The sequence below is a fragment of the Pseudomonas congelans genome (genome assembly GCF_900103225.1).
In the GTDB taxonomy this organism is placed as follows: domain Bacteria; phylum Pseudomonadota; class Gammaproteobacteria; order Pseudomonadales; family Pseudomonadaceae; genus Aquipseudomonas; species Aquipseudomonas congelans.
In genome coordinates this window covers 170,066-220,124 of sequence record NZ_FNJH01000002.1, presented here as the reverse complement: position 1 = coordinate 220,124, position 50,059 = coordinate 170,066, and the positions used below count along the sequence as shown (strand labels likewise).

The following is a 50,059-nucleotide window of genomic DNA, read 5'->3' as shown; positions in this document are numbered from 1 at the left end:
TCGGTGCTCAAAGTGATTCCAGTGGAATCACCCCGTTCGGTGCTGGAAGTGATTCCCGGGGAATCACCTCGGTCGATGCTTGAAGTGATGCCAGTGGAATCACAGTGCTTGCATTGATTGCAGCATTCAGCTGATCTGTTCAACCCTGTGATCTCGGTCGAATTATCCGCTTGATGTCCATCATTGAGCTGCGCCCGGCAGCCAGTGAAGACTCGTCACGATCTTGCGGCGAGACTTTTTTGACGGGAGGCGGGGGAGTTGGCTTTGGTTGATCAGGCGCGTTGCTGAGATGTTTCGGCTGGGGGGAGTGCGCCTGTGGATTTGGAGCTGACGCTCTAGGAGCCTGCCACTGGGCATTGAATTCCCCACTCAGGGCTTTCTGCATGCAGCTCAATAGATAACCGAATGGGTTCTTCACGGAACCGCTATTGCAACGATGGCGCCATTGATCAAGCAACGGTTCTCGCAGTGTCGGCTCGACGCTCTGCAATGCGGTCATCGCCCTGAAGCGTTGATCCTCAGTAAACCTTTCAAACCCTGGAGGTAGATCGACTGGAGCGCTCACAGCCTCGCGCGGTACAGAGCTTTTACATACAGATGTATTTGTATTCGTATACGTACTATATGAGTTCGGAATCCGAACTGTGCCGTATGACGCTGATTTTAGACTGAGTTCGGATTCCGAACTCGGTCTATCGAGATTCGCTTTCTCACTGATTTTACTGAGTTCGGAATCCGAACTCAGTGCTGAGGGCCGGCTTTCTTGCTGAGTTCGGATTCCGAACTCAGGCTGGTTTTCTTCGCGATCCACGGCATTCGGTGCATCATGCCAACCCTGACTACGCCATCTACCCTCAATGACATCAAGTCGCGTGGGCAGCACACCTGTCGATTGATTAGGGTCGGCTGCGAATTCTTTGAATGCCAAATCTGCCACGGTCCTGACAGCTTTATTTGCATGCTCGAGGGAATGGCCTACAAGCAACAGGTAGTCGCGATCAAGCTCCATAGCCTCAACACACCCGACCGGTTCGTCATGCAGGATGTAGACGTTTCCCTGCATTCGACCGCTCAGAGAGTCTCTTACTCGGCGTCCAAGACTAAGCCAGCGCGTCAAGCGAAGCACTGTCAGAGCCTTCGCTACAGTCTCTCTGGATGCGAATTTTCCTGGGACGGAGCCAAGGTAGGGACGAAGTTGTTCATAAGTCGGAAAGGCTGTGATGCCATCTGCGTTAATAAGCAATCTGAAGACTTGCCAAGCATTGCGCTCAAGCGGTGAAAGTCGATCATCAAGCAGGAGGCTTCGCGGCACCGTCTCATGTGGATTTCCACTGAAAACGATACCGTCGAGTGTCTCCTCAGCATCTGAGCCAGCAACCGACTTTCTATTATCTGAGCCAGAGCTCTGCTGTTGGGCCAGCTTTAATTGCTGGAGCAGCAGATGATTTTGTAGAGCCCCGGCAGCGGCATTAATGGCTCCCCCCAGAGAAGGGCGCCGGTTCATCCTTATCACATCCGGTCGCCTTCTACCTTGCCCACGGGCTTGTTCGCCTGGCTTTGACCCGGCCGGCTCCGATTAGCGTTTGCTTTCGACTGTTGCCGAGACTCCCCCAGCATTACGAGGCTTGCCGATTTACGCTTCTTGCCAGTCGGGTATAGGTCCTGAGCCAGCCATCCTTGAATCTTGTTCCAGACGAGGCCCAGGGTGATCTGATCCGGAGGCACGATGTGGGGCTCTTCAGGAGGGACGTTTACCTCCTCCGTCAGCATCATCGCGATATCAAGTAATGCGACACCATCCGTATGATCCACGTTGTACTCTTCCATCAACTGCACAAACCTATGCCACAGAGGTGCGTCATCGGGAATGTCTCTGAATCGCCCAGGGCGTCCAGGAACACCTACCAGTACCCGTTGCAAGGAAACTTCTTGGGGAGACATGCCGAAGAACTCCTGCAGCATTGGGGTCGTCGCCCCCAAACGAAGCGCGCGCTGCACGATTCGGTTTTCCTGATCAGTGCGCTCCTTGTTTGCCAGCAGACGCTTCACCATGTCCGGATCAACTGCCACCCGGCACCAGATAACTGCAGAGTTAAGCAACACACTTTGTGATGAGGGATGCTGGAGCAGTGCCAGAATTTCTGGGTCCAGTCCCATATCAAGGCAACGTCTCACTTCACCGTTGCGCAAGTGATGCAGAATTTGCGCGACCATGGCTTCGTTGAGGGGGTTATGTTTTTTCGACATGACCAAACTCCTGTCTCACAACGTCGGAAAAAAACCTCATGGGGTCTGAACCACGCTGACGCTTCCCATCTCCAGCTCCACCAGCCGTCGGCCGAGGCGAATGAGTCGGAAAAGCTTCACGATGCAGGTATCGTCCAAGCGTCCCTGGAGAATTGCTTCACGGTCTTCGTATCTCGGGCTACCTAACAGCAACTGGGCCAGCGCGGCGGTGAACTGAAACTCGGACACATCCAGTGGTTGCTCGGTGGACTCTTTGATCAAGGCAATTGCGTATACGCCACTAATCGACTGGAGAAGGGTCAGTACGTTATTGGCCAGATCGCTGAGGTCTACATCTTCAGGAGGGTCTTGGCAGAGGAAGCCCAAACCACCTGGTACATCAATCACGCTGTCTGGATTGATGCCTGACAGGTGGGCGATTTCCCGGGCGAGCTGAGCGATTACCTGCCGCAATTCATCCGGCTGATCGAGGATACGTTCGATGTACCAGACGTCAGAGATAGGATGTAACCCACCCGCTTGAACGGGTATCGAAATCAGCGCATTTGTCTTGAAGTCGGGCAGATTTTCCCCATCGAGGGCTGCCAACTGCCGCTTTACATCCTGCACACGTTCAGTGGTGGATATCGGGCTAACGATATGCCCGGCAAGCCTTGCTGCGCGCTCCTCCTCGGTGAGTTCAGGAGCCTGAGGCGGCGGCTTGTCAGCTTCGTTTTTTGAGGACTTCGGTGAGACGTCCTGTTTGCCCTTGGTTTTGTCAGCCTCAGGTGGGGGAGCCTGAATGCCTGGTTCCTGTTGCTGATCGATACCCGGATCGTCACCCTCAGGCGGAAGACCGTCAGGTCGAGGCTGTTGAGCTGGCGTCAAACTCACTGGCGTGTCGATCACAGATGAACGCCGTGCTTGGTTCTGATTTTCACTCAGTGTGAGCAGGAGCTGCTCGTAAGATAGCCCCGTTCCCGACTGCATGTGACTGATCAGCTCATCCTGAACCCGCTCGTATACAAACTCGCTTGCATCTCCATCGAACAGCGAAAGTACGTCCTGGAACAAACCTTCGAAGTCAGGGATGTGTTCTTTCCCCTCTGTATGCGTGAGCCAGGTCTGGCCAGCAGCCTTGCGTAGCGAAAGGAGACGCTCGATCTGAGGTTTTCCTAACCCTGAATAAAGCGCACTGGGTATTACTGGAAGAAGGCAGCGAACCGTATCCTGCATCTTGCTGATATGTGACTGGGAAACCGGATAGCCGTCGGCACTTAGCCTTCGAACCAGCTCCCTCTGAGATATGGACTCACCGGCTTCTTTCTCATAAATGGCACGAGCATTTTCTATGCCCACCGCCCTTTCGATGAACATCAGAGAACCGCGAAGATCGTTTTCCGAAAGGTGACCTGTGAGAGCGATAATCTCCCCACGTGCTGAGTCCCAGGGCCGAAACAGAACATTGTGCCGATAGAAACGGTCTTCGCCGGTTTCGCTGTACAGCTCACGAAGAATCTGCAGACGTGTATTGCCGCCGTTGTTGATGGTGAATTTAATTTCGCCAGGTCGACGCGTTACTGTAGGGCGGTGATCCAAGCCGCGCTGCCTGATGGAGTCTTTGATCTCCTTGTACTTCGCATTGGTTACGGTGCGAGGGTTTTGCTCGAAGGCTTTCATCTCGTCCAGGGTAAGAACCATGGGCGTATCTACAATCGGGTCCGGCAGTTGATCAACCGTCGGGCCAGAACGACTGAATGAGCCTTGTAACAACTTGCCCGAGATTTCATCTGCAGTCAGTTTGCCAGCCATGATTATTGGCCCGCCTCAGGAAGTTGGATGACGTTGCTGGTCGGTGTTCCGCCTTTGAGCAGCACATCGATCACAGCCGTAAGCCTCGCAATCTCCTGCTCGTGACGGAGCGTCGCTTCAATACGGCTTATGATTTCTGAGTTCATCGAGCGATGGTTTGCTTTCGCAGCCCCACGGACCCGGCCCCTCATTCCGGTAGGTAGGCGGATGACGAATTTCTCGTCTTTGTCGTCCTCACGAATATTCACAGCTTCGTTATTCAGCATGGCGATCTCCAATCTGGCGTTGGTTTTGTGCGCGGCGCAATTGAGCGCGAGCATTGAGGCCGGCCCTGTGGTCGCTGGGTGTGAAAGAAGTGAAGATGGGTGAACATCCACCTTTGGTGAACTTGATATGCCCACCATGAGTGCGATGCACTGCCCATCCCTGTGAGATGGCGAAGTCAGCCAAGTCCTGCAGGGACTTTTTCCTGCCTCGAAGAGACGTAGATGTATTGCTCATGACCGCGCCCTCGCTTTTGTAAAAGCAGCAGAGCGGAAGGGGATCTGATAGCGACGAGCTATGGCTTCACAACGCTTCCGCGTTTGATTGAGCGTCGCAGCGGCGGACGCCAGTGATGCCCCTGCTGTGCAGTGGGCTTTCAGCAGTCGCGCCAGCTCTGTGTCGGTCAGATCGTTTGTTTTTTTCCGCCCACGAGCGCTGGTATCCGCCTTCAACTGTGCGGTTTTTTCACAGTTGATAATGAATGAGCTGTCATTCGAGCGCTTGCTGGCTTCAACCTGATTGATAGCGCCCCCACGACTTAAGTAATCAGCCATCGCCTTCTCGATATCGCTCCGGAGGCGCTCTTTTTCCCGGTCCGACTGGACCGGCAAATCTTCTTCAGTGGTGTGATATAGCTGCATGTCACTGGCCTCCCGATCCGCCGAGCTTGTCACCCGACTGGATCTCTAGGATTTCAACCTCGTGGTCGACAAAGGTGTCAGTGAGTTTTTTCATGAAGGCTTTTCTGGAAGTACCTGGGCTCATGCGGAACACGACGGTGTACTCCTTGCTGTCTGGTGCCTTACTGGAGGCCACAACGCTCCACTGTGGGTGCACCAGCTCCAGTTCGACGACTTCACCGCTGTGGCACGAAGGGCACTCGGGCGCACGTTTTCCTGCTGGCATGACCGCAGTGAAAGGGTGGTGGTGGCCGCAAGAGCGACACTCATGAGTTATGCAAAGAGGTTTATTGCGCGCGCTCATGATCGAGCTCCTTGCCATGCGGCGGCCGAGAGGTTTTCGAAACGGGTGTGTTGGGGGATGAAGGCCGTTCGGACGGTGCCGAGCGCGCCGTTTCGATGCTTGCTGAGAATGAGTTCGGCGACCCCTTTTTGCTCGCTGTCGGGGTTGTAAACCTCGTCCCGATATACGAACAGAATCAGGTCAGCGTCTTGCTCAAGCGCGCCCGACTCACGGAGGTCTGCATTGATAGGTCGCTTGTTCGGACGCCGCTCAAGTTCTCTGTTGAGCTGAGAGAGCGCCACGACAGGACAGTCGAACTCTTTGGCCAAAGCCTTGAGTGACCGAGATATCTCACTGATTTCATTTGTCCGATTTTCTTTACCTGGACATTTCATCATTTGCAGATAATCGATCAATATCAGGACTGGCTTTCCGAAACGCCGTGCGCCTCTGCGAGCCCGCGCACGGATTGCCGAGGGAGTGAGGTCAGCTTGATCATCAATTACAAGGCGATCGCCATACGAGTTGATCTTTTGCACTGCCATCGCGAGCTTCGGCCAGTCCTCATCCTCCAACTGCCCGCGTATCAACTTCTCCAGGTTCAGGTGCCCCAGGATCGAGATGAGCCTGTAAATGATCGCCTCTGCCGGCATCTCGAGGCTGTAGACCTGAACAGTGGCCTGAGCATCTTTTTGAAGCGCAGCGTCTACCAAGTTGAGCGCCAGGCTGGTTTTGCCCATGGAGGGTCTGGCCGCAATGATGATCAGATCGGCTGGTTGTAGTCCGCCCGTCAATTCATCAAGATCGGAAAGCCCTGTGGGCAATCCAACGACCGACTCCCCAGCGTTGAAGCGAAGATCGATCTTGTCGACCACCTGCATAAGCATCTGGTTGACGTCCACGAAGTCGGAAGTCTGCCGTCCTTGCCCCAAAGCAAAAAGTTGCTGCTCGATGACGTCCTGAACCTCAGACGCATTCGCTTGAGGATCTGAAGCCTCCCGGGTACATGCATAGCCGTGTGAAATAATCCGGCGTAGATGAGCTCGGTTACTCACTGTTTCTGCATAAGCCTTGATGTTGGCCACAGAAGGGGTGTTTTTGGCGAGCTCACTGAGATAAGCCAAGCCCCCAGCAGCATCTATTGCTGCAATGGAGTCGGAAACCGTGACCACGTCAAATGGCCTGTTCGATTCAGCCAGCCCAGCAATGCTCTGGAATATCAGACGGTGCTCGGCCCGGTAGAAATCATCGGCTTTGATACGGTCTGCGATCAGGTCCCAAGACTCGTTATCAAGCATCAGTCCGCCAAGCACAGCTTGTTCGGCTTCCACGGAGTGGGGAGGTGCCATATGAGAAATGTCCATCAAGCCCTCCCGATTCTTGCCGGGGACGGAGAGTGCTGATCGACGCCTCTGTGCAATGCCGCTGTAGAACCTTGCATCCAGCCCTGATGTTGAGATCTCAGGTCGTGGCCCTTAACATAGGTGGGCTCAAGATCTTTTTCGACCAAGGTAGGGTGGTGCAGGCTGAGGTAAGCGCTTATCGCTTGTTGAGTTTCAGCGTTTTGTCGCCCAGCGAACTTGTAAACGTTGCTGGCCACTGCATTGATCCATGCTTCGGCAAAAATCCGTCCACGTCGTCTTTTGGTGGTTGGATTGCAGCGTTTGAGCTGCGATACGTGCTGACGACGCGCCGAAACAAGCTGCAGATGAAGCGCGGAATAGGCATAGCACGCCAGATCGGGCGACACACCCAACCCGACGAACTTGAAATGCCAGTCTCCAGGCCGTGAGGGGAAAGCAAAACAATCGCAGTCGAAAGCGCTCGCGCACGTGCCCGCCAGGCTGTGCAGCCAACTCGCTGGCGCTCGCTTTGTGCCGGCAGATACTGACGCCTCACGTGCGAGGTGGGCGTCCACCTCAAGCTCTTCTAGCTGGTACTGCTCCATAAGCTTGCGGCCTTGCCGCAGGGCTGTCTCCGCTTCATTAGGAGAGGCACCCGCAGAACGTGCCAGTGCGAAGCATTTGATGACTTTGTCGATTATCCGTCGGCGGTCAATGCTCATGGCCGTACCTCCGGTACTGCCTCAACTGCCAGAGCCTCTTTCCAGAGTCTGAGGGTTTCATGTTCTTCAGTTGTGAGCGCGGCTTTAGCATTCGCATCACGGACTTTTGACTGCAGAGCGGCTAGCCGATCCTCGACCTCAGATCCATCGTCGTAAGAGATGTCATTAGTCAGTGCCTCAACGAGCCGGATACGAAGCGAGTCTAGGCAACTGAGTCGGTAAGCGGTCAGGCTTCCCCAACCTATCAGTCTGCTGAACGGCGTCAGTAAGGTGCTTCGGATCTCGCTATTAAGCTCGACTGCGGAGTAGAAACTGTCATATGCGCCGATGCGGTTGAATAACAGCGCCGTTTTCAGGAGCTCAAGTTTCTGGTCCAGGCTCTCAGTGGGCAGGGGATATGTGGCCGCAATCAGTAGTTTCGCTCTTGCGTTCCGAGCCTCCTGCCGACGTTTAACCGCTTTCTCGTCGCGTACACGTTTTTCCTTGGCATGCTCGACATGAGAGTTCACTGATTCAAGGAACTGCGCGGCCTGTGAGAGCAGTTCACGCTGTTCCACGCTCAAGTAATCACCCAGTCGACTAATCAAGCCGCGGCCCATCTTATGGCCGGAGCTTAAATTGCGGAGCTCACGTGACGTGTTCGTAAGCTTGGTCTGAGCGGCGCGCAGTTGTGATGAGTCGTACTGCTCGTTGAGCTTCTGCATCAACTGAGGAGTAATGCCGGAAGCTTCCGTGAGATTTGTCTTTGCCATCTCATTGACCCCCTTTTACCAGGGCCTCTACGGCGGATTCAGTCATCGCCTCGAAACGGTCGGTCCACTGCGGAAAAAGCTCAACCACAAGCTCTCGAATGACCTGTAGCGCGCTAGGCGCGCGTCGATTGGAAGGTTTTTTGTATTCGAGCCGATGTGCCGACATGCCTGCTGTAGATCCCTCGCGGAAAATTACTGAAGCAGGAACTGTGCTGTTGAGGACATCGACTTCCATGTTGTCCGCGAAGGTCTTTCTGATGGCGTCATGAATCCCGCGAGCGTCAACGGTCTGGTCGAGGCAGTTGACTACAACCTTGATTGGAGGGACGTGCAGTCCAAGCCTCGAGTAAGGACGCAGTCCTTCAAGCATTTGCAACGTCCCACGGTTAAACTCGCGGGCGCTGAGCATGTTCGGTGGCAACGGGGATACAGCAAGATCTGACGCTAAAACCACCATCTCCAACATGACGCTTCGTGCGCCCTGGGTATCAATGAGAATCAGGTCGAACTGACCCTCGAAAGCTTTCAGCAGAGAAGCCAATCGCAGACGACCATCCGCAGCCTGAAGCAGGAGGCTAATCAACTGGTTGTTAGGGTCGTTCGACAAGATCAAGGACAGGTTCGGGATGCTTGTCCTCGATATGATTCGCTCTGGATCAGTCAGGTTATGTGCGATGAGGTCGAATATGCCGCCGCTGACTTCCTGTGCCATTGGGTAATAGGAGGACAGTGAAGGCTGTACAGGGTCCATGTCGATGAGGAGGACCCTCAAGCCGGCGTCGGCGCAGAAGCCGCCGATGTTGGCAGCCAAAGTGGTTTTACCGACACCACCTTTGGTGGACAAAAGCGAGGTTATGTACATGATTTAAAGCCTCTAATGGGGACATTAGAGACTGCGGTTTGGGATACTGAACGATCTCAAGCGGGGTCCTGCCTCAGCGTTACGACCAATTGGCTTTTAACCAATTGGTCGTAGGTTCGAATCCCACACGACCCACCATTTCGAAAATCTGGAAGGCCCATGAAAATGCGGATTTCCAGGTTTTTTTTTGCCTTGCGGATTGTCATGGTCGGATAGCGGCTTTGAGCTTTTTTCCTGATCCAGCGAGCTCCGCCTGTCTCAGGCATAGCAACATGGTGACCTGGAACCCCTTTCGGTAGAGCATTTCAAACACGCTGAGCCAGAATCAGGCCGAAGTGATTACTGTCCTTTTCGCAGTGGCAAATTCCTCTACTACCAACACTTCGATCCAGTTCATGGCGCGGACGCTAGCGCCGTTTTCAAACTCTATTGACCGTATCGGGCTTTAAATCATGAATGGCGCCTGCCGGTCGGCCTGCAATCGGTGAACGGTGGACCGCCATCCAGATGGATAGATGTTTATTTGCACCTCGGACTCGCTTTGGGTTTAGTATCCGGCCACCAAGACAGGACCGGCATGGGTCCGAGTCCGTGCTTGGCTCTTCTGGGCTGTGCACATGATCAAGCAGAACACCTTCAATAATGCCAGCGCTCCTGTAACCGTCCATGTCGTCGACGATGACTTAGACACCCGCGACCTGCTGTGCCAACTGCTGACGCCAGCAGGCTACCCGGTGCAGTCCCATAATAGCGGCACAGCTTTTTTACAGGCTTACGACGGCCTGGCCGGCTGCGTGATGCTCGATCTGGTAATGCCTGGAATGCGCGGCGAGGCGTTGCTGGATGAGATCGTGCGGCGCAAATTCAACGTGGTCGTCATTGTCATGACCGCTCACGCGACGATCGAGTCCGCCATTCATATAACCCGGGCAGGGGCGATTGGTTTTCTGCAGAAACCTTTCGACGGCGATCAGTTGCTGAAAACGCTGGAAAAGATTTCCCTCCAGGCGCAAACCGTTTTCGCCCGTCGCGCTCTGGTCGACGATTATCGGCTACGGCTGGAAAGCCTGACGTCACGAGAGCGCGAAGTAATGGATCTGATGCTGGCTGCTATGACCAGTCAGGAAATAGCCACTCAGTTGGGTAATAGCAAGAAAACCGTGGATATTCACCGAGCGCGGGTTATGCAGAAAATGGGGGCGAGTACTATTACCGAACTCATCATGGGCTGGACGCTATTATTTCATGGTCCCGTCATTTAAGTGTCATAACCGGTTTCCCGTTTCTTGATAGGTATTAGTACCTATAGTGGCTTTTTGATCCTTGCTAAAAGAAAGGGTAAGCATAAACTGTGGTGACCAAGGTGAATTTCTTGGGCGCCGTTTCTAACTCGCTATATCAAGCATGGAAATATCCGGATTGAGTCGACCCCGACGCCCATCGTCGTGGCTTGGCTTGAACCCTTGTTTCTGATCGCTGAGCGTGCGCATTTTGTAAAACTCTCAATTTACGGTCCGTTCTGTAGCCGGAGTTGTGTGTGGTGAACTCATCGCAGACAAACAGCATGGTTGTGGGTCAACGTCGGTGTGAGCGTTGCAGACCTACTGAAAGCTTCAATCCTTTAGATGCGCTTTTAGATGAGCTTAGAGGGCATCTGTCAATTTACGGTTGCGCATAAAAGTTGATGTAGAAAGCACCGAGCCTGTGACGCCACAGGACTCTTGTATCAATAGATAGACCCGTAGTTAAAAATACCGAGAGAATTATTGTGCAGAAGAAGTTTGTGGCGTGCGTGGTTTTGACCTTGAGCCAGGGCGTATATGCGGCATCGCTTGTGCCGAGTGCCGGGAGCCAGATCCAACAGATCCCCGTTGCTCCCACACTGGAAAAAGTGCCTCCGCACATGAGTGTCGAGCATTCCCAGGCACCTGCAGTTCCCGCTTCCGACAGCGCCCGGTTAAAAGTCAGTGCGTTGCATCTGACGGGTCATCGTCTTTATTCCGAAGCACAGTTACTGAGCCTGACCGGCTTCGTGCCGGGCCAGGAACTGAGCCTGGGCCAGTTGCAGACCATGGCTGCGAAGATTGCCGACTTTTATCACCAGAAGGGCTATTTCGTTGCCCAGGCGTACTTGCCGGCCCAGGAAATCAAGAACGGTGCCGTCACTATTGCGATCATCGAAGGCCAGTACGGGGCCATAACGGTACGCAACCAGAGCTCTCTTTCCGACCGGTTGGCCAATGGCGCGGTGGACGATCTGCACAGCGCCGACGCCATCCATTCCAGTGCCCTGGAACGTGATTTGCTGTTGCTCTCGGACACGCCCGGCGTCGAAGTACGCTCAACCCTGGTGCCCGGCGCATCGGTGGGCGCGGCTGACCTGATTGTCGATGTGACGCCTGGACAACAAGTAACCGGCAGCATCGATGCCGACAACGGCGGCAATCGCTACACAGGCCAGTACCGTCTGGGTGGGACCCTGAATATCAATAATCTGGCCGGGCAGGGCGACGTGGCCTCAATGCGCGCGCTTTCCAGTTTCGACGGTCTGGACTATGCCCGCGCCGCCTACCAGATGCAGTTTGGCCAGGCGACCGCAGGCGTTGCCTACAGCCGACTGGATTACAAGCTGGGTCGAGAGTTCAGCGAGCTGCACGGTAATGGCACGGCGGACATTGCCAGTGTCTACGGCAGCTACCCGCTGCTGCGTTCACGCCGCACCAACCTGTATGTGCAGATGGGCGTGGATTACAAGACGTTCGACGACCGCATCGACCTGGTGTCGTCGCATGTCGAGCGCAACGTCGCGGTACTGATGACTACCCTGCGTGGGGATCATCGCGATGACTTCGGCGGCGGCGGACTGACCGCCGGCTCCCTGACGTGGTCGACAGGCAACCTGGATATCGAAACCCGTGAAGCGCGCTCGGCAGACGGGCTCACCGCGCGCAGTAATGGGCACTACGACAAGCTGGGTTTCAGCGCCATGCGCTTGCAGCGCATCACCGATGCGTTCTCGCTGTATGGCGCCGTCAATGGCCAGGTGGCTTCCAAGAATCTGGATATCTCGGAAAAGATGTATCTGGGCGGCATCGACGGCGTGCGGGCCTACCCTCAGGGCGAAGCTTTCGGTGACGAAGGTTACCTGGCGACCGTGGAAGCCCGATACCTGCTGCCGCCTTTTTCGGGGATGGGGCAAGTGCAACTGGTCAGCTTCGTCGATACCGGTACGGTCACGCTCAATGAAAATCGCTGGGATAACTCGGACCGGACTCGAACCCTGAGCGGGGCGGGGGTAGGCATCAACTGGTTCGACTTCAATAACTATTCCGTGAAGACCTACTACGCGCAAAAGCTGGGTGGCGAAACGGCTACCTCGGCTCCGGATTCGAACGGCCGCTTCTGGGTCCAGGTGGTCAAGTATTTTTGATCACAGCCTCGGTAACCGCAGCGAACCCCACGTAAGCCATGCCTGAATCAAGTAGGTAAACCTCATGAATACCCATTCCCTCTCAAGCCGACATGCCAAGGCCGGCACCGTCGTCGCCTTTGGTCCTTTGCCTTTCACGCTGCAACTGCTGGCGGCTGCCATCCTGTTCGCGAGCTCAGGCGGCGCCTATGCGCTTCCCGTTGGCGGGGCTGTTTCGGCGGGCAGCGCCACCATCGGTTCGGGCGGCGGCACTACCACCATTACCCAGTCCAGCCAGAATGCCGCGATCAACTGGCAGAGTTTCAATATCGGAACCGGCGAGTCGGTCAATTTCGTGCAGCCCAATGGCAGCGCCACGGCCCTCAACCGGGTACTGGGCGCGGACCCTTCAAGCATTCTGGGTAGCCTGAATGCCAACGGCAAAGTATTTCTGGTCAACCCCAACGGTATCGTTTTCGGCCAGGGCGCGTCGGTCAATGTTGGCGGCCTGGTGGGCTCCACGCGCAACATCAGCGACAGCGATTTCATGGCTGGGCAATACAATTTCGAGGGCACCGGTGCCGGCAGTGTGGTCAATCACGGCACAATTAACGCCAAAGGTGGATCTGTGGCGCTGCTTGGTGCCAATGTCAGCAACCAAGGTGTGATTCAGGCGCAACTCGGCACGGTTGCCCTGGCGGCCGGCAACGCGTTCACCCTGGATGTGGCGGGTGACGGACTGCTCAATGTGGCGGTCAACAAGGGCGCGGTGGATGCTCTGGTGCAGAACGGCGGGCTGATCCAGGCCGACGGAGGCCGCGTGCTGATGACTGCTCAGTCGGCGAACAGCCTGTTACCGTCCAGCGTGAACAACACCGGCGTGGTTCGGGCCCAGACCCTGGAAAATCACAACGGCACCATCATGCTGATGGGTGACATGCAGAGCGGCACCGTGAATCTGGCCGGTACCCTCGATGCCAGCGCGCCCAATGGTGGCTCCGGAGGTTTTGTCGAAACTTCCGCGGCACACGTCAATGTCGCCAGCGGCACGAAAGTGACTACCTTGGCGCCCGCTGGCAAGACGGGCACCTGGTTGATCGACCCCCAGGACTATGTGATATCGAGCACGGGAAATATCTCCGGCACCACGCTCTCGAACAACCTGGTTACCAGTGACGTGCTCATTTCCAGTCCTGCAGGAGCGGGTAACGGCGATATTCTGGTCCAGGACCCTGTGACGTGGACAGCTACGACCACCCTGACCCTGAGTGCCGCTCGCGATATCCAGGTGAGTGCGCCCATCACCACGACTGGTGGCAACCTGAAGCTGCTCGCCGTACGTGATGTCAATCAGAATGCAGCCATCAACGCGACGCAAGCCGGTGGTAACGGTGGCAATGTCACGATGGTCGCGGGCAAGGATGTCAGGCTCAACCAAGTGCTTACCGTGACCAACGGCAACGTATTGCTGGTGGCCGCCAATGACGGCCTGGACCAGGGGACTGTCAGCTTCGCAGCCAAGGCCGTGGTGACCGGGACGCTGTCCACCGTCAATATTTACTACGCGCCGACCAGCTACACAGTGCCAACGGATTTCACCGGCAACTTCACCCTGACCGGTGGCGCGACGCTGAAGCCGTTCATGTGGACTTACCTGCAGGCTGACAACAAGGTTTATGACGGCAACAACGCGGCGATATTGTCGTTGCGCAGGAACCCGCCTGGCGTCGTGGCCCAGGGCGGAACGGCTACCTTCGATACGGCGAACGTGGGCACCGGTAAAACAGTGACGTACAACAGTTACTCCCTGGGCGGGGCCGACAGGGGGCTGTATGCCTTGTTTGCGCCGTTCAGCTATGTGACGGCTGCTGCCAGTACTCCAGGGTCCGGTACTACCCTGGCGAACATCACGCCCGCCCCATTGGCCATCAAGGCCAACGACGCCAGCAAGACCGAAGGCGATACGCTGGTGATCCCGAGTTCGGCGTTCACCTCCTCCGGACTGGTCAATGGCGAGACCGTTGGCAGCGCCACGCTGACAAGCCTCGGCACCGCGGCGAGCGCCAGCGCGACCGGCAGTCCTTACCTGATCAACGCCAGCAATGCCACCGGAGGAACGTTCAACCGGGCCAACTACACCATCACTTACGCCCCGGGTAACTTTTTGATCGCGGCACGGCCTGCCACCACACCACCTGCCACCACACCGCCCGTCACAACTGTGCCAGGGTCGACGTCGCCGGGTACAACGCCAGGCACGACAGTGCCAGGGTCGACGTCGCCGGGTACAACGCCAGGCACGACAGTGCCAGGATCGACGTCGCCGGGTACAACGCCAGGCACGACTGTGCCAGGTACAACGCCAGACACGACGTCACCGGCAACGACGGTGCCGGATACAACGCTTCCGGTGACAACAGTACCGGGCGCGACGCCGCCGGTGAACACCCTGCCGGGAGGGACGACTCCGGTTTCAACGCCGGTTGGCTCCACGGCTCCAAATCCGAGTGCCACGGATTCGACACTTCCGAGCAGCGGCATACCGGGGCTGGCAGTGGCCGCTACTCTACCGGGCGTGCCTGTGGACCAATACCTGGGCGCAAAAACTCCTGATATCGGCAATACAGGCAATCCGAACGACCCAGGCAACCCGGCCAATCCAGGCAACCCGAGCAATCCCGGCAGTCCAGCCCAGCCCGGCAACCCGTCAGAGGGCCGCGGCCCACACAATGGACGTGCCTATATACCGTCCATGGCCGCGCTCACGGTAGTGGGGGCCGGGATCAATATGCCTGCCAGCCAATTGGCGCAAGTTACGCCCGTTCTGCCAATTCAGGTCAAGGACTCGATCGGCGATCCGGCCAAGGCCAACACCCAGCAAATACCTTACCCCTACAAGGCCCCGGTTTACTTGCCCAGGCAAGAACGTAACTGAATCCCGGCGCCGCGACGGGTTGTCAGCACCAAGGTGCTGGCTCCCGGCCGGGCCGGCCTGTCATGAGTCCTGAAAGGAGTAATGCCTTGAACCTTTTGTCCAGGGCCAGACCTGACCGCGCACCGAAGACGGCACGGGCGGCATCGAACCTCGCCAGCCTGGGGCTTTTGATCGTTGCGTGTACTTTTCACTTGCCGGCGCTGGCTGCAGGGGTTCCCGCCAACACTGTTTCTGCACCGGCAAGCCAGTCGGGCGCTTCGTCCCGGCGGGCAGACTTCAGGAACACTGAAGTGTCGCCGCAGGCGCGCGATACCGCCAACTGGGTTGTGGACTCGGGTGACAATCAGGGTATGCCGTTCATCATCATCGACAAAATGCAGGCCCGGGTGCTGGTGTTCGATGCCCTTGGTCGGCTGGGTGGCTCGGCCTCGGCGCTGTTGGGGCTGGCCGTTGGCGATGACTCTGTGCCGGGCATCGGGCAACGTAAGTTATCCAGCATTCTCCCCCATGAACGCACCACCCCGGCAGGGCGCTTTGTGGCGTCACTGGCCCCCAATCTGAAGGGTGAAGAAATTCTCTGGGTGGATTATCAAAACGCTATCGCAATGCACCCGGTGGTGACCAGCAACCCGAAAGAGCACCGGGCCGAGCGTCTGGCGTCGTCCCGTCTTCAGGACAAACGCATCTCTTACGGCTGCATCAACATACCGGCGGACTTTTACCTCAGCCATGTCAGCCCGGCTTTCAGCGGCACCAATGGCGTGGTGTACGTGCTGCCGGAAACCCGTTCGAATGCAAGCGTGTTTACCTCGTACTATCAAGTCAAGTAACGCCTTCACATTGGCCACCTGAGCGCCTGTGTGCTTCTACTGCTCTCTCTGAGCGTCCCAATGCCTCGTTGTGCTCGTCAACAGCCTGCAGGCACCCGAGTCCGTCCTGATAGAGATCGCTCTGTTCGCAGCCATGCCCGGAAGGGCTGGCAAACTTATTGAATGTTGCGCCCTCGGGCTGATCTATAGCCTCGGCGTCTTTGAGTTTTGCGAGGCTGTATTCATTGTTGTGATGGGTGGTCCCGGTGCTGTGATTCCGAGCGTCGATTCGGTTCACCACCCCATTCAAAAGATTCAGGAAAAGTAGAAATGGAAAAAGAGGCTTTTTTGCAACTGCTTGCTGTCGAAGGATTCGGCACCGTCGTTGAGGTTGAGCGCGAAGCGTTGGGTACGCTGGACTCGCATGCCCACAACTTCGAGGCGATGGCGCTGGTTCTGCACGGTAGTCTGGTGATCCATAAATCCGGTGGTGATTTCACCTATAGCACTGGAGATATTTTTCATCTGGAATGCAACGAACCCCACTCGGAAGTCTTTGGTGAACATGGCGTACGCTATTTGGTGGGAAGAAAGTGACGAAGCTGGCATTTCAGCCTGGATTCAAGTGATGTCAGACGTACAGGAAAGACCATGTTCGAACATCTAGACCTCAACGCGCTGATCGCCGCCTACGGCTATTGGGTGATTTTTCTGGGCTGCCTGCTGGAAGGCGAAACAGTGTTGATCCTCGGCGGCATGGCTGCGCACCAAGGCAATCTGCAATTGCTGCAAGTGATCGGCTTGGCCACGTTGGGCGGTATGCTCGGCGATCAGTTGCTGTTCTGGACCGGACGTTATTCCGGGGAGCGCCTGCTGCCTAAACTCAAGCGTCACCAGTCTGCTATCAAGCGGGTCGAGGGTCTTATCCAGCGTTACCCCACGACCTCTGTATTCGCTGTTCGCTTTCTCTACGGCATGCGCCTTGTGGGGCCCATGGTGATAGGTGCAAGTGGCCTGTCGCCCTGGCGTTTCGCGCTGATCAATGTCCTGAGTGCGGCAGTCTGGGCGACCCTGTTCGTCTGCGCCGGCTATTGGGCCGGAGAGGCATTACAGCATTTACTTGGTGACCTGAAGCCGTATCGCCTGCCGATCTTCCTTGCGGTGGTAGCACTGGTGACCCTTGCGGCGCTGGTACGGTATGTGCGCCGCCGAACCAGGGCAACGCATGATTGAGGCGGTGGCGTCGACAGGCTTTTAGGCCATTGGCCATAGGATCGAATCCCGCACGATCCACCATGCCGACTCCCAGGTCACACAAGAGGCACTGCAGTACAGAGTTTCAAGTAGGCGACTGGTCACGCTCAATACGTTGGGATAACTGTTGTAAAAGATCCTCATCAAAGACTCGCCCCTCTCGGCGGGAGGCAGAGGTCTGCACATTCTGGTCCAGACTTCTTTCCAGCTGCGCTCTTATGTTGTCACTCATAAACTGTCCATTTCTCCGATCCGGTCGGGGAGCGAAATCAGCATCGTGTGTATTTTCCTCTGACGAAGAGAGACTGCTCGTTTCCGACGGGCCTGCGCTACGTGCATCCTCAGCCGGGAGCCAGTGTTCCTCATGAAAATCTGCGAACTCTTGCTTGCTGAATTCGTATTGCAGACCACGCGGAGTACTAAGCGTGGTGGCAGGTACAGATGCCGATGGTGGCTGTGATTGTTTGTCCGACACCTTTTGAAAAGGCGCTGTCGCCAGCTTGCGCAGTCTCGCGCCTGCGATTGTTACATGGGCGACGGGTAGTGCGGTCATGCGGCTATTGGAGCGACCATCATTGACGCGCATATCAGCAAGCTTGCTTGCCATCTTGCGCTGCATACTCTGCTTGTCGAAGCGTTCAACGTCTCTCTTCAACGCCTTCTGTTCTTCAGCAATATCGCCCTGTGATCGCTGCTTCAGCTCCGGTAGACTTGCAGTAGCAGATGGGAGAGAAGAAGGCTCTTCAGCTTTTACTTCGGACAATTCACGGGCGTGCTCCAAAATAACCTTTGTGATACTGCCAGCTTCGGTTTCGAAGTACCGCTCTGCTCGAAACGCGAGCGCCTCAAGTTCAAGTTTGTCGTCATGAGGCATGAAGTTGGCCAGTAACAGACCTTTCTTCTCATCCAGAATCGCACTGACGCCGAACTGAACGACAGGCTTTTCCCGAGCTGGATTGGGAATGAAGAGATCCTTTGCCAGTGCATCGCAGGCCGAACTGGCGAGTAGTCGTTGCGTGGAAGTCCCATGCGCTCTCAGGCGCTGAAGATAATTCTCGGTACGAGGCGTTACACGGCTTTTCAGATTGACTCGCGACGGCGCTGCTGCCCCTACGCTGCTTGAGGCTGACGCAGATTGCGCCGCATTTACCTGGGCTGGGTGCGTATCAACAAAAGCCGATGGGCGATTGACCTGCATGTAGTGCCTCCTAAAAATCTGGAAAAATCTTTAGGCTGAGTGGCCGAGGCTCAAATCTGGTTCCGTAATTCCTTGGTCCTTGAGGCCCGGCCATAGCGTTGTCGTGCGCCGGTACGATCATCTTACGGTGCCGAGTGCACCTCACTCTTTCGGAAAGTCTGCTCCGGTGCTGATGTCGCGAACCTGCTCGATCTGCTTCAAGCGTGCCTGACGATCAGCCACTACGGCGTCATATCCCCAGCTGCCCAATACAAGATGACGCGGCGCATCGGGTTTTTGTGTCAATGCGATCATGGCCTCTGCGGCACGTACCGGGTCTCCGGCCTGATTTCCGTTCGATTGCCTGGTCGACTCCAGACGCTTGGCGGCGGTGTCCTTGTAGTCGTCGATACGCGATGGCGTCTGGCGCAACGAGCGTCCCGCCCAGTCGGTACGAAACGGCCCCGGCTCTACGCACGTGACGGAAATCCCCAATGGTTTGACCTCCGCGAGCAGCGCGTCGGAAAAACCTTCGACGGCGTGCTTGGAGGCTGCGTAGTAGCCCGATCCCGGAAAGCCGATCAGGCCGGCGACCGAGGTGATATTGATGATGTGACCGCTGCGTTGCTCACGCATGATCGGCAGCACCGCGCGGGTAATGGCGAACAGGCCAAACACGTTGGCGTCGAACTGGGCACGTATTTCAGCATCCTCGCCTTCTTCGATCGAGCTCTGATAACCGTAGCCTGCGTTGTTGACCAGTACGTCGATTCTGCCGAACTGCTTCTTTGCGGCGGCCACCGCGGCGTGTATCTGGTCCGCCTTGCCGACGTCGAGGTCGACAGCCAGCACCTGGCCTTCTGCGCCCTCGGCCAGGTCTGCTACTCGCGACTTGTCCCTGGCCGTTGCGACGAGGCGCCAGCCGCGAGCGATGACGAGTTTGGCCAGTTCGCGGCCGAAGCCGGTGGAGCAGCCGGTGATGAGCCAAACCGGGGTATTGGTCGATTCGCTTGCCATGTCATTTTCTCCTTCACAAAGGGGGGCTGAAGGTTGTGACAGGGCACAACGTGTGTCGTTTCATTGGCGGGCTGGTCGGAATGAATGCGTTATCAAGCGGTTTTCAAGAATGCTTCTCATCGGTGTCTGCTGAGCCAGAAACAGCTGTTAAATCAGTTTTTTGGCGCTAGAATCGGCGCGCCTTCAGAAGTCTGGCCGATATCCACCGGGTATCAGCCATAAGCCTTGGTTGCAGATGGCGCAGCCTCTGTCAGGCTTTTTTTATTGCCTGTATTTCGGGTGTAAACTTGCCTTTCGCGCACTGGCGCTTTCAGGTCCCGTGAACATGACACAGATCTCCGAACGTTTCCTGGTGCAGGCGCATCTCGATGCCAAACAGCCCAGGACGTTGAGCCCGGCAGAGCAGGCGCGTTACCGTGCCGACATCGCTGCGCAACTCAAGAAGCAGGACGCCGTGCTGGTCGCTCACTATTACTGTGATCCGGTTATCCAGGCCCTGGCCGAGGAAACCGGTGGCTGCGTGGCCGATTCTCTGGAAATGGCGCGCTTCAGCAATAACCACGCGGCCAGCACTGTGCTGGTGGCGGGTGTCCGTTTCATGGGTGAAACCGCGAAGATCCTCAACCCTGAAAAACGCGTGTTCATGCCGACGCTCGAAGCCACCTGCTCGCTCGATGTGGGTTGCCCGGTCGACGAGTTTTCCGCTTTTTGCGACCAGCACCCGGAGCGTACCGTGGTGGTGTATGCCAATACCTCGGCAGCCGTCAAAGCCCGTGCGGACTGGGTGGTGACCTCTGGCTGCGCGCTGGAAATCGTCGAGAGCCTGATGGACAACGGCGAGAAAATCATCTGGGCGCCAGACAAGCACCTGGGCCGCTACATTCAGCGCGAAACCGGTGCCGACATGCTGTTGTGGGACGGTGCCTGCATCGTCCACGAAGAGTTCAAATCCAAGCAGCTCGAAGACATGAAAGCCCTGTACCCCGAGGCTGCGATTCTGGTCCACCCGGAATCGCCGGAAGCGGTCATCGAGCTGGCTGACGTGGTCGGCTCCACCAGCCAGATGATTGCCGCAGCGCAACGCTTGCCCAACAAGACGTTCATCGTGGCCACTGACCGGGGCATCTTCTACAAGATGCAGCAGCTGTGCCCGGACAAGATCTTCATCGAGGCGCCTACGGCCGGTAACGGCGCGGCGTGCCGGAGCTGTGCACATTGCCCGTGGATGGCGATGAATACGCTTGAGCGCACCTTGCAGTGCCTGCGTGAGGGCAGTAACGAGATATTCGTCGACCCGGCGCTGATCCCCAATGCCGTGCGCCCATTGCAGCGCATGCTGGACTTCACTCAGGCAGCGCGCTTGAGACAGGCAGGCAACGCCTGACCGCTGTGATGAAAAAGCCCGACTGAAGTGTCGGGCTTTTCATTCGTGGCTGAATCGGGCGCCTTGCGACGCCGGACGATCAGTTCATCATGTCCTTGACCATCCGCTCCTGCTCGATCAGATCCTTTTGTCGCGCGTCGATACGTGACGCCAGCTGAAAATTATTGGCCGCACGGCGTTTGGCGAAGTCCAGCTGCTGGATCGCCTGACGGAAATCACCGACCAGCGCAAAGTACTCGGCGCGCGCCTGATGCAGGCCGATCGTATTGCCGTTCAGGCCCCGGGTTTCCGCCACGACGTACCAGATGTCCGGATCATCCGGGCGGGTCTTGAGCAGTGCTTCAAGGCTTTTTTCAGCCTCGGCCGTGCGGTTCTGCTTGAGCAGCACGTCGATACGCACGTCATTGAGCGGATAATTGCCGGGGTACAGCGTCAGCATGCGATCAACACGCTGCTGCGCATCGGCCAGCCGGTTATTGGTGATGTCCAGGTCGATCTGCGTCAGGTTGTAGGTGATGTCGTTCGGCGCTTTTTCGAGCAATGGCTTGAGGGTTTCCCTGGCCTCGTTCAACTGGCCGCCCTTGATCTGCGCGATGGCCAGGCCATAGCGAGCCGGATCGGATTTCGGGTTTTCAACCAGTTGCGCACGGAAGCGCTTGGCGGCGATGCCAGGCGTTTCTTCGTAGATCAGTGCCACGCGGGCGCGCATCAGTTGATACAGCAGGCTGTCTTCCTTGCCGCCCGGTTTGGCCTGTTCGGCACGGTTGCGTGTGTCGGCGATCCGCGATTCGCTGACCGGGTGAGTCAGCAGAAACTCCGGAGGCCTGGCGTCGAATCGATACTGACGCATGAGACGCTCGAACATGGTCGGCATGTTGCGCGGGTCATAACCGGCTTTCTCCAGATTGAGAATGCCGATGCGGTCGGCCTCCTGCTCGTTCTGGCGCGAAAAGCGCCGTTGTTCCTGGATCGCGGCGGCCTGCGAGCCGGCGATGGCAGCAATACCGGCGTCACCGGCGCCTGCGGCTGCCATGACGATGCCCGCCAGCATCGCGGCCATGACCGGCACCTGCATGCGTTGCTGGGCCTCGATGCCCCGGGCGAAGTGGCGCTGCGACAAGTGGGCCAGTTCGTGAGCCAGCACCGAGGCGTACTCACCCTCGGTCTGAGCATTGAGAAACAGGCCGCCGTTGACGCCGATGATGCCGCCGGGTGCAGCAAAGGCGTTGAGTTGCGGGCTGTTGATCAGGATGAATTCAAGCCGCCGGTCCTGAACCTGACTGGTCTCGGCAAGGCTGTAGACCGAAGTTTCGACGTAGTCCTTGAGTTGCGGGTCCGACAGCTGTGCCACCTGACCGCGCAGCAATCCCAGCCACGCACGGCCCAGACGGTGCTCCTGTTCAGGGGAGACAATCGAGGAGCTGGCGTCACCAAGCGAGGGGAGGTCATCCGCCATGCCGTGTGTAGCGAACAGGCAGGCGAGGGTGAGCAGTGTAGGACGCAAAAAATTCATGCACGAAGCTCTGGTCAGAAGAACCTGTACTGTAGCTGGCTCAATGGCGTGCTGACCAGAGTGAGGTATTCTTGCCGTCTTGTTCGCCCTGCCTTTTCGGACCTGCTTTGTAATTCGATGTGTCCGCCTGGAGAGAAACGATGTCTGACGCTGTAGTGCGCCCCGAGGCCTGTGACGCCGAACTGGATGCCAGTGGTCTCAACTGTCCGCTGCCCCTGCTGAAAGCCAAGATGGAGCTCAACCGCCTGGCCAGCGGTGCGGTGCTGAAAGTAATTGCCACCGATGCCGGTTCGCAGCGGGACTTTCGAACCTTTGCCAGGCTCGCCGGGCACGAGTTGCTGCATGAAGAGGTCGATGCCGGGATTTATCGTTACTGGCTGCGCAAGGCCTGACCCACTGCCGCGTTTTTTTCCGAAAAGGATGTTTGATGTTCAATGTGCTTCGCAATTGGGTGCAACGCTACTTCTCTGACGAGGAGGCAGTGGTACTGGCGGTCCTGCTGTTTCTGGCGTTCACCCTTGTCCTGACGCTGGGTGGCATGCTGGCTCCGGTTCTCGCCGGTCTGGTGCTGGCGTTTCTGATGCACGGTCTGGTCAGTGTTCTGGAACGCCTGCGCCTGCCTGAAATGGCCGCCGTCGGTCTGGTGTTCACCTTGTTCATCGGCGTATTGCTGGTGTTCCTGCTGGTATTGGTGCCGTTGCTCTGGCACCAGATGATTACCTTGTTCAACGAAGCCCCGGGCATGCTTGCCAAATGGCAGTCGGTGCTGTTGTTGCTGCCCGAGCGTTACCCGCACCTGGTGTCTGACGAGCAAGTGCTGCTGGCCATCGAGGTCGCCCGTGGTGAGGTGGGCAAGATCGGTCAGTTGGCGCTGACGTTCTCGATCTCCAGCTTGCCGTTGCTGGTCAACCTGATGATCTATCTGGTGCTGGTGCCGATTCTGGTTTTCTTCTTCCTCAAGGATCGGCACATGATCGGCCGCTGGGCGCGTGGCTATCTGCCCCGCGAGCGTGCCTTGATCAATCGGGTGGCGGATGAGATGAAGCGTCAGATTGCCAATTATATTCGCGGCAAGGTCATCGAGATTTTCATCTGTGGGGGCGTTACCTACATCGCTTTCGCCGCGCTCGGGCTCAATTACGCAGCGCTGCTGGCAATGCTGGTCGGCATATCGGTGGTCGTGCCTTATGTCGGTGCGGTGGTGGTCACCGTGCCGGTGGCATTGATCGGTCTGTTCCAGTGGGGCTGGGGTGATCAGTTCATCTACCTGATGATCGCTCACGGGATCATTCAGGCGCTGGATGGCAACGTGCTGGTGCCGCTGCTGTTTTCCGAGGCCGTCAATCTGCACCCGGTCGCAATCATCTGCGCCGTGCTGCTGTTCGGTGGGCTGTGGGGGTTCTGGGGGATCTTCTTTGCGATTCCGCTGGCGACCCTGTTCAAGGCCGTGCTCGACGCCTGGCCTCGCAATGAGCCGACGGTAGCACCTTTGCTTTGACGCGATAGCCGCGACATCAGGGCTTAATCGCTGCGGCACGTGGCGCGCCGCAGCGGGTAGGCGGATCAGCCCTTGTTCAGGGCTTCGGCCTGCGCCAATACTTCAGCCACATGGCCCGGCACTTTCACACCGCGCCATTCCTGACGCAGTACGCCTTCCTTGTCGATCAGGAAGGTGCTGCGGTCGACGCCCAGGTATTCCTTGCCATAGAGCTTCTTGAGCTTGATGACGTCGAACAGCTGGCAGACCGCTTCGTCCTTGTCCGAAATCAGCTCGAACGGGAACGACTGCTTGGCCTTGAAGTTTTCATGGGTTTTCAGGCTGTCTCGGGACACACCGAGCACAACCGTGTTGGCTGCCTGAAACTGCGCGATGTGGTCACGAAAGTCCTGGCCCTGCGTAGTGCAGCCGGGCGTGTTGTCTTTCGGATAAAAATAAATCACGACCTGCTGACCCTTGAGCGCAGACAGCTCGACAGTCTGTCCGCTGGTAGCGGGTGCCTGAAAATCGGGAACCGGATGATCTACTGTGACAGTCATGAGGACTCCTTACATTGGGGCTTGTGGGCGCCAGGGTTCGATCAGTGCGTCCAGATTCAACGCATCGGCGAAATCGAGGAATTGATCGCGCAGCCAGCTGATCTGCGTCCCGGCAGGCAGTGTCACCGTGAACGTGGCGTTGAGCATGGTGCCGCCGGTCTGCGGAGCCTGGTAGGTATCGCAGATCAGGTTCTCCAGCTCGACGTTGTGGTCAATGAAGAACTGGCACAGCTCATTGATGATGTCCGGGCGGTACGCCGAGCTGACGTAGGCCACGTAGGGCAGAGCTTCAGGGCGGTTCTCCAGGGTGGCGCTGCGCACGACGCTGGTCGTGAACGCATGCTTCTTGGAGAGGCTCGACAGGCCGGTTTCAAGGCGCGCCAGAGCGTCCCAACTGCCCGACACCTGAAGAATCAGCGCACTGCACTCGCCGTGGCGGGTGAGACGCGAGGTGACGACCGAGCAGCGGTTTTCATGGCTGGCGCGGCACAGGACGTTGGTCAGCTCCATGGGGTTTGCGCCAAGGGCACTGATGACAAGGAATTGTTCGCGAACTGTGGGGGTGGACGACATGCAGCATTCCTAGACGATGAGCGGTCGGTACTTTTTCGGACTTGCGGGGCTGTTTCGACAATCGATGGCGCAAGATAACTTGCCGGGTCCCTCGGCGCCTGGCTTGCATGGATATACCATGACAGGGCTGGAGTGCGCTGGGGCAGGGCTTCTGGCGACAAATTCGACCGATTGAGCGAGGTGCGCAGGTGACCAGTACCGATCAAAGGACGAAGGGTAGCGAAAACCATCGCTCAGGGGAATGCTCAGAGCGCGGTACTTTGCTTGTACAAGGCTGATAGCGCCAGTACCATTACGGCTCTCTTTTTCCGGCAGGAGCGGTTGCATGATTGCGGGCAGTATGGTGGCACTGGTCACACCAATGGATGCACAAGGTCGTCTGGACTGGGACAGCCTGAGCAAACTGGTTGACTTCCACTTGCAAGAGGGCACCAACGCCATTGTTGCCGTAGGCACCACCGGTGAGTCGGCGACGCTGGATGTGAACGAACACATCGAAGTCATCCGCCGGGTGGTCACTCAGGTTGCAGGTCGCATTCCGGTCATCGCCGGTACAGGCGCCAATTCGACGCGTGAAGCTGTCGAACTGACCACCAACGCCAAAAATGCGGGTGCCGACGCGTGCCTGCTGGTGACGCCTTACTACAACAAGCCGACTCAGGAAGGCCTGTTCCAGCACTTCAGCCACATCGCCAACGCAGTCGACATCCCGCAGATCCTCTACAACGTGCCTGGCCGTACGGCCTGTGACATGCTGCCGGAGACCGTTGCGCGTCTGTCGAAGGTAAAAAACATCATCGGCATCAAGGAAGCCACCGGCAACCTGCAACGCGCCAAGGACATCCTGGCCAGCGTCAGCAGCGATTTTCTGGTGTACTCCGGCGACGACGCCACAGCCGTCGAATTGATGCTGCTGGGTGGCAAGGGCAATATTTCCGTCACCGCCAACGTTGCACCGCGCGCCATGAGCGATCTGTGCGCAGCGGCCATGCGCGGCGATGCGCAAACGGCCCGGGCGATTCACGAAAAGCTCATGCCGCTCAACAACACCCTGTTCATCGAATCCAACCCTATCCCCGTGAAGTGGGCGTTGCATGAGATGGGTTTGATGCCAGACGGTATCCGTCTGCCGCTTACCTGGCTCAGCGAAGCCTGTCATGAACCGCTGCGTCAGGCCATGCGCCAGTCCGGCGTCCTGGTTTAATTGAGGAAGTATCACGCAATGAAGCGATTGGCCGGACTTTCCGCACTTGCTCTTATTATCTCCAGCACCAGCGGTTGCGGTTGGCTCTGGGGCGAAGATGGTTACTTCCGTGATCGCGGCAGCGATTACCTCCAGGCGACCCAGACCCCCCCCATGCAGCTGCCCGCCGATGTCAGCGGCGTCAAGCGTCTGGATCCTTTGCTGCCGATCCCGCGTAACGTGGCTGACAGCACTCAGAAAGACGGCGAGTACACGGTGCCCCGTCCTCAGCCGCTGGGCACGACTTCCGAGTCGAGCGACTTCAGCCTGCAGAAGAGTGGTGATGCGCACTGGATCCTGGCTCAGCGTCAGCCGGCCGAAGTCTGGCCGGTGGCCCATCAGTATTTCGAAGACAACGGTTTCCGTATTGCTGAAGAGCGTCCGCAGACGGGCGAATTCAGCTCTTCCTGGCAGCGCCTCGATGAACTGTCCGCTTCGGTGGCCAAGCGTCTGAGCGCTGCTGGTGTCTCGGCCGACTCGGAAACCCGTGTACGTGTTCGCATCGAGCCGGGCGTGCAGCGTAACACCAGTGAAGTCTACGTAGTCAGCGTCGAGCGTCCTGCCGGCAGCACTGCCGACGTGGCCTTCCCGACTCGCACCACCAACCTGGGCCTTGATGCCGCACTGACCGACGATCTGTTGGCCAGCATGGGCCGCAACGCCGAGAAGGGCGGTTCGATTTCCCTGCTGGCGGCACGTGACTACGACACCCCAAGCCGTGTTGCCTTGAGCGAAGACGGCAGTGGCAACCCGGTATTGAACGTCGGTGCCGATCTGGATCGCGCATGGTCGAGCGTCGGCCGCGCGCTGGATCAGGGCGACTGGCGTGTCGAGGACATCAACCGCAGCCTGGGTCTGTACTACATCAACCTGGCCGAAAAGGCCAAAACGCCTGAAAACGAGCCTGGTTTCTTCGGCCGCATGTTCGGCAGCAAGTCGACCAAGGAAGAGATCGATGCCCGTGCCGAGCGCTATCAGGTCCGCCTGAGCAAGGTCGGTGACAACGTTCAAGTGACCGTCGAGAAGAACATCAACACCGTAGCGCCTGCGGATATCGCGCGTCGGGTGTTGAGCGTTATTCAAGACAACCTGGGTTAAGTGCGTTTCGCGGTTCTCGGCAGCGGCAGTCGTGGCAACGGCACGCTGGTCGCAAGCAACGAGACGTACGTATTGGTCGATTGCGGTTTCTCCCTGCGGGAAACCGAGCGGCGCCTGGCTCGTCTGGGCGTCTCGGCAAGCCAGCTGAGCGCCATTCTGGTGACCCACGAACATGCCGATCATGTGCATGGCGTGGGGCTGCTGTCGCGGCGCTACAATGTGCCGGTCTACCTCAGCAGCGGGACCTTGCGCGGAATGCGCAAACCGGTGGAAATCGCCGGCCTGCTGGCAGGCGGGGAGAGTCTGCAGATCGGCGCACTGGACATAGATGTGGTGTCGGTCGCTCACGATGCACTGGAACCGACGCAGTTCGTCTTCAGTGACGGCAAGCGCCGCTTCGGCCTGCTGACCGACCTTGGCTCTTACTGCTCCAACGTATTACAGCGTTATCAAGGCCTGGATGCCTTGATGATCGAGGCCAATCACTGTCGCGACATGCTTGCCCGAGGCCAGTATCCGGTCTTTCTCAAGCAACGCGTTGGCTGTGAAACCGGTCATTTGAACAACCATCAGGCTGCCAGCCTGGTGAGCGAACTGGGATGGCAGGACCTTCAGCACCTGGTGCTGGCGCATCTCAGCAGCAAGAACAACCTGCCGCATCTGGCCCGGCAATGTTTCGTCGACACCCTCGGGTGCGACCCGGACTGGCTGCAACTGGCCGATCAAGATTCAGGGCTCGACTGGCGACATATCGCCTAGCCCAACTACTTAGCAAGCGGAGCCCATCATGGAAAAACGTGAAGAACTCTACCGCGGCAAAGCCAAATCGGTTTACAAGACCGACGACGCCGACCGCTTGATCCTGCTGTTCCGCAACGACACCTCGGCGTTCGACGGCAAGCGCATCGAACAGCTGGACCGTAAAGGCATGGTGAACAACAAGTTCAACGCCTTCATCATGCAGAAGCTTGAAGAAGCGGGTATTCCAACCCAGTTCGACAAGCTGCTGGGCGACAACGAGTGTCTGGTCAAGAAGCTCGACATGATCCCGGTCGAATGCGTCGTGCGTAACTACGCTGCTGGCAGCCTGGTCAAGCGTCTGGGCATCGAAGAGGGCACCAAGCTCAATCCGTACACCTTCGAACTGTTCCTCAAGGACGACGCCAAGGGCGACCCGTTCATCAACGAATCCCACGTTGTGGCGTTCGGCTGGGGCACCGCCGAGCAACTGGTTCGCATGAAAGAGCTGTCGATCAAGGTCAACGATGTGCTGACCAAACTGTTCGACGACGCCGGCCTGCTGCTGGTCGACTTCAAACTCGAATTCGGCGTATTCCACGGTGAAATCGTCCTCGGTGACGAATTCAGCCCGGACGGCTGCCGCCTCTGGGACAAGGACACCCGTAAGAAAATGGACAAAGACCGCTTCCGCCAGGGTCTGGGCGACGTCATCGAAGCCTACGAAGAAGTCGCAAACCGTCTGGGCGTGCCGCTGTAAGCGGAAAAAACACGCAAGCGCTTGATAGCACGAAAAAAAACAGCAGAAGGGCTTCGCCTTCTGCGCTGATGCTGTTATGATGCGCGCCGTTGGAGAGATGCCAGAGTGGCCGAATGGGACGGATTCGAAATCCGTTGTACCTTCACCGGTACCTAGGGTTCGAATCCCTATCTCTCCGCCATACATAAGGCCCCGAGCGTTAATCGCGCTCGGGGCTTTTTTCGTTTGGGGGAATTTTGGGGGAATGGGGGAGGATGTTATTCCCCCGTACCACCGGTTATGATTCCCCTATGGCCTACTACGAAAAGCGCGGCGATGCCTGGCGAGCCCAGATTCGGCGCAAAGGATACCCCACGATCAGCGCCACCTTCGACACCAAGGCAGAAGCCCAGCGCTGGGCTGCCGAAGTCGAAGGCGATATGTCGCGCGCCCGGTTCGTAGATATTCGCGAGGCAGAGTCCACCACCCTTTACGAAGCCCTCAAGCGATACCTCAAAGAGGTTTCGAAAGGGAAGAAGGGCGAAAAGCAGGAAAAGGTTCGTATCAAGAAGTGGCAGGCATCAGAGTTTGCCACCAAGTCCCTTGCAGCCATCCGATCCAGCGACATGGCCAGCTACCGCGACGCTGAGTTGGGCCAGGGCAAATCAACAGCGACCGTGCGTCTTGATCTGGCTGTGATCAGTCATCTCTACACCGTTGCTTCCAAAGACTGGGGCATCGAAGGGCTGACGAACCCATGCCGCGCCATTCGCATGCCGAAGGGCAGCAAGCAGCGTGAGCGCAGGCCTACTGCCGAAGAGCTGAAGGACATCTACAAGCTGGCGGGTGAAATGAATTCGGAGTTACCGGTGATTATCGAGCTGGCGGTTGAAACCGCGATGCGACGTTCCGAGCTGGTAGCGCTGCGTAAAGATCAGGTACGTGGGAGGGTTGCGTACCTGGAGGACACCAAGAACGGCGAGCGCCGGGCGGTCCCGCTGTCATCGCGGGCGCTGGCTCTCTTGGAGGGGTTGCCCACGCCGATTGCTGGGGGCAGGTTCTTTCATTTGAAAGCTGACACGGTCAGCAATTACTTCCCGCTCGTTTGCGAGAAGGCAAAGATTACCGATCTTCGACTACACGACCTGCGGCATGAAGCGACCAGCCGCCTGTTCGAGCGCGGCTTTACGCTGATGGAAGTAGCCTGCATCACCGGGCACAAGACGCTAGCTATGCTTAAGCGCTACACTCACCTTTGCCCACAGGGTCTGGCCGAAAAGCTTGGCTAGCAATGGGTGATCTCAGGTTCTTTAGAAACTCATTACCGGAAGTATCAGGGAGGTTGTCATCATCAAGTTTAGTGATAGAAAGTTGCTTTGGCTTGTGTACACCGTTCTTTTCGGCATGGTTCCTATTTTTGTGCGTTTGATTGTTGCTGGTCTAGTCAACGGTGGGAAAGTACCTTGGCTGAGCGCATCTGACCTCATATCGCTCGGAATCGTGATCCAGATCTCAATTCTGGCTGAGATCAGATACAACGAGTCGCACGAAGCCGATTGGAAAAAAGCGGCCGCAGGATTATCCGTTCTGGCAGTTCTTTTCTATGCTGTGCTTTATGCGTTTTCGCTGTTGGCGGATGTTTATGCCGACATAAACGCCAATGCTATATTAATAGTGTCAGCGGTTATGGCATTAGGCTCGCTTGTAATTTGCTGGGCTGTGTTTGATAGGATCACTTATCTGTCTGCATCTGCGAGAGAGGTATCGGCATGATAAATATTCTGGTAATAGCCATAGGCGGCATTTTTATTTTGGTGGCGTTTTTGTTCGCGGCTTGGTCCGCTAACAATACTAGAAAGATTGATGTCCGCGAAAAATATTATAATGAATTTATGAAAAGGAAGTCAGAGCGTGAGAAGCTTCGTATATCTAGATGAGTACAAGATGTATTCCCTTTCTTCGCAGATAATGGAAGGCGTAACTGACTTTGTCTTAAAGGAGTCGCGTCAGTCAGATACTGATGTAGAGAAACAGAAAGGTCCTCAGGACAGCGGAAAGAAAATGGCTGAAATCATTGAAACGACTTCAGCCAGCATGGAGAAGAAGTTCCTTCATGATTATGCTTTCTCAATATTTGAAGAGAAGCTTATCGAGCTTGATAAGGTAGTTTCTTTGACTGCTGATTCAAGCTTTGATGAGCTGGTGGGTGATGAGAGAGGGCGAAGACTAGTCAGAGTCAAAGCGAAAGCCAACTTTCTAGATGCTTTCGACGTGATAAAAACTCTCGAAAACCTTGCCAGTATTCAGGATGCATTTACAATCGTTGGTGCCAACGATCGCCGAGAGGAAATCATCTCGCAACTGGCGGAGATGGATGGGAAGAATGCCCAGAAAGGAGCTTTCGTCGCGCTGAGGAATGAGCTTGAGCACTTGTCAAAGTCGCTGGTACCTCGCGAGAAGCAGGCAAACGATAAACTGTATTATAAGAGCATGGCCGCTATCTTGGAACATGGGTTTAAAGGGAGGTTGGATGTTCGGATGAACTTGAGTGATTGTAAAGTGTGTGCCGATCTTAAAAGATCTTGCTTGAAGGATCCTGAGGATTTCATATTTAAAACATATTCTAGGGCGTCGCAGATTGAGCTGGTTTTGCTCGGCGTGGCTACCCAACTGAGGCCCGCAGGAGAGGCATTAGATGATATTGACAATCTGCCTGCGGCGGAGTCAACGATGGGCGAAATTATTGCCAACAGCACAAGCGCAATGAACATCTTGGAAAATCACTTTTACCGAAGTCAGGGTAATCAGGTTTTCATCGACCCTATCGCTCTCTATCTTGAGCTGTAACAGCAAGGTGGGCCTGCATACCGTGTTCAGGGCTGCAGGTCCGAGTTAGGCCACCTCTCTCAGTGTCGGAGGCGTCTTCCGCTTCCGGCCTGCCTTCACCTTATCGTGCTCCCCGTCGCGAAAATCGCGCAGGAATTTTCGCACATCCTCTTTAAGCCAGCAGTGCTTGCCGCCCATTTTGAAGCTTGCGGGCAGCCAGTTAACGCCTCGGCGGATCCCTTCCCTGATTGATGCTTCGGTGCGGCCAAGCATCTTGGCCAACCCCTCAACATGTACAACCTCTGTTTCTTCAGACATAAGTGCTCCGGGCCGCCCTGGGCGGCGGAAAGGGTTAAGATTTTGATGCTTTGGCGTGACCGACGCAGACCTTGGTCGGCTCGCCTTGTTCGTCGAAGTGCGCGTGACACATGAAACCTTTCTGGTCGTGCGCCATAAATTCCGCATCGCATGTGGTGATGGGCGATTGGTTGGCAATAGACCCAAGGCGGTAGGCGCATCCGTGGCAAGCGCCGGCGGGATCGCACTTGCTCGCGATCAGCACGCCCTGGCAAGCGCCTATGATGGTTGGCAGGTTCACTCCCGTGAACTTATCGGGGTGGACGCCGCACTCTTCAATTAGCACCTGATCGCTCATCTCAGCGCAGTTTTCCGCGACCGAGTTGGCAAGACCAATCAGTTGGGCCGTGAATTCCACCAGCCTCTGTGAGCCATTGAGTCGAAGATAGCGGGTCAGAGCTTCCCGCCGCATAGCAAGGTCAAGCTGGGCAATACCTGCAAGATCGGAGGCATCGCTCCGGGTCATGTTGTATTCAATGTTTGCGGCCATATCGATTCCTAGCCCGTCGATCACCGGCAGGCTCTGTAGGGAAGAGGTAATCAGGCAGGTGCCTCTGATCACTGCTATGGTCCACGCAGCCAGCAGGAGCTGGCGCAACACCAAGGAGCGGTCATGGAATGCACCACAACAGCGGATGAGGTTTACGGCCCGCGCAATGCCAAGCTCGGCAGGCGGGCGGTGGACGGCAATATCTGGTCAGGCACAACGATGATTTTCAGAATCATCGATGATCGGGTCTACTCAATGCACGAGCAGTACCTGGGCCGGCTCAAGTACGGCATGGCCATGACTGACAGGGGAGAGCTGATTTTCATGGTGCGGTAGGGTCACGATGTAACGCGCTTGAACTCGACGACCCAGACCCACGGGTTTGCGTTCCAGTCGCCTCCTACGGATGTCCAGAGCAGCTCGAACGATTTGCGCGGGTCAGCGCTGTAGGTTTCGATCCCATCGACGTGCCACCACTCACCGAGTTCGGCATGATCGGTGTAAAGCCGCACGCCTTCGGCTCTGGCCTGATCCTCGCTGATAGCCTGCAACCGCTCGACGCGCACGTCAGTGATCTCCAGCAGGATGCGGCTGACCCAGCGCGGCATGTGGATGGATGGCCGCCACCGGCCTTCTTTGCCGCCGAGCAAATCTTCTGACCAGCAGGCAAATTGATAGGGCTTCGAGCGCGGATCGTCGTAGTTGAATGCGCCGTCCTCATCAAGGAAGCTGGCTTCTTCCATCAAGTCGCGCACGTCGCCGTCTGCTCGATACGCGATGCCTGGCGCGCCCTGCAAATTCACGTCTGACCACGTCTCTCGCACCCAAAGCCGGTCGCCGACCTTGCCGTATGGACATAGGTCGGAGTTGCCAGGCAGTGCCAGAAAGGCAGGCTCGAAACCGGCAGCCAGACAATCCAGTGCGGCTGGCTTCTTCACCTCGCGGCGCGTGACCGTCTTCCGGCCTGACAGGATGGCGCGCATCATCGGCGCGCTGAACAGGATCGGTCTTTCTTTGATGTTCGCCATGAATTACTCCACGCCGGCAAGGTATGTAGGCTCATTGGCTTCTGCCAGCCACTGACGAAGGCAGCCGCACTCCGCGTGTGGCGTATCTTCATCGATCCACTGCTTGTCGAGCATGCTTTCGCTTGTGAGCTCTACATCCCAGTCGTGGTACGTGCCAGGTTCTTCACCGTTCATTTCCTCCAGCACCTGGCGGGCACCGGCTTCGTCGACCGCAGCAACCCAGTCTTGATCTCCCACCTGAAAGCAGAGCAGGGCTGGGCGTGCAGGTTGACTGCCGTTGAGTTCAAAATCATCAATTTGGTTTTCGATGGGCATGACTTCGTCCTTGCCGCACACGCGGCTGACATTGAATTGATTGAGAGGGGGTGGTTACTGCGGGGTGTTCGGGCGCACCGGGCAAAAGTGAGGCCCTGTCAAACCCTTGGAGAAGCGCTTTATGAGTTCAAGTATCGGCCTTTCGGCGGTTATACTCGGTTGTGTCGGCACTGCCTGGGCCGCTGTACGCCAGCAGATTGGTTTGTTTGTCACGAATCGCCGCCGAGCGCTGGCGGTTTCGTAAGCGGCTCACCATCCGGCACTTCGCGCGGATCCAGCTTGGTCCAGAATGCCAGCACCTTACGGCCACTACCCTTGTACGACCCCAACCAAATCCCTTCCATCCGCTCGTACGAAGTGCTGATATGACCCTGCTTGACCTTACCGCTAAGCTTCCCAAGCCCATCCGGCAGGCGGTAGAGGGCGACAGTCTCAAGTTCGGGATCAAGCGTTTCCAGTTGGCCAATCAGTTGGCGAACAGTCTTCGGCGCTCCCCACGCCACCGGCTCTTTCTGCGGATGAAGAGCTTCTGCCTGCTGTTCAAAGTAAGTCTGCGTCACGGTGCGCATCTGTGTGAAAACGCCGCACGGGCCGAGCTCTTGAACTTCATCCTCGATGCGACTGAACTGGCTACGCAGCCAGCCGGGTATTGGGTGATTGCTCATAATTTTTCCCCTGTGTATTCACGCCAAGCGACCTTAACGCCCCTGACCAGAAAGCCCCACGTACCTTGGTAGGGGCCTGATATGAAGAGGGTGTACACGCCGCCGGGCGACACTTCGTCGATGCGGTGGTATTCGCCGTGCTTGAGCCGGGCGGTGTCGCCCGGCATCCGGTCGATGTACCCGGTGAGTTCCATGGCTGCGCCTGGCGGAAGGCCTACATCGAGCAGCCTCTGTTCCGTGTACCAACCACGTAGGATCACCGTGCGTGCATTCCACGGATGGTCGTGCAAGTCCCGGTCGGCGTCGGGTCGCATGATGTGGTGCACGCGGATCGACCAAGGGCACCAGCGGAAGCGCCCGAGGTGAGTTTCCCGGTCGTAGGCGTTGAACAGCCACCAGCGGCCCATGTACACCTCTCGGCCATCAGCTGACCGTATGTGCAGGTATGGGGTGCGCTTTGCGCGGGTGATGAGCCAGGCAGCGATTGCCGGGCGCGCGAGTAGCTTTGCGAGCAGTCGCCAGAAGAGATTGATCATAGGTTTACCTGGCCAGGTGGCGTGATTCGCGGAAGTGGGTTAGTGAGTTACGCGGAGGCGATGATGTCGGCTTCGGCCATCTCGCAAAAAAAGGAGCAGGAAGGCAGTTTTTCGTTGCGGCGCACCGGGCCTTCGCCCAGATCGCGCAGTGAAAAACGCACATTGGTCGTCCTGTTACGGTGCAGGTAGGAGCCAGAACCGAGAGTGTCCTGTACCTGGCAAAGCGCCTCGAACTGCTCCGGGAAATCTTCGCGTATCGCGCGAAAGTATCCTTCGCCACCCTTCACGCAGCCTATGCAGTTGGCGTTGTCATAACCCATGCGATACATGACAGGAAGCTCGATACCGGCTCTCTGGATCATCGCTTTGCAGTCTTCTTTGCCGAGCCCTCGATCAATCAACGGAGCGATCACTGGGCGATCTGGATTGCGCTCGCGGAAGTCTTCCAGGCGGTCGGCCTCTTCGGCGGTATACCCGAAAACCATCACATCGCCAGGCTGTTCCAAAGTAGCTAACAATCGACGCTTGAGCAGCTTCGTGCACGGCGCGCCGTATTGGTTCTTCATGAACCTCTCGCGACGAAACACCTGGATGATATCGGCGCCATACTTGGTATCGCGGAGAACCGTCACCGGTCGACCGAACCAAGCCTCACAGTCAGCCAGAAATCGACGGTTGTCGGGGTGCTCGTTCGCCAGGTAGGCGTTGAGGATCTGCACGTCATGAGTTGCGCCATAATCGGCCAAGGCCAGCTTCGTGGCCACCGCCGAGGCAGCACCGCAGCTGAACTGGCAAACGATGCGGGGTAAGTGATCAGGCATGGTTCATCCTCGCCGGGGTGGCGTGAGTCGTTGAAGTGGTTCAGATAAAAAGTGTGGGCGTGTCAATAAAAAAGCGCCGGGAGTACCGGCGCGTAACGCTTTGAAGTTAGGCGGCGAAGCTGCCCAGAGCCAGCTGAGCGGCATCGCCCACCTTCGCTTCAAGCACTGACTTGAACTCTTGCGCGATCTCTTCGCGCTGCACGTCCTCGCCCACCCAGCGCAGCTTCAACACCGGCTGTGCGCCGCTGGTGATCACCGAGATTCGCAGGATGATTTCGCGCTGCTGCAGGCCTTCAAACGGCACGGCCGAGAAGATCAGCGACGTGGGCAGGGTTTCCTTGCTGGTCGCCTCGATGGCATCCATTGCGCTGCGGCTGGCGCGCGTCTCGCTGACAGTGTGATCGCTTTCCGACGACGCCTTGACCGTGATCGTGCGCACGGCGGCGATGGCTTTGGCCAACGGGATGTTCTGCAGCTCCTCACCGACCGCCGACAGGGTGCTGTGCCAGTCTTCAATCCAGTCGCTCATATCCTTCTGCGACATGGCTCGGCCGCTGATGGCCTGCACGGCCTGATAGGCAGCGGTGGGCTTGAGCTTCAGCACGGCGCGATCATCTGCGTGGCCCGGCACTTCCTCGTTGCCCAGGTTGAACAGCACCGAACAGGTCATTTCGTCCTGATTGATGAAGCCTTTTGCGTCGGCGACTGCGCGGTCGGACACGTATTTGGCGAAGTCCGCCAGGGAGTTGGTGGAGAACGTGCCACGGAAGCGACTGCGGCCTGCGCCGAATTGCTCAAGGTTCACGATCTTCGCGCCTTCGGGCAGCACGATGGTGGGCGTGACGGTGTCCAGGACCTTGCCGTCCGCGATCAGCGCGGTGTCGGTGATCAGTTGAATTGCTTCTTTCGTGAGGGACATATTTCAGGTCTCGCTTGGTGGGAGGGTGATCAGTCGCGGCGTGGGATAGGTGCATCGTCACGCGTGAACAGCTGGTCGTGCTTTTCGGCGAACAGCGTGATGTTGCCGCCGGAGCCAACGTGCATTGGCGTGTCGAGGCTGGTGTTCTCGCTGCGGGTGCCGCGCTTGGTCGGCACCTTGTAGTCGAGCTTGTGTTTGATCTTCACCTGGCTGGACTCGCCGATCTGGGAGAAGTCCAGGGTGATGACCACCTTCCCGGCTTTGCCGTGGTCGACGACGCCGGCGGCAACTTCGGAAAGGGCGTGGCCGATCTGGCTGGCGAAAGCCCCGCCATTCAGTTCGTTGAGGAATTCACTGGTGTCTGTCGGCTTCGACATGGTTGTTTCTCCGGGGGCTTGATTCCACTGGGTGGGATGTTGAGTTGAAGAGGGCGGCGGCGATGGTTGGCGCGGGACTGCAAACGCCTCATTTCGGGCTTGGCCCTTGCAGCGGGTAGTCGATGTTGAATTCACGGATCAGCCGCTTGATCATCGTGTTACTCAGTCCGAGCTCGACGACGGCGGCCTTCTGCGATATGCCTCGGTCGCGGGCGGCTTTGATCCGCACTACGTTCAATGCGTCAGCTACCGGATCGGTCTGATAGGGGATTAGGTTCGACGCCGGGCTGAACGCCTTGTATTCGAAGCCATGCACGCGGGCCATCTTCCGAAGCCTGTAGATGCTCACGTCAGTTTTGCGCATGACATCGGTGATCGTCATTGTCTCGGCAAGCTTGCGGATGACCTCTACCTGCTCGGCTCGGGCGTTGCAGCGGTCTTGGATCACGTCTTGCGGCGCTGCGGCCCGCATTGCTTCTTTAGTCCGCCGACGCGGTAAAGGCTGGCGCGCGACCGGTGCACTCATCCGGCCGTATTCCTTTGGCTTGGGCTTCAACGGAAAGCCGCTTTTGGTTTCGATCACGCCGCCGCGCTTGAGGAACGCCGCCACCTCAGCCTCGAGGATGGCGGACCGCTCTTTGTTGCGCTGAATCGTGCTCAGCTCTGGACTGATCATCAGCTGGCACCGTACAGCGCGAAGAGCGCCAGGCCGGTAGCGATGGCAGCAGTCCAGCGCAGCATGTGAGTTGCGAACGACCGCTGACGTACAGGCTGGGCTTCCAGTTGATCAGCGGCCTTGCAAGCCGCGCTGTGGCCTCGAACCACGCCACGCACATCGCCGGTCGAGCGCTCGACGATGCCGAACTCGTTATTGCCGTTCGGCACGACCGTGAAGCGCGGCAGAGCTGCCGGGTTCTTGCGGCCGACCTTGTCGTAAAACTCGGCAGTGGAAAGGTTGCAGCGCTGGCGCAGGCCTTCGAGGATTGCACGACGCTGGCTGATTGTCTGATGCATATGAGGCTCCTTGACCGCATTGGCCAGATGCCAGGCGCGGGTGACCAAACCCAGCCGTGAGACTGGCCTGGCACCTGCCGATGCGGTCGTTTGATTTAGGGGAGGGGTACTGCAGGCTTGAAGCTGCATTGGAATGTCGGGCCGCACCATTTTTTGCAATCGACGTCCGGGCTTCGCCACAACCTGATTGCTCTGGAGACGCTTTTTTCATGTCCCGCCGACATTCCGATGCAGCCTGGCGCTATGACAGGGGTCGGGCAGTTTTCGTCAGGCTGACGCTGGCGCTGGTTTTCAGATAATCGCTGTCAGGGTCTTGGAGCCATCGGCGGCTGTGCTGGTGATCGACATACCCACCATGTGATGAGCTCCCTGTTGAATTGCTTGAGCGCACCGTTTGTAGCGAGGGTCGAATACCTCATCGCCATCTGGCAGATGGGTTGTACAGGTCAGCGTGGAACAGTCCTCGCCATTGGGCCCCTCGCCGTCGTGGGCAATGCTGAAGCTCGCCACCATCGCGATACCGTTCTGCCTGGCAATGTCGACGATCTGCTTAATCAGAGGGCTGATCTGATCGTCGTAAACCTGTTCTTTGTTCATGTTTGCTCCTGATGGTTGGATTGATGCTCAGCAGATCGCAGCCACTGGCCTGAGCTTGTCCGAGCCCTTACGGCTGATCTTCTGTTCGTACCCGCCCCGGCGTGACTCGGGGGCTCTGCGCTCGCGCCTCATCGATTCATCGCCCAGCACGGCGTGCAGAACGATCACCGACATGAACAACAGGCAGAGCGGGGAAATGATCTGTCGGCGCATGGCCTCGGCGATCATCGCTGTCTGGCGATTCACGCCGAGCTTGAACATGGCGACCGACAGCCGCTTGACTACCGTGCCCGGCGCGATGCCGAACGTGCGGGCGATTTCCTTGGCTGTGCAGCCCTGGGCCGCTGACAACAAAAACTGCAACTCTCGCGGCGCAAGACCACGGCCGAGGTGGCCTCTCCATGCCCCACATACGATGGTGGTGTCCATTACGTTTACTCGGTGGTTGTCATCCCAAAGCACCCGGCGAGCCAGGTGCTTCAGTGATGCTGTCCAACAGGTGATTCCGTTCTCTGTAAAGAGCTTCGTCCAGTCGGTCCCGTTATCCGGGGCTGGGAGATCACTTCGCTGATCCCGTGCTATCTGGCGGCTTCACCAGTCTTGTGGTCGATCCGAGACGGCGTGCAAGGGCGTCGTTGCGTTTCGATGGATGCAATTTAGAAAACTAAACAAAATTAGTCAACCTGTATTTTTAGATAACTAAATATTTTGTCCGTGAGCAAACGTCGAGCACAAAAAAACCCGCGTTTGGCGGGCTTATCTGACGCTGTAGTGGGGCGCTATTTCGCTGCCTTGATGTCGGCAATGATTCGCTTGGAGATCGCTTCCAGCTGCTTCTCTGTCATCGCCGAAAAGACACCTTCCCAAGCAGTGGACTTAGTATCGTAGGATCTCAAGCCCATCCGCCGGCCGCTCTCCATATCGATGAACTCGACCTTAGAGTTCACCCAAGCATTGCCTGTCATTGAGCCAACTGTGTAACGGGCGCCGGAGGTGATGTAGCGAAAGGTAGAAACATCCACTTTCAACAGAACGCCCGGGCGGGGCGCCGGATCTTGTTTGACGACCAGAAGGTCGTAGCCTTCCGCAGCCGCCTCGGTCTTCAGCGACTGCGACCAGGTGGACTGAAGCAACGGCCAGTCTTTGTGGGCCAGCACCTTTTCGCTGCCGTCGAACTCCACGGCGATATTGTGCTTTGCGGCCTGACTGGCGCTCATCGTGCCAAGGCCGCCGCGCTCTACAGTAGCGGCGCAGCCTGTCAGTAGGGCTGTGAAAATCAGTCCGGCTACGGTTAATGCTTTCGACATTCTTTACATCCTTGCGAGTGGTGATCCTTTACTAGAGCGTTCCCGTCATACGCACGGCAACACCAATAATTCTGCAGTCGTCCGAGCATTTGATCATTGAATACCCTGGGTTCAGGGGCTTCAGATAAAGCTGACCCGCATCGTCTATCAGCTTTTTGAAGGTCGCTTCATTGCTGCTGGGGAGCTTGGCAACGACTAGTTTCCCAGGCCTTGCCTCAATGCCTGGATCAACCAATATCAGCATTCCCTCGGGAACACTCATGCCGGTGGGCGCCGTCATTGAGTCGCCAGCTACTTCAAGCCAGAAAGCACGACCTTTGGCCTTGTAGTCACTGATCTCATAACGGTCCACTAATCCGGTTTCAATAGCCTCACTCCAGGCGCCGGCGGCTACCGAGCTGACGACAGGGTAGCGATATATGCCTGTTGGGCGGTCAATCTCGCCAACGTTCGATGGCTCGGTACCGCGCATGGGTGAGTCCTGCATATCACCCTTGCCGGTCTCCAGCCACTGGGGCGAGCACTGCAAAGCCTTGGCCAGCTCCATGAGATTAGATCCGGTCGCGCCGTTGGTGCCGTTGCGCCAAAACGTGATGGTTGCTTTTGACACACCAATCCTCGCGCTGAGCTCTGTAGCGCTCAGCTTTAGGTCGGTCATGCGTGCCCGAAGGCGATCTTTAAATTCCATATTTAGGATTCTAAACTCTTCGATGTTTAGATAACTTGCCTTGAGCTGTTAAGATCTCTAAACTCGAGTGAAGACACTGGAGAATCACGATGACCTATGACGAAGCGCTGAAATATTTCGGCACCGGCCGCGCAATCGGCGATGCCCTTGCCGTGACCAGCAGCCGGGTTTCTCAGTGCCGTACTGCGGGCGGGTTCTCCTACCCAATGCAATGCGTACTTGAGAAGGAATCGAGCGGAGCCTTGGTAGCCAGGCGCGAAGACGATCCAGCAAGCGCCTCACGAACGACTGCCGCTTAAATCCGCTAATCAGCTGCGGAAAGTAGTGGCGTGACGGCAATTATCCGCTCAGGCGGGAAGGGCAGGTAGTACAGCGGATGGGCTGTTGATTCATCCAGTACCAAATTTCAGGCAAAAAAAAGCCGGTGGCTAGACCGGCTTCTTCACAACTTGACGAGACAGATTATGCACATCAGACCTGAGCAAGGCAACACAGGCAGAACGATTGGAGTAGCACTGTGAGCGTTCAAGCAATGTCGTGGGCGCTACAGATCCCGCGCGTGACCCTTTCCGATTCCAGCGCCCGGCATGTGCTTCTATGTCTGGCCAACTACGCCGGTACTGACGGACGCGGGGCGTTCCCGTCCGCCACCACTCTGAGCGAAGACACTGGCCTTTCTGAGCGCACAGTTCGCTCCAAGCTTGAGCTGTTGAGGGCGTCTGAACTGATCGTTCCAGGCAATCAGGCGCTGGCCGCCGTGTACATCGAACGTCATGACCGACGCCCAGTCGTCTATGACTTGCCTATAAAGCGGGGTGCAAATCCTGCACCCCGCACTGAACGGGGTGCAGATGACGGCACGGGGTGCAAACCACAGCAGAGCGGGGTGCAGAATTCGACCGAACGGGGTGCGAAATCTGCACCCAATACGTCACTTAACCATCAATTAACCGAACAGCAGCAGCCGCGCGAGGTTTCGGACGTGATCGCTGATCAGGACAAGCAGGCCCTGGAATCGACCGATGATCGTCAGCGCTTCGCAATGTTCGCCGACTGGGCACCGGACAGCCGTTACCTGATCGCCCAGGCTCAGATTGCTGGCGTCAAGCCGACCGATATCCCTGATGCGGTGATCAAGGGTTTCATGGGGTGGTTCGTTGCCAAGCCCAGCACAGTGGACACTGCGGCTGGCTGGTGCCACCGCCTTGTGGTCTGGTTCGTGAAGGAACGCGCTTCGGCCATGACGACCGGGGCCGGCCATGACGAAATCGAAGACGACAGCACCGACTGGATGCGGCAGGTGCCGAAATGAGGGCTGTATCGAGCATTGCCCAATCGGCGGTATCCGTTGTTCGAACTCGGGTTTCGACTGATTCCGACAACGAGTCGGCCCACCAGGCCCAATCCGAGGCTGTCGGCCAGATCATCAACGAACTTTTTCGGGAGCTGCGCACCATTCGCACAGCTTGGCGGCAGGCCTGGCCCGACAAAGCAGCCTACCAGGCTGCCAAGGCAGTTTGGGTCCGCGCTCTTTTCGAGGGCGGAGTCTGTACGCAAGAGCAGATCGATATGGGTCTGGCCCGCTGCCGCGCCGAAGAAACTGATTTTATCCCGAGTCCTGGCAAGTTCATTGGCATGTGCATGCCGACGCCTGAAATGGTTGGCCTGCCGGCCGTTGAAACAGCTTACGAGCAGGCCATGCGCAACTGCCACCCAGCTATGCGCGGCCGAGAGAAATGGTTTCACCCAGCCGTGTACCACGCGACTGCTGCCGCCGGTTTTCACAGTCTTCCGTTACTCAGCCGTGAGCTGGGGCTGGCCAGCTTTGGAAAACGCTATCAGGTTCAGGCTTGCCGCGTATGGCGTGGCGAAGACCTGGGCCCCATCCCTCTGGCGGAAATTTCGGAGGATTCATCGAAAAGTGCGCCGGAAGTTGGCAATTGCGCGTTGGCAGAACTGCGCGCCAAACGCGGTGGAGGTCCACGATGAGCAAACTCACCAAGGCAGCGCGCGACCGCGAATGTCAGATCCGTTACCCAGGTTGCTCGAGCGAATCCTCGACCACGGTGCTGGCCCATTACCGTCTCGCTGGTACTTGCGGCATGGGCATCAAGCCAAACGACCTGCAGGCCGCTTGGGCTTGTGCGTACTGCCACGACATCGCCGATGGCCGCCTGCGAGCTCCGGCGGTGCTGAGCCGTAACGAAGTCCGCCTGTTCCACGCCGAGGGGGTAATGCGCACCCAGGACGCGCTGATTCGCGAAGGGAAGGTGTCACCGTGAAGCCCGCCGAAATGACGTTGTTCAAACTGAAGCGCACCCGCGCCAAGTCCGTCGACCGTGAAGGCCTGGAGCAGGCCGCATTGCTGCGCGAGCTCAAGCTGCGTATGCCCTTGGTGGCGGCGCTGATCTATCACGTTCCCAACGGTGGCCACCGGCACAAGCTGGTTGCGATCAAGCTGAAAGAGCAGGGCGTGCGCGCCGGTGTACCCGATCTGGTGCTGCCGATGGCACGCGGCGGGTACTTCGGCCTGTACATCGAATTCAAGGCCACCCCGCCGAACGATGCCGCTGTCTCGGGCAGCCAGTACGAGTGGATACGTCAGCTCAACCTGCAAGGCTATCTGGCGATTGTCTGCCGTGGTCATTTCGACGCGATGGAGCAAATCCGCGCTTACCTCCGACTTCCTCAGACCACGGTGGCAGCATGAATCATCAATTCAAGCCGGGCGACCTGGCGCTGATCGTCGGGGCGCACATGACTCCGGACAACGTCGGCAGGGTATGCGAGTTGGTAGAGTTTTTGGCTCAAGAGCAAATCAGTACATGGCGAGAGCCCCACCACGGCATGGTTATCCAGAACGGTGATGTTCATGCCGCTTGGGTTGTAATCGGCGCTGGCCTCGCATCGTGCTTTGGCTTGAGTGGTTGGGCGCTGGTTGATCAAACCCACCTGATGCCGCTGCGCGACGACTTCGTCCCAGAGCAGCAAAAAGCCAATGCGACGGAGCCAGCATGACTGCCGCCGTGCGCATCACCGACGCTGAAATCAAGCGCCAGGCCGCTGGCACCGAGCGTGACCTGCGCGACGTGGAGAACCGTGGCCTGTACCTGCGCTTCACCCGGGACCGTGCACGTGCGTCGTGGTACTTGGTCAGCAAGGGCAAATGGAACCTCGTCGGTAGTTTCCCCGATCTGTCGGCCAAGCAGGTCGTTGCGGCACTGCCTGCCATCCGCTTGCGCCTCGATGCCGGTGCCGGTTCTAACCTGTCGAAGTGGGTCACGACTGGCGAGCTGCTGGATTGGTATGCCGACCGCATGGCGCGCGACCGCAGCCTTTCCGAGAAGCGCAAGAAGACCGGCGCGTCGCTGATCAAGTGCCACCTCAAGCCGCGTCTGGGCGACCTGCCGCTGACCGGTATCGACAAGGCCAGCCTGGATGATCAGTTCATGTGGCCAGCGCAGGAGACCATCGGCATCGACTACGTGCGGTCGGCGTTCCAGCTGCTGGCCCTGGCATTCCGGCAGGCGTTCAAACTGCGATTGATCGCAACCAACCCGATGAAGGACATCAAGTTCAGCGACTTCTCGAAAGCCAAGGTCGGCATCAAGCCGTCCCGGCTTCGCGGCACCCAGCTGCAGGACCTGATCGCACACCTTCTGACCGTGCTCGAGGACGAACCGGCTGACGGCCTGCTGGCGCTGATGATGCTCTGCCACGGCACCCGCATCGGCGAGACGCGGCAGGCGCGCTGGTCGCACATCAGCCTGGCAGAGCGTGAGTGGTTCATCCCGGCCGAGAACACCAAGACCGGTGTCGAGCATCACCTGCCACTGACAGACCAGGTGCGCAACCTGCTGATCAGCTATCGGGACATTCAGTTGGCTGACGGGTACAGAGGACAGTTCCTGTTTCCGTCCCGCAGCGGCAACGCACTGAGCGAGGGCCAGGCCAGCGCCGTGTTTACCCGGCTGGGGCAGGGCGAGTGGACGAGTCACGACCTGCGCAAGGTCGCGCGCACCGGCTGGGCAGACATCGGCATCGACCACCTGATCGGCGAGCTGCTGATCAATCACGCGATGGGCCACAACGTGAAGGTGTACATCCAGTCGGACGTGATGAGCCGCAAGCGCGATGCCCTTGAGAAGTGGCACGCGCATCTAGATTCAAAGGGCCTGAACCGCATTCAGACATTGACCGGCTTTAGATCGGGAGATTCTGGTAACGGGCTACAGACCACGGAACATAAGGGCTGTGACCCTATTCAAGAATCAACCATAGGCGAGGTTTAAAAATGACCGAATCGACCACGAAGGTGCGGTTTTTTGGCCACGAAGCACTCCTTGTCCATGGGGCTCGGACCTCTAACGGTCATCAAATCTATGAGGTGGGTGGTAAGCGGTGCTGGGCGAGCGCAGTGATGGGCTTGATGGATCAGCGCGGTGATCCCGTTCCTGGCCCATACACTTGCGTCGTCTTCTCCCAAGTCGAAGAGGTCCCGGCCAAATGAGGAAGAGTCACGGCCCAGCATTCCGTGCCGCCCGACTGGACCTGGCCCAGTGCCCGGCCTGCCGGGGTCGGGCAGTGATCAAGGGTGTTTTCCACGATCTGGCCTGCGTGCAGTGCAATGCCTCGGGCTGGGTCGCCGCCGAAACAGGTGACGCGCTGCCGCTGGAAGTGCTGGTGACGCAGCTGAGCATGCGCCTGCAGGCCGCTAGCCGGCAGATCGAACAATTGAAGCGCCCGGCCCAGATGACTGGGCCTGCCGCCATTTACCAACAGAACAACCGCCGCGGTGCCGGTGGATCGAATTACACAGGGGACTGACCATGATGACTCGCAATACGCTGCACCGCCCGCTGGGTGAGACTGAAAACATGCTCGAGCAGTGGGGGTACTGGCGGATGGATGGTATGGGCGTGCCCAGCTACGCGTCGCCCACGCTCGCCCTGATGCGGGATGCCATGCCGATGCCAGGTAAGTCGTATGTGATCACGGACGAGCTTGCCGGCCTTGTTGACGCGGCCGTTGCCGGTCTGTGCGCTCGTCACCAGCAGATGGGCGATATGGTGTGGTTCTACTACGGCGCCAAGTGGCCAGCGATCCGAGTTGGTCGCCACTTCGCAATGAGCGAAGGCAAGGCCCGTGAGCTGATCAAGGCCGGTGCAGCCTGGGTGGACTGTTATTTGGAAGGTGTTCGAGCAGCGGCGTCAAAAAGAGTTGTCCATATGGAATAGCTCTGTTTTCATGGCACGGTGTTCAGCTGTTCCAGCGCGGCACCTCAATCAAAAGCCCGGCCACCAAGTCGGGCTTCTTGTTTTATAAATTAAGGTGTATACCTGGCCTTCAACTATATGGCTAGGAGCCACTAATGTCGGATATTGAACAGGATTCATCACCCTCATCTAGCGACGACAAATTTTTTGATTCGCCAGAAGTCATGAGGACGCAATGGGAGGGGCGTAAGACAGACTGGCTGCTTCAGTGGTTTGTGAAGTTTATCAGCGACACTTCTACATCTGTTGGTATGACTTTGACGGTTGGCGGTTCTCAGATTTCGGGAAACCTCATAAGTCATGAGCTTTATTTCGAAAAGCTGGCGACCGGATTCTCGGAGGGTTTCCGAAAGTTTGAAGGCGTGAATGTCTCGGAGGTTAAAGACTTGATCCTGAGTTTTAATCGACCTGTTGCTTCTGAGACTGAGAAAAAAGATCAAGCGTTTCAGTATTTGCACCTTTCTGACGTAACAGTGATATCTGGGGATAGACCTATAAACATCCAAAACGGTCTTTGGCGTGGAAAGATTGCAGCTGTTGAGGGTTTTATTCTAGGAAGCTCGTCTACTTCGTGATCCACGAATGAGCACCATCAAATTCATTCATGCAGATGAATGCGCAGGCTAAGGCGTAAAGGTCAAGGGCTTTGCCCTAGCGAAATCGAAGTCCCAATGGATGATGGTGCAACTCCATCAACCCGAATGCCGGAGATCAGCACCGGCCATCTGCAACCATCCAAGGCTCGCCATATCGGCGGGCCTTTTTCATTTCTGGAGAAACGATGGACCCGACCGACCTCGGCCCAGGCACCGCCACCTGGCTGGGCGGCACGGGCACAATCCTGCTGGGCGGCTTCCTGTGGCTGAGGAAATTCCTCTCCAGGGATGCGACCGACCGCGCCATGGACAACGCCGATATAGGCACGGTCCGCAGGCTGAACGAACTGCTCGACTCGGAGCGCATTGCGCGCAAAGAGGCTGAGGCCAGAGCCGACCAGTTCGCCAAAGAGCGTAACGAGCTCGCTGCCGCAGTCGGCCGGATGGAAGGGAAGGTCGAAGCCCTCACCGGCCATGTTGCTCAGCTTACCGAGAAGGTGACCAGCCAAAGCGCTGAGATCGCTCGTCTGCGTGCACAGCTTGGAGGTATCAACTGATGGAAAGATGCGTTAGAGACTTCATCGCCCGGCACTGGTGGCGTCGCTTGGAAGTGTGGGTGATTGCCTCGCTGCTCGTGACTGGCTCTTTCGCGCTGGGCTTCGGTGCTTCGCAATGGTCGCTTGCCAGCTGGTATAGCTCCCAGGTTGCCGAAGTGCGCCGTGGCTATGACGAGGCCACTGTCCAGCGCGACATGCGCCTGAACAAGTTGGCCAAGACCGCGACCGATGCAGCCGTAAAGGTTGAGGGTGCAGCAGGGAAGGCCACGGAAGCGGCAGAGGTGGCCAGCAAGGCCGCTGACAAGGTCAACGAGGCGGTAGAGCGGCAGACGCCTTAAAGCGCCACATGCTGGAGTAACACATGGCACGACTCAAGACGCTGGGCAACCGAGTAGCTACTCAAGGCGACCGGGTAAGCACCGCGCCTCCAGCTACATGGCGAGCGGGCAAGACCACGGCTAACCAGCGAGGTTACAACTACGCATGGCAGAAAGCGCGTTTGGTCCATCTGGGCGCCTACCCGCTGTGCGTCTACTGCGACCGAGCTGGGCTAGTCGTCGCTGCGTCGGTAGTCGACCACATCATCGCCCACAACGGTGATCAGACCCTGTTCTGGGCACGATCCAACTGGCAATCCCTCTGCAAGACCTGCCACGACAGCGTGAAACAGCGCGAAGAGGCGAAAAATCGGTCGTTTTGACCGGTTTTGACGTGATTTGCACGGTTTTGGTGCGAAATCAGGCGTTTTGGAGGGGGGGGTCAAAAATATAGGGTTTTTCGATCACTAGACCGCCCTCGACCGCACGTACAGATTTTTTCCCGCTCAGGATTTTTTGTTAATGGCCCTCACCCCTAAAAAACGCGCATTTGTCGATGCGGTCAGGGGAGGTGCGTCCAATAAAGATGCAGCCATAGCCGCAGGATACGCGGCGTCCAGCGCTGCACAGGCGGGTGCGAGGCTGGCGAAAGACCCGTTCGTGATTGAGGCTTTAACAGGCCTGGCAGTTAACAAAAAAGTTAACAAATTTGTTAAAGGCAGCTCCCCAGCAGCGGCGTCACCCGCGGCACCTGTCGGCGAGCATGGCCAGGCTGGAGAACAGCCCGACGAGGCTTTCGATCTGTCGAAGGCTTTGCGCTTCTCCGACCCGAAAGACTTCCTGCTGGCAACGATGAATGACTTCGCGGCCGAGGCCAAGCTGCGGGTAGACGCAGCTAAGGCGCTCATGCCGTTCATTCACCCGCGTAAAGGGGAGAGCGGTAAGAAGGAGACGGCGAAGGACAAGGCCGCCGGCGCCGCTCAGGGTAGGTTCAGCGTGCGTAAAGGCCCGCTCTCGGTGGTGAAATGATGGAGTGGTCGACGTCCTGCACAGACTGGGAGCAGCGCATCGTCGCTCGCCAAAGCCTGATTCCTTTCGAGCCTCTGTTCCCGGATCAAGCAGCTGAGGCGCTGAATGTCTTTGGCGACCTGCGCATGGTGGATGCTACCGGCAGCCCTCTGATGTGCGAGACAGTCCGGCCGTGGGTGAATGAATTTGTCGCCGCGATATTCGGCGCATACGACCCGTACAGTGGTCGTCGGATGATCAGCGAATTCATGCTGCTGATCAGCAAGAAGAACGGCAAGTCGACCATTGCCGCCGGCATTATGCTGACTGCTCTGGTGTTGAACTGGCGCACCTCTGGCGAGTTCATCATCCTGGCGCCGACCAAGGAAATTGCAGACAACTCCTACATCCCTATACGGGACATGGTGAAGGCCGACGAAGAGCTATCGGCCTTGCTCAAGGTGCAGGATCACTTGCGCACCGTTACACACATGCAGACCGGCGCGACCCTCAAGGTTGTGGCAGCCGACAGCGAGACGGTATCAGGCAAGAAAGCCATCGGCGTATTCATCGACGAACTCTGGGTATTCGGCAAACGAGCCAATGCAGAGGCCATGCTCCGCGAAGCTACTGGCGGCCTGGCCTCGAGGCCCGAGGGGTTCATTATCTGGGCTACGACCCAGTCCGATGCACCGCCTGCTGGCGTGTTCCGGCAGAAGCTGCTTTACGCACGCCAGGTGCGCGACGGTCTTATAGTCGATAAGTCGTTCTTGCCAGTGCTCTACGAATTCCCGAAACACATGATCGACGCGGGCGACCACCGAGACGTCAAACACGCGTATATCACCAACCCGAATCTGGGGCTGTCGGTAGACGAGCCGTTCATTGAACGCGGCTTCACCCAGGCGCAGATCGACGGCGAAGAGTCGTTCCGTGGTTTTCTCGCCAAACACTTGAACGTCGAGATCGGTTTGGCGCTGCGCTCTGATCGATGGGCCGGTGCTGAGTTTTGGGAAGTGCAGGCCAAGCTGCCCGGCCTGACGCTGGACGATCTGATCGAGCGCTGCGAAGTGATCGATATCGGCATCGACGGCGGCGGTCTGGATGACCTGCTTGGGTTTGCGGCAATTGGACGTGACAAGCAAACGCGCCAGTGGCTGTTGTGGACGCATGCCTGGGCTCACCCGTCGGTGCTTGAGCGCCGTAAGGGCGAGGCGCCACGTCTTCATGACTTCGCCAAAGAGTGCCATCTCACCATGGTTCAAGTCATCGGCGATGACCTTGAAGAAGTCGCGGACCTCGCAGCCCGCGTCGAAAAGGCCGGCCTGCTGGATCAGGTTGGCGTCGACCCAGCCGGCATTGGTGGTGTGCTTGATGCGCTTGTCGCCGCGGGCGTACCGCAGGACAAGATCATTGGTATCTCGCAGGGCTGGAAGCTGGGCGGTGCGATCAAGACCACCGAGCGCAAGCTGGCCGAGGGCGGCCTGATCCACGG

Annotated in this window: 63 protein-coding genes and 1 tRNA gene (1 of these 64 only partly in view); 33 read left to right on the top strand and 31 right to left on the bottom strand. The window is 57.6% G+C overall.

Annotation, left to right across the window (positions count from 1 at the left end; all coding sequences use genetic code 11):
* Positions 1–139: 139 nt before the first annotated feature.
* Genes BLR20_RS07910 through BLR20_RS07860 form a run of 11 tightly spaced genes read right to left on the bottom strand, consistent with a single transcriptional unit; the run spans position 140 to position 8,944 of the window.
* Positions 140–1,504 (bottom strand): STY4528 family pathogenicity island replication protein, encoded by a 1,365-nt coding sequence (locus BLR20_RS07910; protein WP_162235652.1) that lies wholly within the window; start codon positions 1,502–1,504, stop codon positions 140–142.
* A gap of 5 nt (positions 1,505–1,509) precedes the next feature.
* Complete coding sequence (locus tag BLR20_RS07905) at positions 1,510–2,247, bottom strand: DUF2857 domain-containing protein (protein ID WP_003317582.1); 738 nt, start codon at positions 2,245–2,247, stop codon at positions 1,510–1,512.
* Between the two features lie 36 nt (positions 2,248–2,283).
* Complete coding sequence (locus BLR20_RS07900; RefSeq protein WP_044311767.1) at positions 2,284–4,038, bottom strand: ParB family protein; 1,755 nt, start codon at positions 4,036–4,038, stop codon at positions 2,284–2,286.
* Between the two features lie 2 nt (positions 4,039–4,040).
* Positions 4,041–4,304: an Arc family DNA-binding protein gene (locus BLR20_RS07895; RefSeq protein ID WP_011267076.1), complete on the bottom strand. Its 264-nt coding sequence runs from the start codon at positions 4,302–4,304 to the stop codon at positions 4,041–4,043.
* Complete coding sequence (locus BLR20_RS28065; protein WP_044312017.1) at positions 4,294–4,539, bottom strand: hypothetical protein; 246 nt, start codon at positions 4,537–4,539, stop codon at positions 4,294–4,296. Before BLR20_RS28065 ends, BLR20_RS07895 begins: the two co-directional genes overlap by 11 nt.
* A complete protein-coding gene (locus tag BLR20_RS07885; RefSeq protein ID WP_044311765.1) occupies positions 4,536–4,943 on the bottom strand; it encodes a hypothetical protein in 408 nt (135 codons plus the stop codon). The genes BLR20_RS28065 and BLR20_RS07885 overlap by 4 nt, the downstream gene beginning before the upstream one ends.
* 1 nt (position 4,944) lies before the next feature.
* Positions 4,945–5,286, bottom strand: a complete 342-nt coding sequence (locus tag BLR20_RS07880) for an FmdB family zinc ribbon protein (protein ID WP_044311764.1) — start codon at positions 5,284–5,286, stop codon at positions 4,945–4,947.
* A complete protein-coding gene (dnaB, locus tag BLR20_RS07875; protein ID WP_044311763.1) occupies positions 5,283–6,629 on the bottom strand; it encodes a replicative DNA helicase in 1,347 nt (448 codons plus the stop codon). The genes BLR20_RS07880 and dnaB overlap by 4 nt, the downstream gene beginning before the upstream one ends.
* Positions 6,629–7,330, bottom strand: a complete 702-nt coding sequence (locus tag BLR20_RS07870) for a DUF2786 domain-containing protein (RefSeq protein ID WP_044311762.1) — start codon at positions 7,328–7,330, stop codon at positions 6,629–6,631. Before BLR20_RS07870 ends, dnaB begins: the two co-directional genes overlap by 1 nt.
* Complete coding sequence (locus tag BLR20_RS07865) at positions 7,327–8,082, bottom strand: hypothetical protein (protein ID WP_054993121.1); 756 nt, start codon at positions 8,080–8,082, stop codon at positions 7,327–7,329. The genes BLR20_RS07870 and BLR20_RS07865 overlap by 4 nt, the downstream gene beginning before the upstream one ends.
* 1 nt (position 8,083) lies before the next feature.
* Positions 8,084–8,944 carry a ParA family protein gene (locus tag BLR20_RS07860; protein WP_044311760.1) on the bottom strand — a complete coding sequence of 287 codons (861 nt, stop codon included), beginning with the start codon at positions 8,942–8,944 and terminating at the stop codon, positions 8,084–8,086.
* 617 nt (positions 8,945–9,561) lie between these two features.
* Between BLR20_RS07860 and BLR20_RS28060 the strand changes: the two genes are divergently transcribed.
* The 6 genes from BLR20_RS28060 (at position 9,562) to BLR20_RS07820 (ending at position 17,330) form a co-directional block, all read left to right on the top strand.
* Positions 9,562–10,206 carry a response regulator transcription factor gene (locus tag BLR20_RS28060; protein ID WP_010432199.1) on the top strand — a complete coding sequence of 215 codons (645 nt, stop codon included), beginning with the start codon at positions 9,562–9,564 and terminating at the stop codon, positions 10,204–10,206.
* 641 nt (positions 10,207–10,847) lie between these two features.
* Positions 10,848–12,374 (top strand): ShlB/FhaC/HecB family hemolysin secretion/activation protein, encoded by a 1,527-nt coding sequence (locus tag BLR20_RS07845; protein WP_082429572.1) that lies wholly within the window; start codon positions 10,848–10,850, stop codon positions 12,372–12,374.
* Positions 12,375–12,438: 64 nt separating this feature from the next.
* Entirely contained in the window at positions 12,439–15,288 is a 2,850-nt protein-coding gene (locus tag BLR20_RS07840) for a two-partner secretion domain-containing protein (RefSeq protein WP_054993119.1), read from the top strand.
* 86 nt (positions 15,289–15,374) lie between these two features.
* Positions 15,375–16,118 carry a hypothetical protein gene (locus BLR20_RS07835; protein ID WP_187625241.1) on the top strand — a complete coding sequence of 248 codons (744 nt, stop codon included), beginning with the start codon at positions 15,375–15,377 and terminating at the stop codon, positions 16,116–16,118.
* A gap of 309 nt (positions 16,119–16,427) precedes the next feature.
* Positions 16,428–16,694, top strand: coding sequence for a cupin domain-containing protein (locus BLR20_RS07825; RefSeq protein WP_010432184.1), 267 nt, complete (start codon positions 16,428–16,430; stop codon positions 16,692–16,694).
* Between the two features lie 54 nt (positions 16,695–16,748).
* A complete protein-coding gene (locus BLR20_RS07820; protein WP_010432182.1) occupies positions 16,749–17,330 on the top strand; it encodes a DedA family protein in 582 nt (193 codons plus the stop codon).
* A 106-nt stretch (positions 17,331–17,436) separates the two neighbouring features.
* Here BLR20_RS07820 and BLR20_RS07815 read toward each other — a convergent pair whose 3' ends face one another.
* Positions 17,437–18,549, bottom strand: a complete 1,113-nt coding sequence (locus tag BLR20_RS07815; protein ID WP_054993117.1) for a hypothetical protein — start codon at positions 18,547–18,549, stop codon at positions 17,437–17,439.
* Positions 18,550–18,690: 141 nt separating this feature from the next.
* Positions 18,691–19,545: an oxidoreductase gene (locus BLR20_RS07810; protein ID WP_054993116.1), complete on the bottom strand. Its 855-nt coding sequence runs from the start codon at positions 19,543–19,545 to the stop codon at positions 18,691–18,693.
* Between the two features lie 325 nt (positions 19,546–19,870).
* On the opposite strand from BLR20_RS07810, the gene nadA reads away from it, so the two are divergent.
* On the top strand, positions 19,871–20,929 hold the full coding sequence (nadA, locus tag BLR20_RS07805; protein WP_010432175.1) for a quinolinate synthase NadA: 1,059 nt from the start codon (positions 19,871–19,873) through the stop codon (positions 20,927–20,929).
* A 79-nt stretch (positions 20,930–21,008) separates the two neighbouring features.
* Here the strand turns inward: nadA and BLR20_RS07800 are convergent, their stop codons facing one another.
* On the bottom strand, positions 21,009–22,442 hold the full coding sequence (locus BLR20_RS07800; RefSeq protein WP_010432172.1) for a M48 family metalloprotease: 1,434 nt from the start codon (positions 22,440–22,442) through the stop codon (positions 21,009–21,011).
* Between the two features lie 140 nt (positions 22,443–22,582).
* On the opposite strand from BLR20_RS07800, the gene BLR20_RS07795 reads away from it, so the two are divergent.
* Together BLR20_RS07795 and BLR20_RS07790 are read left to right on the top strand one after the other, a co-directional pair.
* A complete protein-coding gene (locus tag BLR20_RS07795; RefSeq protein ID WP_003317380.1) occupies positions 22,583–22,834 on the top strand; it encodes a sulfurtransferase TusA family protein in 252 nt (83 codons plus the stop codon).
* Positions 22,835–22,869: 35 nt separating this feature from the next.
* A complete protein-coding gene (locus BLR20_RS07790; protein WP_010432167.1) occupies positions 22,870–23,940 on the top strand; it encodes an AI-2E family transporter in 1,071 nt (356 codons plus the stop codon).
* 65 nt (positions 23,941–24,005) lie between these two features.
* On the opposite strand, the gene BLR20_RS07785 is transcribed toward BLR20_RS07790, so the two are convergent.
* Positions 24,006–24,479, bottom strand: coding sequence for a peroxiredoxin (locus BLR20_RS07785; RefSeq protein ID WP_003317382.1), 474 nt, complete (start codon positions 24,477–24,479; stop codon positions 24,006–24,008).
* A 9-nt stretch (positions 24,480–24,488) separates the two neighbouring features.
* Positions 24,489–25,052, bottom strand: coding sequence for a glycine cleavage system transcriptional repressor (locus tag BLR20_RS07780; protein WP_003317383.1), 564 nt, complete (start codon positions 25,050–25,052; stop codon positions 24,489–24,491).
* A gap of 325 nt (positions 25,053–25,377) precedes the next feature.
* Here BLR20_RS07780 and dapA point away from each other — a divergent pair, with 325 nt between their 5' ends.
* The 8 genes from dapA (at position 25,378) to BLR20_RS07740 (ending at position 31,717) form a co-directional block, all read left to right on the top strand.
* Positions 25,378–26,256, top strand: a complete 879-nt coding sequence (gene dapA / locus BLR20_RS07775) for a 4-hydroxy-tetrahydrodipicolinate synthase (protein ID WP_010432162.1) — start codon at positions 25,378–25,380, stop codon at positions 26,254–26,256.
* 18 nt (positions 26,257–26,274) lie between these two features.
* Positions 26,275–27,393 (top strand): outer membrane protein assembly factor BamC, encoded by a 1,119-nt coding sequence (gene bamC, locus BLR20_RS07770; protein ID WP_010432159.1) that lies wholly within the window; start codon positions 26,275–26,277, stop codon positions 27,391–27,393.
* Complete coding sequence (locus BLR20_RS07765; RefSeq protein ID WP_010432157.1) at positions 27,394–28,152, top strand: MBL fold metallo-hydrolase; 759 nt, start codon at positions 27,394–27,396, stop codon at positions 28,150–28,152.
* Between the two features lie 28 nt (positions 28,153–28,180).
* On the top strand, positions 28,181–28,891 hold the full coding sequence (gene purC, locus BLR20_RS07760) for a phosphoribosylaminoimidazolesuccinocarboxamide synthase (protein WP_010420439.1): 711 nt from the start codon (positions 28,181–28,183) through the stop codon (positions 28,889–28,891).
* A gap of 91 nt (positions 28,892–28,982) precedes the next feature.
* Positions 28,983–29,072, top strand: a tRNA-Ser gene (locus BLR20_RS07755).
* A 109-nt stretch (positions 29,073–29,181) separates the two neighbouring features.
* The gene (locus BLR20_RS07750) at positions 29,182–30,159 is read left to right on the top strand and encodes a site-specific integrase (RefSeq protein WP_074594572.1); all 978 of its coding nucleotides are present in this window, start codon (positions 29,182–29,184) and stop codon (positions 30,157–30,159) included.
* Between the two features lie 94 nt (positions 30,160–30,253).
* Positions 30,254–30,643 (top strand): hypothetical protein, encoded by a 390-nt coding sequence (locus BLR20_RS07745; RefSeq protein ID WP_143009983.1) that lies wholly within the window; start codon positions 30,254–30,256, stop codon positions 30,641–30,643.
* Positions 30,644–30,781: 138 nt separating this feature from the next.
* Positions 30,782–31,717 (top strand): DUF6414 family protein, encoded by a 936-nt coding sequence (locus tag BLR20_RS07740; protein ID WP_054994492.1) that lies wholly within the window; start codon positions 30,782–30,784, stop codon positions 31,715–31,717.
* A 45-nt stretch (positions 31,718–31,762) separates the two neighbouring features.
* Here BLR20_RS07740 and BLR20_RS07735 read toward each other — a convergent pair whose 3' ends face one another.
* Entirely contained in the window at positions 31,763–32,014 is a 252-nt protein-coding gene (locus tag BLR20_RS07735) for a hypothetical protein (protein WP_054994493.1), read from the bottom strand.
* Between the two features lie 34 nt (positions 32,015–32,048).
* A complete protein-coding gene (locus tag BLR20_RS07730; protein ID WP_162235686.1) occupies positions 32,049–32,654 on the bottom strand; it encodes a hypothetical protein in 606 nt (201 codons plus the stop codon).
* Positions 32,655–32,666: 12 nt separating this feature from the next.
* On the opposite strand from BLR20_RS07730, the gene BLR20_RS07725 reads away from it, so the two are divergent.
* On the top strand, positions 32,667–32,879 hold the full coding sequence (locus BLR20_RS07725) for a hypothetical protein (RefSeq protein WP_054994495.1): 213 nt from the start codon (positions 32,667–32,669) through the stop codon (positions 32,877–32,879).
* 2 nt (positions 32,880–32,881) lie between these two features.
* Here BLR20_RS07725 and BLR20_RS07720 read toward each other — a convergent pair whose 3' ends face one another.
* The 13 genes from BLR20_RS07720 to BLR20_RS07660 form a co-directional block, all read right to left on the bottom strand.
* Entirely contained in the window at positions 32,882–33,571 is a 690-nt protein-coding gene (locus BLR20_RS07720; RefSeq protein ID WP_054994496.1) for a hypothetical protein, read from the bottom strand.
* Between the two features lie 3 nt (positions 33,572–33,574).
* Entirely contained in the window at positions 33,575–33,886 is a 312-nt protein-coding gene (locus tag BLR20_RS07715; protein ID WP_054994497.1) for a hypothetical protein, read from the bottom strand.
* 209 nt (positions 33,887–34,095) lie between these two features.
* Entirely contained in the window at positions 34,096–34,551 is a 456-nt protein-coding gene (locus BLR20_RS26910) for a hypothetical protein (protein ID WP_074594570.1), read from the bottom strand.
* Positions 34,548–35,087, bottom strand: coding sequence for a hypothetical protein (locus tag BLR20_RS07705; protein WP_054994498.1), 540 nt, complete (start codon positions 35,085–35,087; stop codon positions 34,548–34,550). Before BLR20_RS07705 ends, BLR20_RS26910 begins: the two co-directional genes overlap by 4 nt.
* Before the next feature lie 47 nt (positions 35,088–35,134).
* Positions 35,135–35,908 carry a hypothetical protein gene (locus BLR20_RS07700; protein WP_054994499.1) on the bottom strand — a complete coding sequence of 258 codons (774 nt, stop codon included), beginning with the start codon at positions 35,906–35,908 and terminating at the stop codon, positions 35,135–35,137.
* Between the two features lie 106 nt (positions 35,909–36,014).
* The gene (locus BLR20_RS07695; RefSeq protein ID WP_054994500.1) at positions 36,015–36,827 is read right to left on the bottom strand and encodes a YfdQ family protein; all 813 of its coding nucleotides are present in this window, start codon (positions 36,825–36,827) and stop codon (positions 36,015–36,017) included.
* Positions 36,828–36,856: 29 nt separating this feature from the next.
* A complete protein-coding gene (locus tag BLR20_RS07690; RefSeq protein WP_002553171.1) occupies positions 36,857–37,204 on the bottom strand; it encodes a hypothetical protein in 348 nt (115 codons plus the stop codon).
* 88 nt (positions 37,205–37,292) lie between these two features.
* Positions 37,293–37,880, bottom strand: a complete 588-nt coding sequence (locus BLR20_RS07685; RefSeq protein WP_054994501.1) for a hypothetical protein — start codon at positions 37,878–37,880, stop codon at positions 37,293–37,295.
* A complete protein-coding gene (locus tag BLR20_RS07680; protein ID WP_054994502.1) occupies positions 37,880–38,218 on the bottom strand; it encodes a hypothetical protein in 339 nt (112 codons plus the stop codon). Before BLR20_RS07680 ends, BLR20_RS07685 begins: the two co-directional genes overlap by 1 nt.
* Before the next feature lie 291 nt (positions 38,219–38,509).
* Complete coding sequence (locus tag BLR20_RS07675; protein WP_010439459.1) at positions 38,510–38,815, bottom strand: hypothetical protein; 306 nt, start codon at positions 38,813–38,815, stop codon at positions 38,510–38,512.
* A gap of 27 nt (positions 38,816–38,842) precedes the next feature.
* On the bottom strand, positions 38,843–39,244 hold the full coding sequence (locus BLR20_RS07670; protein WP_003364229.1) for a helix-turn-helix domain-containing protein: 402 nt from the start codon (positions 39,242–39,244) through the stop codon (positions 38,843–38,845).
* Positions 39,245–39,594: 350 nt separating this feature from the next.
* Positions 39,595–40,122: a DUF4410 domain-containing protein gene (locus tag BLR20_RS07665; RefSeq protein WP_032623788.1), complete on the bottom strand. Its 528-nt coding sequence runs from the start codon at positions 40,120–40,122 to the stop codon at positions 39,595–39,597.
* A gap of 31 nt (positions 40,123–40,153) precedes the next feature.
* Positions 40,154–40,810 (bottom strand): LexA family protein, encoded by a 657-nt coding sequence (locus BLR20_RS07660; protein ID WP_054994503.1) that lies wholly within the window; start codon positions 40,808–40,810, stop codon positions 40,154–40,156.
* 89 nt (positions 40,811–40,899) lie between these two features.
* On the opposite strand from BLR20_RS07660, the gene BLR20_RS07655 reads away from it, so the two are divergent.
* The 15 genes from BLR20_RS07655 to BLR20_RS07580 all read left to right on the top strand — a co-directional run.
* A complete protein-coding gene (locus tag BLR20_RS07655; protein WP_024420198.1) occupies positions 40,900–41,109 on the top strand; it encodes a hypothetical protein in 210 nt (69 codons plus the stop codon).
* A gap of 233 nt (positions 41,110–41,342) precedes the next feature.
* Positions 41,343–42,122 carry a helix-turn-helix domain-containing protein gene (locus BLR20_RS07650; protein ID WP_054994504.1) on the top strand — a complete coding sequence of 260 codons (780 nt, stop codon included), beginning with the start codon at positions 41,343–41,345 and terminating at the stop codon, positions 42,120–42,122.
* Complete coding sequence (locus BLR20_RS07645; protein WP_054994505.1) at positions 42,119–42,799, top strand: replication protein P; 681 nt, start codon at positions 42,119–42,121, stop codon at positions 42,797–42,799. Before BLR20_RS07650 ends, BLR20_RS07645 begins: the two co-directional genes overlap by 4 nt.
* Positions 42,796–43,092 (top strand): DUF1364 domain-containing protein, encoded by a 297-nt coding sequence (locus BLR20_RS07640; protein WP_024420202.1) that lies wholly within the window; start codon positions 42,796–42,798, stop codon positions 43,090–43,092. Before BLR20_RS07645 ends, BLR20_RS07640 begins: the two co-directional genes overlap by 4 nt.
* Positions 43,089–43,520 (top strand): VRR-NUC domain-containing protein, encoded by a 432-nt coding sequence (locus BLR20_RS07635; RefSeq protein ID WP_054994506.1) that lies wholly within the window; start codon positions 43,089–43,091, stop codon positions 43,518–43,520. The genes BLR20_RS07640 and BLR20_RS07635 overlap by 4 nt, the downstream gene beginning before the upstream one ends.
* Entirely contained in the window at positions 43,517–43,828 is a 312-nt protein-coding gene (locus BLR20_RS07630) for an ACT domain-containing protein (protein ID WP_054994507.1), read from the top strand. The genes BLR20_RS07635 and BLR20_RS07630 overlap by 4 nt, the downstream gene beginning before the upstream one ends.
* Positions 43,825–45,102, top strand: coding sequence for a tyrosine-type recombinase/integrase (locus tag BLR20_RS07625; protein WP_054994508.1), 1,278 nt, complete (start codon positions 43,825–43,827; stop codon positions 45,100–45,102). The genes BLR20_RS07630 and BLR20_RS07625 overlap by 4 nt, the downstream gene beginning before the upstream one ends.
* Positions 45,103–45,316: 214 nt before the next feature.
* Positions 45,317–45,637, top strand: coding sequence for a hypothetical protein (locus BLR20_RS07615; protein WP_054994510.1), 321 nt, complete (start codon positions 45,317–45,319; stop codon positions 45,635–45,637).
* A 2-nt stretch (positions 45,638–45,639) separates the two neighbouring features.
* Positions 45,640–46,047: an antitermination protein Q gene (locus tag BLR20_RS07610; protein ID WP_054994511.1), complete on the top strand. Its 408-nt coding sequence runs from the start codon at positions 45,640–45,642 to the stop codon at positions 46,045–46,047.
* A 134-nt stretch (positions 46,048–46,181) separates the two neighbouring features.
* The gene (locus tag BLR20_RS07605; protein ID WP_054994512.1) at positions 46,182–46,661 is read left to right on the top strand and encodes a hypothetical protein; all 480 of its coding nucleotides are present in this window, start codon (positions 46,182–46,184) and stop codon (positions 46,659–46,661) included.
* Positions 46,662–46,867: 206 nt separating this feature from the next.
* Positions 46,868–47,239 (top strand): hypothetical protein, encoded by a 372-nt coding sequence (locus BLR20_RS07600; protein WP_046719593.1) that lies wholly within the window; start codon positions 46,868–46,870, stop codon positions 47,237–47,239.
* Positions 47,239–47,577: a hypothetical protein gene (locus tag BLR20_RS07595; protein ID WP_054994513.1), complete on the top strand. Its 339-nt coding sequence runs from the start codon at positions 47,239–47,241 to the stop codon at positions 47,575–47,577. The genes BLR20_RS07600 and BLR20_RS07595 overlap by 1 nt, the downstream gene beginning before the upstream one ends.
* Before the next feature lie 23 nt (positions 47,578–47,600).
* Entirely contained in the window at positions 47,601–47,939 is a 339-nt protein-coding gene (locus tag BLR20_RS07590; RefSeq protein WP_054994514.1) for an HNH endonuclease signature motif containing protein, read from the top strand.
* A 139-nt stretch (positions 47,940–48,078) separates the two neighbouring features.
* Complete coding sequence (locus tag BLR20_RS07585; RefSeq protein ID WP_054994515.1) at positions 48,079–48,585, top strand: terminase; 507 nt, start codon at positions 48,079–48,081, stop codon at positions 48,583–48,585.
* A protein-coding gene (locus tag BLR20_RS07580) for a terminase large subunit (protein WP_054994516.1) crosses the window boundary here: on the top strand, positions 48,582–50,059 show its 5' portion. It continues 211 nt past the right edge of the window; the window shows 1,478 of its 1,689 coding nt (coding positions 1–1,478); the start codon lies at positions 48,582–48,584; its stop codon lies beyond the right edge, outside the window. Before BLR20_RS07585 ends, BLR20_RS07580 begins: the two co-directional genes overlap by 4 nt.

What these genes read in the sequence shown, in the direction of transcription:
- BLR20_RS07615 (WP_054994510.1), top strand. Translation starts at nt 45,317, where the DNA reads ATGAGGAAGAGTCACGGCCCAGCATTCCGTGCCGCCCGACTGGACCTG.
- BLR20_RS07675 (WP_010439459.1), bottom strand. Translation starts at nt 38,815, where the DNA reads ATGAACAAAGAACAGGTTTACGACGATCAGATCAGCCCTCTGATTAAG.
- BLR20_RS07910 (WP_162235652.1), bottom strand. Translation starts at nt 1,504, where the DNA reads ATGAACCGGCGCCCTTCTCTGGGGGGAGCCATTAATGCCGCTGCCGGG.
- BLR20_RS07660 (WP_054994503.1), bottom strand. Translation starts at nt 40,810, where the DNA reads ATGGAATTTAAAGATCGCCTTCGGGCACGCATGACCGACCTAAAGCTG.
- BLR20_RS07715 (WP_054994497.1), bottom strand. Translation starts at nt 33,886, where the DNA reads ATGCCCATCGAAAACCAAATTGATGATTTTGAACTCAACGGCAGTCAA.
- BLR20_RS07840 (WP_054993119.1), top strand. Translation starts at nt 12,439, where the DNA reads ATGAATACCCATTCCCTCTCAAGCCGACATGCCAAGGCCGGCACCGTC.
- BLR20_RS07645 (WP_054994505.1), top strand. Translation starts at nt 42,119, where the DNA reads ATGAGGGCTGTATCGAGCATTGCCCAATCGGCGGTATCCGTTGTTCGA.
- BLR20_RS28060 (WP_010432199.1), top strand. Translation starts at nt 9,562, where the DNA reads ATGATCAAGCAGAACACCTTCAATAATGCCAGCGCTCCTGTAACCGTC.
- BLR20_RS07815 (WP_054993117.1), bottom strand. Translation starts at nt 18,549, where the DNA reads ATGCAGGTCAATCGCCCATCGGCTTTTGTTGATACGCACCCAGCCCAG.
- BLR20_RS07860 (WP_044311760.1), bottom strand. Translation starts at nt 8,944, where the DNA reads ATGTACATAACCTCGCTTTTGTCCACCAAAGGTGGTGTCGGTAAAACC.
- BLR20_RS07785 (WP_003317382.1), bottom strand. Translation starts at nt 24,479, where the DNA reads ATGACTGTCACAGTAGATCATCCGGTTCCCGATTTTCAGGCACCCGCT.
- BLR20_RS07790 (WP_010432167.1), top strand. Translation starts at nt 22,870, where the DNA reads ATGTTCAATGTGCTTCGCAATTGGGTGCAACGCTACTTCTCTGACGAG.
- BLR20_RS07825 (WP_010432184.1), top strand. Translation starts at nt 16,428, where the DNA reads ATGGAAAAAGAGGCTTTTTTGCAACTGCTTGCTGTCGAAGGATTCGGC.
- BLR20_RS07690 (WP_002553171.1), bottom strand. Translation starts at nt 37,204, where the DNA reads ATGTCGAAGCCGACAGACACCAGTGAATTCCTCAACGAACTGAATGGC.
- BLR20_RS28065 (WP_044312017.1), bottom strand. Translation starts at nt 4,539, where the DNA reads ATGAGCAATACATCTACGTCTCTTCGAGGCAGGAAAAAGTCCCTGCAG.
- BLR20_RS07605 (WP_054994512.1), top strand. Translation starts at nt 46,182, where the DNA reads ATGTCGGATATTGAACAGGATTCATCACCCTCATCTAGCGACGACAAA.
- BLR20_RS07640 (WP_024420202.1), top strand. Translation starts at nt 42,796, where the DNA reads ATGAGCAAACTCACCAAGGCAGCGCGCGACCGCGAATGTCAGATCCGT.
- nadA (WP_010432175.1), top strand. Translation starts at nt 19,871, where the DNA reads ATGACACAGATCTCCGAACGTTTCCTGGTGCAGGCGCATCTCGATGCC.
- BLR20_RS07595 (WP_054994513.1), top strand. Translation starts at nt 47,239, where the DNA reads ATGGAAAGATGCGTTAGAGACTTCATCGCCCGGCACTGGTGGCGTCGC.
- BLR20_RS07885 (WP_044311765.1), bottom strand. Translation starts at nt 4,943, where the DNA reads ATGCAGCTATATCACACCACTGAAGAAGATTTGCCGGTCCAGTCGGAC.
- BLR20_RS07750 (WP_074594572.1), top strand. Translation starts at nt 29,182, where the DNA reads ATGGCCTACTACGAAAAGCGCGGCGATGCCTGGCGAGCCCAGATTCGG.
- BLR20_RS07820 (WP_010432182.1), top strand. Translation starts at nt 16,749, where the DNA reads ATGTTCGAACATCTAGACCTCAACGCGCTGATCGCCGCCTACGGCTAT.
- BLR20_RS07895 (WP_011267076.1), bottom strand. Translation starts at nt 4,304, where the DNA reads ATGCTGAATAACGAAGCTGTGAATATTCGTGAGGACGACAAAGACGAG.
- BLR20_RS07800 (WP_010432172.1), bottom strand. Translation starts at nt 22,442, where the DNA reads ATGAATTTTTTGCGTCCTACACTGCTCACCCTCGCCTGCCTGTTCGCT.
- BLR20_RS07600 (WP_046719593.1), top strand. Translation starts at nt 46,868, where the DNA reads ATGGACCCGACCGACCTCGGCCCAGGCACCGCCACCTGGCTGGGCGGC.
- BLR20_RS07610 (WP_054994511.1), top strand. Translation starts at nt 45,640, where the DNA reads ATGATGACTCGCAATACGCTGCACCGCCCGCTGGGTGAGACTGAAAAC.
- BLR20_RS07680 (WP_054994502.1), bottom strand. Translation starts at nt 38,218, where the DNA reads ATGCATCAGACAATCAGCCAGCGTCGTGCAATCCTCGAAGGCCTGCGC.
- BLR20_RS07585 (WP_054994515.1), top strand. Translation starts at nt 48,079, where the DNA reads ATGGCCCTCACCCCTAAAAAACGCGCATTTGTCGATGCGGTCAGGGGA.
- BLR20_RS07845 (WP_082429572.1), top strand. Translation starts at nt 10,848, where the DNA reads ATGAGTGTCGAGCATTCCCAGGCACCTGCAGTTCCCGCTTCCGACAGC.
- bamC (WP_010432159.1), top strand. Translation starts at nt 26,275, where the DNA reads ATGAAGCGATTGGCCGGACTTTCCGCACTTGCTCTTATTATCTCCAGC.
- BLR20_RS07700 (WP_054994499.1), bottom strand. Translation starts at nt 35,908, where the DNA reads ATGCCTGATCACTTACCCCGCATCGTTTGCCAGTTCAGCTGCGGTGCT.
- BLR20_RS07735 (WP_054994493.1), bottom strand. Translation starts at nt 32,014, where the DNA reads ATGTCTGAAGAAACAGAGGTTGTACATGTTGAGGGGTTGGCCAAGATG.
- BLR20_RS07630 (WP_054994507.1), top strand. Translation starts at nt 43,517, where the DNA reads ATGAATCATCAATTCAAGCCGGGCGACCTGGCGCTGATCGTCGGGGCG.
- BLR20_RS07590 (WP_054994514.1), top strand. Translation starts at nt 47,601, where the DNA reads ATGGCACGACTCAAGACGCTGGGCAACCGAGTAGCTACTCAAGGCGAC.
- dnaB (WP_044311763.1), bottom strand. Translation starts at nt 6,629, where the DNA reads ATGGACATTTCTCATATGGCACCTCCCCACTCCGTGGAAGCCGAACAA.
- BLR20_RS07650 (WP_054994504.1), top strand. Translation starts at nt 41,343, where the DNA reads ATGTCGTGGGCGCTACAGATCCCGCGCGTGACCCTTTCCGATTCCAGC.
- dapA (WP_010432162.1), top strand. Translation starts at nt 25,378, where the DNA reads ATGATTGCGGGCAGTATGGTGGCACTGGTCACACCAATGGATGCACAA.
- BLR20_RS07810 (WP_054993116.1), bottom strand. Translation starts at nt 19,545, where the DNA reads ATGGCAAGCGAATCGACCAATACCCCGGTTTGGCTCATCACCGGCTGC.
- BLR20_RS07880 (WP_044311764.1), bottom strand. Translation starts at nt 5,286, where the DNA reads ATGAGCGCGCGCAATAAACCTCTTTGCATAACTCATGAGTGTCGCTCT.
- BLR20_RS07780 (WP_003317383.1), bottom strand. Translation starts at nt 25,052, where the DNA reads ATGTCGTCCACCCCCACAGTTCGCGAACAATTCCTTGTCATCAGTGCC.
- BLR20_RS07705 (WP_054994498.1), bottom strand. Translation starts at nt 35,087, where the DNA reads ATGATCAATCTCTTCTGGCGACTGCTCGCAAAGCTACTCGCGCGCCCG.
- BLR20_RS07865 (WP_054993121.1), bottom strand. Translation starts at nt 8,082, where the DNA reads ATGGCAAAGACAAATCTCACGGAAGCTTCCGGCATTACTCCTCAGTTG.
- BLR20_RS07665 (WP_032623788.1), bottom strand. Translation starts at nt 40,122, where the DNA reads ATGTCGAAAGCATTAACCGTAGCCGGACTGATTTTCACAGCCCTACTG.
- BLR20_RS07655 (WP_024420198.1), top strand. Translation starts at nt 40,900, where the DNA reads ATGACCTATGACGAAGCGCTGAAATATTTCGGCACCGGCCGCGCAATC.
- BLR20_RS07905 (WP_003317582.1), bottom strand. Translation starts at nt 2,247, where the DNA reads ATGTCGAAAAAACATAACCCCCTCAACGAAGCCATGGTCGCGCAAATT.
- BLR20_RS26910 (WP_074594570.1), bottom strand. Translation starts at nt 34,551, where the DNA reads ATGAGCAATCACCCAATACCCGGCTGGCTGCGTAGCCAGTTCAGTCGC.
- BLR20_RS07625 (WP_054994508.1), top strand. Translation starts at nt 43,825, where the DNA reads ATGACTGCCGCCGTGCGCATCACCGACGCTGAAATCAAGCGCCAGGCC.
- BLR20_RS07725 (WP_054994495.1), top strand. Translation starts at nt 32,667, where the DNA reads ATGGAATGCACCACAACAGCGGATGAGGTTTACGGCCCGCGCAATGCC.
- BLR20_RS07670 (WP_003364229.1), bottom strand. Translation starts at nt 39,244, where the DNA reads ATGGACACCACCATCGTATGTGGGGCATGGAGAGGCCACCTCGGCCGT.
- BLR20_RS07685 (WP_054994501.1), bottom strand. Translation starts at nt 37,880, where the DNA reads ATGATCAGTCCAGAGCTGAGCACGATTCAGCGCAACAAAGAGCGGTCC.
- BLR20_RS07795 (WP_003317380.1), top strand. Translation starts at nt 22,583, where the DNA reads ATGTCTGACGCTGTAGTGCGCCCCGAGGCCTGTGACGCCGAACTGGAT.
- purC (WP_010420439.1), top strand. Translation starts at nt 28,181, where the DNA reads ATGGAAAAACGTGAAGAACTCTACCGCGGCAAAGCCAAATCGGTTTAC.
- BLR20_RS07720 (WP_054994496.1), bottom strand. Translation starts at nt 33,571, where the DNA reads ATGGCGAACATCAAAGAAAGACCGATCCTGTTCAGCGCGCCGATGATG.
- BLR20_RS07900 (WP_044311767.1), bottom strand. Translation starts at nt 4,038, where the DNA reads ATGGCTGGCAAACTGACTGCAGATGAAATCTCGGGCAAGTTGTTACAA.
- BLR20_RS07870 (WP_044311762.1), bottom strand. Translation starts at nt 7,330, where the DNA reads ATGAGCATTGACCGCCGACGGATAATCGACAAAGTCATCAAATGCTTC.
- BLR20_RS07695 (WP_054994500.1), bottom strand. Translation starts at nt 36,827, where the DNA reads ATGTCCCTCACGAAAGAAGCAATTCAACTGATCACCGACACCGCGCTG.